Source organism: Streptomyces sp. NPDC020875 (assembly GCF_040641415.1).
GTDB lineage: Bacteria > Actinomycetota > Actinomycetes > Streptomycetales > Streptomycetaceae > Streptomyces.
In genome coordinates, this window is the sequence record NZ_JBFADP010000051.1 from 1 (window position 1) to 56673 (window position 56673).

Below are 56673 nucleotides of genomic sequence, written 5' to 3' on the forward strand. Positions count from 1 at the left end.
CGCAAGGCGGAGGGGTTCCCTCGTACTGGACGTACTTGGGAAATCCCGACAACGCGGCGAATGTGCGTGCCGGGCGTCGCGGGCCAGGCGGGATTTTGAAGACACGGCCTAGGCGAGGGCGTTGATCGCACGGACGATCAGCGCCCGTGCCTCCGCTCCGTAGACGGCCATCGACCGCAGCTCCTCGAAGGCGCGCAGATACAGGGCGATCTCGGACGGCTGGACGACTGTGACCTGAGCGGACAGCAACTCGACACTGACCAGGGTGTCGTCGTAGATGTGGAAGGTCTCCATCGGCGAAATCGGCCGGTTCCGCCGGGCATGGGGAACCACCCCGAGGGAGACATTCGGGAGCGCACCCGCTGCGAGCAAATAGCCGAGTTGGGCCGCCATGGCATCCGCGTCGCCGATCTGATGACGGAGAACGGATTCCTCCACCAGCAGGCTTGCCCGCTTGGGTGACTCGTGCAGGATCCGGGAGCGCTCCAGGCGAGCGGCCACCGCCGCGTCGATGTCGTCGGGCAGTTCGTGGAAGGCGCTGATGCCGGCCAGCAGGGCTCGGGCGTATCCCTCTGTCTGGAGAAGGCCGGGGACGACGTCGCTGGAGTAGATACGGAAGACCTGTGTGGCCTTGAAGAGGGGAACATAACTGGTCTGGAGCTGGCGGAGCCCGACCGCGAGTTGACGCTTCCACTCGGAGTACAGGGACTCGGCGGCACGGGACCGGGCTACGAGGTCGGCTGCCTGCTCGGGGACCCCGCAGGCATCGCACCAGCGGCGGATGTCATCGGGGCTGGGCGGCGTCTTCGCGTTCTCGATCCGGGAGGTCTTCGGATGGGTCCAGCCGCAGATACGCGCGAGCTGTCCGCCGGTGAGCCCTGCCTCGGCCCGCAGGTCGCGAAGCCGCCGGGCGATCGTCCGGCGCGCGGCCTGCGCGGCCGAGGAGGGAGAGTCGAACATGGCCTGTCGCTCTACCGGATCTCGTACTGCTCGTGAGGTACGGCCCGGCTCCACACGGACTCGAAGGCGTCGGCGCAGAGCTTCGCGACCGCCGGGTCGTCGCTGATCTCGCCGTGCCCGGGCGCACCGTCGCCGCTGAAGTGATTCCAGCGGATCGTCCTGCCGTCGATGAGCCAGAAGTCGTTCCCGGGGAGCGCGAGATCGGATGCCTGCCGTCGAGGCAGCCACTTCACCTGCTCGCCAGAGACCACATTGGCCGTGGTCTCGTCGTGCTCGTACCGGATGTACTCGGAGACGGGTTCGGACACGATCCGGACCCGGCGTACGAGTACACCCCGTGCGACCAGGCCGGAGATCAGGGTGTGCCAGGGCCCCCACCAGGACTCCCGGTCGTCCCAATCAGTCCGGTGCCCGGCCTGCCACGCGGCGAAGTGCTCCTGTTCGTCGGCTACGGCGTAGACGTCGCGCATCTCCAGGTGCACGGCGGACTCGCGGGCGGAGCCGAGCAATTCATCCCAGGTGGGGACCGACGGGCGCATCGCATGCCTCCTTGAGGATGGGAATCATCCGGGCGGGGATCCGGATGATTGTCTCGTGCGGAGGGACCTCGGTGGAGTGCCCGGGGCCGAAGCCCGCCTGTCGGCACTCGCGGATCTCCTCGGCAGTGGCTGTGTACGACTGCACCAGCAGGTCACCGGTCTCGCTGTAGCGCCAGACCGTTGGGCTCTGGCCCGTTTTCGACTCGGAGTCGACCCCGACGAAGACGAGGGGCATAGCAACCTCCATCTCACCCTTGCGTGCATGGATGTGCGCCACCTTCTGGGCTGGGTGAGAGGCGGTCAAGAGGTTCGGTGCTCGCTTACCACCACCGAGTGGATCTGTGAACATCCATGAACATTGCTGGCATGGGCGCACACGTGCTCCCTATGGTCGGCGCAAGCTGCCCGAGGAGCCCTGCCGTGGCAGCTGCCGGCGAGGGAGGCCCTGCCCGGGGGGAACCTCCGGGGACAACTGCCGTGCGAGAGACCTTGGAGATCCCGGGCAACCACAGCTCCGCTACCAGCGAGAGGTGACATCGGATGACCGCGCAAGCAGTGGAGGTCTTACGTACCACACCGGTCGAGGGACTGCTCTGGCTCGATCTGACTCGGAAGTGCCAGCTCAGCTGCGGCCACTGCTACAACGCATCGGGGCCGGACGGAACCCATGGGGCGATGAGGCGGGACGACTGGATCGTGGTCGTCGACAACGCGGCGGAACGCGGTATAGCCCGCGTCCAGCTCATCGGCGGTGAACCGACGCTGCATCCCGACGCCCTCGCCCTGGCCCGGCACATCCTGAGTGTCGGCTTGGATCTGGAGGTCTTCACCAACCTGGTATCCGTCACGGACGAGTGGTGGCAGATCTTCCAGCACAGGGCCAGCACTTTGGCTACCTCGTACTACTCGGACCAGGCGGGCGAGCACGACAGAATCACCCGGCGACCGAGCCACGCCCGTACCCGGGCCAACATCGTCAAGGCGTTGAAGTTCGGCATCAAGCCCGTGGTCTCGATCATCCAGTGTGAAGACGATCAGCGCATCGACGCGGCTCGGGCCGAACTCGTCGGCCTGGGCGTGGAACGAATCAAGATCGACCGCATACGCCCGTTCGGACGGGCCGCGTGCGGCAGCGACCGTTCGCCGGACCTCTCCGGGTTGTGCGGGAAATGCGGTACGGACCGAGCGGCGGTCGGGCCCGATGGCGATGTGACGCCGTGTGTCTTCACCCCCTCCCTCAGCGTCGGGAACATCCTCGACAGCAGCTTGGGCGGTATCCTCGACGGCCCTGTCATGCGCGGCACCAAAGCCCTGATCCGCGAGTCCGTACGCAAGGGCGGCGGAGGAGGCGACGACGACGGGGGCAACAAGTGCAACCCCGGGACCGTTCCCGAGGAGTGCAGCCCCGGACACCCGAATTCTTCCTGCACGCCGAGAAACTAGCCCCGAGGAAGTTGACGTATGACCCAGCGCCTTCCCGACTCCGGCTTCTTGGATCTCGTCCAGCCCTTCACCGGGAAACTGACGGAGATGCGCGCCGCCGAACGGGGTTTCATGTCCGATGTCCTGGTGTTGATCGAGGGCGCCAAGGGGCGCTTCTTCGTCAAAGGGGTCCGGAACCGGGCGGGAGGGCGCAGGGATTCACTCATCCGTGAGCGGCTGATCAACGACATCGTGCGACCGGTCTCACCACCCCTGCGCTGGCACGCCGAGGACGATCGGTGGCTGGCCCTGGGATTCGACCAAGTGGAAGCCCGGTCGAGCCGCTTCGGGCCGGGTTCTCCGGACCTCCCGGCCGTACTCGATCTCCTCGTCCGAATCGGCGAGATTCCCCTGCCCGACATGGCTGCGGACTGGCATGAAACGCGCTGGGACGCCTTCGCGAGCGACGAGGCGGAGTCTCAGCTCTTCAAAGGCGACACCCTGATCCACGGCGACATGGCACCGGACAACCTCTTGGTCGGCGTAGAGGGCAGTTGGGTAGTGGACTGGGCTTGGCCGACACGTGGTGCCGCCTTTATCGACCCGGCTTCCTTGGTGCTTCAGCTCATCTCCGCCGGTCACACTGCGGGGGCGGCGGAAGACCTGGTGTCCCAGTGCCCTGGCTGGTCGAAATCCGATCCCCGTGGCATCGACGCCTTCGCCGAAGCCAACCTGAGGATGCTCCGCCGTCGCGCGGAACGGTCTCCCGAACACGCATGGCTCCGTGCCATGGAAGCGACCGCGCAGGCATGGGTCGGGCACAGGCTGGGCTGACAGCGCCCCCTTGTGATCGTCAAGGACCGCGTTCACCTGACTCGTCGCTCGGTCGTCGTCAGCCCCGCGCATGCGGGGATGGTCCCTACCACGGGCCGCACATCATCGTTGCCGCGCCCTTCGCCCCGCCAGTGCGGGGATGGTCCGCTGACCGACGAGCAGAATGACTTCGGCATCGCGTCCGCCCCGCCCTCGCGGGGGTTCACACGGCACCGGCACAACGGGCAAAGCATGGAGCCCGCCTCCCGCGAACAGGTCGCGGGCGGCGGGCTCCAGCGGCGAACAGGCCCGAGCAGGGCTACGCGTACGAGTGCAGACCCTGGACGAAAATGTTGACGCCGTAGTAGTTCCAGAGCCAGCAGGCGAACGCGACCAGGCCGAGGATCGCCGCCTTGCGGCCCTTCCAGCCGGCGGTGGCGCGGGCGTGGAGGTAGCAGGCGTAGGCGACCCAGGTGATGAAGGACCAGACCTCCTTGGGGTCCCAGCCCCAGTAGCGGCCCCAGGCCGATTCCGCCCAGATCGCGCCCGCGATGATCGTGAAGGTCCAGAGGGGGAAGACCGCCGCGTTGACGCGGTAGGCGAACTTGTCGAGCGTCGCGGCGGACGGGAGGCGGTCGAGGACCGAGGAGGCGAAGGCGCTGGGCTTCTCACCGCGGGCCAGCTTGGACTCGTGGGAGTCGCGGAAGAGGTAGACGATCGAGCCCGCCGCGCCGATGTAGAAGACCGCGCCGCAGAAGATCGCCGTGGAGACGTGGATGACCAGCCAGTACGAGTCCAGCGCCGGGACGAGCTGGTCGCTCTCGGTGTAGAAGACGCTGACGGCCAGGCCGAGGTCGGCCAGGATCGTGCCGGTCAGCAGCAGGCCGAGCCAGCGGACGTTCTTCTTCGCCGCGAGGAGGGCGAGGTACGCGCCCACGACGACCGCGCCGAGCGTGATCGAGAACTCGTACATATTGCCCCACGGCACGCGGGCCACCGAGATCGCCCGGGTGACCACGCCCGCCGCCTGGAGCGCCCAGGCGAGGACCGTGAGGGAGATCGCGATCCGGCCGTAGAGGTCGCCCTTCTCCGTGCCGCCCGCCGCGCCGGGGCCGTCGGGGACGTCGCGGCTGCCGGTGGCCGAGCGGGTGACGACCTTCGGCTTGTCGAGGACCGCCGTACCGCCGCCCTTGCCGCGGACCGTGACGCCGGGCGCCCCGGCCGACGCGGACGCCGTGGCGGGTTTCGCGTTCAGCGCCGCCGACGTACGGCCCACCTTGCTGCGGCTGCCGAAGATCCACTCGGCGATATGCGCGAGGAAGGCCAGGGTGTAGACGGCCATCGCGGAGTAGATCAGCGTATTGCTGTACTCGGCGAAGGTCTCGTTCGTCGCGGCGGCGAGATTCACTTCTCAGCCCCTTCGGCAGTTACTGCGGGATCTTGGGGGTCGTCGGGTTCCACGGAGGTCGGACCCGAGGCATTCTCCTCGGGCTTCCGGGGCGATGCGCTTCCGGGGGTCTTTTCGGGCGTCGTGTCCCCCGTCACCTGCGGCTCCTCCGACGGCGACGAGGATTCCGCCGATTCCGACGGCTCCGAAGGTTCCGACCGCTCCGACGGCTCCGGGGATTCCGCCGGCTCCGACCGCTCCGACGCCGTCGGTGCCTCCGCGTGGAGCAGTGCGACCAGCTCGCCCAGCTCCTCCGGCAGCTTCGCCGACTCGCTGCGGCCGAGGCCCGCCATCTCGACCACCGTCACGCCGTCCTTGCCGGTGACCGCCCGGACCCAGACGCGGCGGCGCTGGATGAAGAGGGACGCCGCCAGGCCGGCGATCGCGGCGATACCGCCCACGAGGGCCCAGCCGGTGCCCGGCGCCTCGGAGATCTGGAAGCTGGCCCACTCCTTGATCTCCGTCTCGAAGGTGATCGAGCCCGCGCCGTTGGGGAGGGTCATCGTCTCGCCCGGCATCAGCAGGGCCTTGAAGATCTCGCCCTTGTCGTCCTTGAACTGGGTGAGCTTCCGGGTGTCGAGCTGGTACACGTTCTGCGGCAGACCGGAGTCGACGCCGAGGCTGCCGTGGTACGCGTTGAGCGCCAGGACCGGGAAGTCGAGTCCGGGGTACGTGGAGAACATCGGGCCACCCATCGGGGTGTCACCGCTGCCGTGCTTGCCGTCGCTGCCGAACGTCGGCACGAACCACGCCTTGAAGGCGAGCTGCTCCTTCTTGCCGTTCTTGTCGCGGTAGCCGTCCATCACCTTGACCGCGCCGGACGAGGTGATGTTGCCGTCGACCGGGAGCATCGGTACGGCGACCTTGTCGTAGACGATCTTGCCCCGGCCGTCGCGGACGGTGACCACGGGCGCGTAGCCGTGGGAGAGGAGGTGGACCTTGGTGCCGTCGATGTCGAGCGGCTTGTTGACCTCGATGACGTGCTCGCGGCCCTCTTCGCCGATCTTCCCGGCGACGACCTTCGCCTCGAAGGTACGGGCGGTGCCCTTCTGCGGGCCGCTGCGCTCGTAGGTGGCGTCGAAGCTCTTGAGGTCGAACCAGAACGGGTCGAGCTTGCCGATGTCGTAGAGGGCGCCCGAGCGGAAGTCGTCGTACTGGGTGAGCGTATTGGCGAAGCCGTCGCCCTCGACGATCAGCTTGCCGCCCTCGGACTTGAAGAGCTGACCGGCGGCGAAGGCGATCAGCATCACGATCAGGGACACATGGAAGATCAGGTTCCCGGCCTCGCGGAGATAGCCCTTCTCGGCGGCGACGGCGTTCTTGACGACATGGACCCGGAAGCGGCGCTTCTCCAGCAGGGCGAGGGCGGCCTCGCGGACCTGCTCGGGCTCGGCGTCCGTACGCCAGGTCGTGTACGCGGGCATCCGGTTGAGGCGGCCGGGGGCGCCCGGCGGCCGGGAGCGGAGCTGGCCGACGAACTGCCAGGTACGCGGGAGGATGCAGCCGATCAGGGAGACGAAGAGCAGGATGTAGATCGCGGAGAACCAGATCGAGCTGTAGACGTCGAAGAGCTGGAGCTTCTCGAAGACCGGGGCCCAGAACTCGTTCTCCTCCTTCCACGTCCGCACCTTCAGGTCGTCGACCATCCGTTGCGGGATCAGGGATCCCGGGATGGACGCGAGGGAGAGCAGGAAGAGCAGGAGCAGGGCGACCCGCATGGAGGTGAGCTGGCGCCAGAACCAGCGGGCCCAGCCGATCACTCCGAGGGTGGGGCCGCCGACGGCGGTGGGGCTCTCCTCGCGGGGGGCGGTGGAGAGCTGGGCCCCGGCCGCCGCCTCCCGGCGCGCCTCGTCGTCGGCGCCGTTGCCGTCGGCCGCCCGGCCGTCGCGGTTCCGGGTGTCGGTTTCGGTGTTGCTCATCGGGGTCAGATCCCTACCGTGAAGTCGCTCGTCCAGACCTGCACCTGCTGCATCATGGTGTCCCAGACGCCGGTCAGCATGAGCACTCCGGTCGCGATCATCATGATGCCGCCGATCCGCAGGACCCAGACGTAGTTCCGCTTCACCCAGTCGAACGCGCCGAGCGCCTTGCGGAAGGCGACGGCGGTGAGGATGAAGGGCAGTCCGAGACCGACGCAGTAGGCGAAGGTCAGTGCGGCACCGCGCCCGGCGCTCCCCTGGTCCGCGGCGAGCGACATCGCGGCGGCGAGCGTGGGGCCGATACAGGGCGTCCAGCCGACGCCGAAGAGCGCGCCCAGTATCGGCGCGCCCGCCAGGCCGGTGGCCGGGCGGGTGTGGAACCGGAACTCGCGGCGGCTGAGCCAGGGCATGCCGCCCATGTAGAAGGCGCCCATCAGCACCATCACCACACCGAGGATCCGGGTCAGCGTCTCCTGGTGCTCCAGGAGGTTCGAGCCGAAGTAGCCGAAGAGCGCGCCGCCGGAGACGAAGACGGCGGAGAAGCCGAGGACGAAGAGGGTGGCGCCGGTCAGCATCCGGCCGCGCCGGGCGTCGGCCAGATCGGTGCCGCCGGTGCCGGTGACGTACGACAGATAGCCGGGGACCAGCGGCAGCACGCACGGGGAGAAGAAGGAGACCAGTCCGCCGAGGATCGCGAGCGGTACGGCGAGCAGCAGGGTGCCGCTGCGTACGGTGGTGTCGAGGTCGGTCGAGGCGAGCAGGGTCGCCGACTCCGCGTACATCACCGGATCACTTCTCCGCGATCACGGGGTCGAGCATCGATCGGAGCTGCTTCTCGGAGAGTCCGCCGAGGAATCGCGCCGCGATCTTTCCTTCCCGGTCGAGGACGACCGTGGAGGGAATGGCCTGCGGATTCAGCGTGCCCTTGGGAAAACCGCTGATGATCAGTTTGCCCGCGGGGTCGTAGATGCTGGGGTAGCTGACCTTGTAGTCCTTCTCGAACTCGATCGCCGGGCCCTTGTCTCGGTCCCGGACGTTGAGGCCGACGAATTCGACGCCCTTCGCCTTGGTGTCGGCGGCGACCTTCACCAGGGCGGGTGCCTCGGCCCGGCAGGGCGGGCACCAGGAACCCCAGACGTTGATGACGACGATCTTGCCCTTGAGGTCGGCGACGTCGAGCGCTTCGCCTTCGAGGGTCTTGCCCGCGATCTTCCCGACGGGCTTGCGGTCGCCCTTGGCGACGGTCGAAATTCCGCTGTTGCTGCTGACGAAGTTCGTCTGACCGCCGCCACCGGACGTGCCCCCGTCCGTGCAGGCGGACAGGGTGAGCGCCCCGGCCGCCGCCAGGGCGGCCGTGAGGGCGGCGCGATGCGCACGACTGTGGCTCATGTGAAAAGTTTCGCATGACGTATTCGGCGATCTTCCGGGCACCCCCTCGGTGCCCGGAAGCGCCCCATTGGACGGCGGGCGCCCTTTGTCAGACGGCCTTAAGGAAAGTGTTCCAGCCGCCGGCGGGGGCCTGTCCGACATCGAGGGTGCGGAGCTTCGCGAGGACTCCGGCGTCCTGGACGTCGAGCCAGTCGCAGAACTGCCGGAAGGAGACCAGCCGGACGTCCTTCTTGCCGGCCATGCCCTTGATCGCGTCCTCGACGGCGTCCATATAGATACCGCCGTTCCACTGTTCGAAGTGGTTGCCGATGAAGAGGGGCGCGCGGTTGCCCTCGTAGGCGCGCCGGAAGCCCTCCAGGTACGCGCCGGTGGCCTGCTTGCGCCAGCCGGGGCGTTTGCCGGTGACACCGTTGGACGAGTAGCCGGACTGGTTGACCATGAAGTTGTAATCCATGGAAAGCACTTCAAAACCCCGGCCGGGGAAGGGCAGGGACTGGAGCGGCAGATCCCAGACGCCCTGGCGCTCGACCGGCCAGGTCTGCCGCCCGCCGGGCGAGCTGGCGTCGTACCGCCAGCCCAGTTTCCGCGCGGTCGGCAGCAGCCGGTCCTGGCCGAGCAGACAGGGGGTACGGCCGCCGACGAGTTCCTTGGTGTAGTCGAAGGGGAGCGGGTCGAGATCGGTCCAGCCGGTGTGGGTGCGCCACTTGGTGACGAAGCCCACGGCCTGGGATATCTCGTTCTCCCAGTCGGCGGGGGTCCAGCGGGCCACGGAGCGCGATCCCTCGCCGCAGAAGTGGCCGTTGAAGTGGGTGCCTATCTCATGGCCGTCGAGCCAGGCCCTCCGCAGCCACTTCAGGGTGTTCTTGATGTTGGCGTCTTCGAGATAGCCGATGTCGGAGGCGCCGACCCGGTTGTTCGGCGGCCGGTAGAGATTCTTCTTCGATTCCGGCAGCAGATATATGCCGGAGAGGAAGAAGGTCATCGTGGCGTCGTACTCTTTCGCGATCTTGAGAAAGCGGGGGAAGAGTCCGTCGCCGACCTCCCCGGCACCGTCCCAGGAGAAGACCACGAATTGGGGCGGCGCCTCGCCGGGGCGGAGCGCGGTGGGGGCGGGCGGCTGGTTCGGCTGGGGTCCGGTATCGGCGGTGGAGCCGTCCCCGATCGGGCGGGAGGGCCGCCCCGAGGGGTCGTTTTCCGTACGGCCGGGGTCCCCGGCTCCGGCACCGCCGCCCGGAGCGCTGTCGACACTTCCGCCCGAGCCGCCGGAACCGCCCGTACCGCAGCCGGTGAGCGCACCGGCGAGTCCGGCCGTCGCGGCGACGGAAACGCCCGTCCCCAGGAGTCCCCTACGGCTGATGTCACACATAAAGATCTTTCCCATCCGCTTTCGTCCCCCGTGTATCCGATAAGAGGGGGGACTCGGCGGGCGGGTTCCCGATAACTCTCTGAGTATGCAGGGAGTTTCGGGATGGTTATGCGGGAGGGGCGGCGGATGCGCCGTGGTGCGGTATCCGGTTCCGGGGGTGAATGTGACAGACGGGAAACAACCCGGGAAATAGTCGGGAACACGGGGCGGGTCGGGGAACCGATTCGACGCGCATTCCGTCGCCGACCGGTATCGGTGGGCCGGTGGGCCGGTGGGCCGGTGGGCCGGTGGGCCGGTGGGCCGGTGGGCCGGGAGCGTACGGCGGTACGGCTACGGGGGTACGCGCCCCGGCTCCCGTACGGGTCCGGGGCCGTACCGCCCGGCCATCGGCACCACGCCGCACCCACGCCCGCGCCCGCCCGCACACGGCCTCCGGTCCCGGCACCGGAGGCGGAGGCGGAGGCGGAGGCGGCGCTCCGGCGCCCGCGGCGGCTACGCGCCGAACGCCTTCGACTTGCCCTTCACCGGCTTGGCCCCGGCCCGCAGATGCTCGGGGACGAGATCCAGCGCCGGTTCCGTGTAGGCGACCGAGACGATCCGGTCGCCCTCGTAGGTGAACGAGGTCAGCGACGCGAGGGTGCACTGGCGGCGGCGCGGGTCGTGCCAGAGCCGCCGGTGCTCCACATAGCTGCGGAGGATCCAGATCGGCAGCTGGTGGCTGACGCAGACCGCCTCGTGGCCCCGGGCCGCGTCCCGGGCGGTGTCCAGGGCGCCCATCATCCGGATGACCTGGTCGACATAGGGCTCGCCCCAGGAGGGCCGGAAGGGGTTGGTGAGGTGTCGCCAGTTGCCGGGCTTGCGCAGGGCGCCGTCGCCGACGCCGAAGGTCTTGCCCTCGAAGACGTTCCCGGCCTCGATCAGCCGGTCGTCGATGTCGACGGCCAGACCGTGGCTCTCGGCCACCGGCTCGGCGGTCTCCCGGGCGCGCTCCAGCGGGGAGGAGACGACATAGGTGATGTCGCGCCCGGCGAGGGAGTCGGCGACCTTCTCCGCCATGCGGCGGCCCAGGTCGGAGAGGTGGTAGCCGGGGCGGCGGCCGTAGAGGATGCCGTCGGGGTTGTGGACCTCGCCGTGCCGCAGGACGTGGACGACGGTCCGCTCCGTACCGCCGCGTCCCGCACCACCGCCCGCGACCGGGGCGGCGTCCAGGGCCGCGTCCAGGGCGGCGCCCGGCTCCGTACCGGGGTCCGGCACGCTCGCTCCGGGGTTCGGCGCGGCCTCCCGTACACCCTTGTCGTCGTCGCGCGCGCTCATGCCGTCGCCTCCGCGGCGGCGCGGGCGGCGGCGGGCAGCGCGGCGGCGATCCGCTCGACGGCCCGCTCGTCATGGGCGGTGGAGACGAACCAGGACTCGAAGGCGGACGGCGGGAGGTAGACCCCGGCCGCGAGCATCGCGTGGAAGAAGGCATTGAAGCGGAAGGCTTCCTGCCGCTTGGCGTCCTCGTAGTTCCGCACCTCGTCCGGGGTGAAGAAGACGGAGAACATATTGCTCGCGGTCTGGAGCCGGTGGGCCACGCCCTCCTTCGTGAGGGCGTCGGCGACCAGGCCCTGGATCTCGGCGGAGACCGCGTCGACCTTCTCGTACGCGGCGTCGTCCAGCAGCCGGAGCTGGGCCAGTCCGGCGGCGGTGGCGACGGGGTTACCGGAGAGGGTGCCCGCCTGGTAGACGGGTCCGGCGGGGGCCAGGTGGCCCATCACATCGGCCCGCCCGCCGAACGCGGCGGCCGGGAAGCCGCCGCCCATGACCTTGCCGAAGGTCATCAGGTCGGGGCTGACGCCCTCGACCCCGTACCAGCCCGCCCGGCTGGTCCGGAAGCCGGTCATGACCTCGTCCGAGACGAACAGCGCGCCGTGCTCGCGGCAGAGGTCCTTCAGTCCCTGGTTGAAGCCGGGCAGCGGCGGGACGACGCCCATATTGCCCGGGGACGCCTCGGTGATCACACAGGCGATCTCGCCGGGATGGGCGGCGAAGGCGGCCCGGACGGCTTCGAGGTCGTTGTACGGCAGCACCACGGTCTCCCCGGCCTGGGCGCCGGTGACGCCCGGGGTGTCGGGCAGCCCGAAGGTGGCCACCCCGGACCCGGCGGCGGCCAGCAGCGCGTCGACGTGCCCGTGGTAGCAGCCCGCGAACTTGATCACCTTGGCCCGGCCGGTGAAACCGCGGGCCAGCCGGATCGCGGACATGGTCGCCTCGGTCCCGGAGGAGACCAGCCGGACCTGCTCGACGGGGGCGATCCGGGCCACGATCTCCTCGGCGAGCGCGACCTCGCCCTCCCCCGGCGTGCCGAAGGACGTACCCCGCGCCACGGCCGCCTGGACCGCCGCCAGCACCTCGGGGTGCGAGTGGCCGAGAATCATCGGTCCCCAGGAGCAGACGAGGTCGACGTACTCCCGCCCGTCGGCGTCGGTCAGATACGGGCCGGACCCGGACACCATGAACCGGGGCGTACCGCCCACGGCCCGGAAGGCGCGCACGGGGGAGTTGACACCGCCGGGCGTGACGACGGAGGCGCGGTCGAACAGCGCCTGGGAGACTGGGGCTTCGTATGGATACGACACTTTGGCCACTCTGTCCTGATCTGCGATTCGAGGGTGGGGGCGGCCGGGGGCCCGTCGGACGGTTGATCTCGGCCACGGATGAGCGCGGAGGGTGTACTCCTCGTATTACGAAACGGCGTCAGCCGCCCCGCATCTGCGAAACTGGGGCCACACAGGGAAGACTCATGGAATCCATGGTGTCAGAGGCCCTCACCGTTCTTCGCGGACAGGTGTTTCACCGTTCGTCCGCGGGGGAGGCAACTGTCACGATGATCGGGTTGCACGGCGGGGCCGGCGAGTGGTCGGGTGGAGATATGTATCGCGGTGGCGGACTGGGCGAGGGGACCGGCGACCTGGGTCCCGAGCCCGCCGGACGGGGCAGGCACCGACGCGGTGGCGCGGGTGACGCGCGGCACCCCGACCCGGCCGCGCACGCCGATACGAACGCACGTGCGAACGCCTTCGACGCGGGCGCCATGTCAGGCAGGAGCGCCCGCGTGGGGGTCACGTACAAGTACTTCGGTGCCCCCGACGGCGCGACGGCGGCCCGTGTCCCGATCTCGATGCGCCCCGAGGAGCTGGGCGGGGACGAACTGGGCATGGGCGGCCTCTTCACCAAGATCAAGCCCGAGACGATAGCCGCGATGGTGCTCACGGGTATAGAAGGCATGCCCCTCCACAAGGTCCCCCCGCTGGAGCTGGTCGTACTCCACCCCGACTACGCCGTCGTCAAGCTGCCGATGACCGTCGTCGACCCGCTGCGGGGCGTCGGCGAGGAGTCCGTGGGCGCGGCGGCCTTCATCTGGTCCACGGTCCCGGACCGGGGCGGCCCGCGCGACGCGTTCAACGTCTATCAACTGCTGCACGAATGGCAGGACTTCAGCCACCGGCTGCACGAGGCGGGACACCAGCCGTACTGTCTGGTCTGGCCCTGACACCTCCGCCCCCCCTGTCCCACTTCTGCCGTGTTCGGCTCGTGTGACCCCTTTGTCTTCTTCGGCCGTTGTTTTCCGCTGCCTTCTGATCCGCTGACGACCCGTGGCGGGCGGCGCGTACGGCGCTCGTTCGGGTGAGTGGTGGCGCGTACCGAAACCGGTGGCGCGTACGGGTTCGACGGCGCGTACCGGACCGACGGCGCGCGGAACCGGCGCGTACGGAACCGGCGGCGTACGGCATGTAACCCGCGCCCCTGGGCCCTCACCCGGAACCCTCCGGCACGGCCGTACCGTGCAGTACCGTGCACGGGTGAACCACGACGGGGCACAGTCACTGATCGCCGACCGGTATCTGCTGGTCGCCCGCCTCGGCAGCGGCGGCATGGGAACCGTATGGCGCGCGACCGACCGCGTACTGAAACGCACGGTGGCCGTCAAGGAAGTGCCCCTCCATATGGGCGGGGAACGGCTCGACACCCGGCTGCGAAGAGTCACCCGCGAGGCGCGCGCGATCGCCCAGATCTCCCACCCCCATGTCATCGACATCTACGACCTCGTCCACCACGACGACCGGTTGTGGCTGGTGATGGAGTTGGTCGACGGGCCGTCGCTGGCCGAGCACTCGCTCGACACGGGCCCCTTGCCGCCGTCCCGGGTCGCCTCGATCGGGCTCCAGCTCGTCGCCGGGCTCGACGCCGGACACGCCGCCGGGGTGCTGCACCGGGACGTCAAACCCGCCAATGTGCTGCTCCGCGCCGACGGCGGGGTCGTCCTCTGCGACTTCGGTATCGCCGAGCTGGCCGACACCGAGCCGCTCACCGCGTCCGGCGCGCTGATGGGCACCCTGCCGTTTCTCGCGCCGGAGCGGCTGACCGGCGGCCAGGCGGGGCCGCCGAGCGATCTGTTCGCCCTCGGCTGCACGCTCTGCGCGCTCTTCACCGGCCATTCGCCGTTCGCCAGGCCCGAGGCGGCGGCCGTACTGCACGCGGTGGCGCACGAGCGGCCCCATATCCCGGAACGGGCCGGTCCGCTGGCGCCGCTGCTGGCGGCCCTGCTGGCGAAGGACCCGGCCGACCGGCCGACGGCCCACGAAACGACCGACGCGCTGCGGGCGTTGGCCGGGGCGCTTCCCACCGCCGCGTCGGAGCTGCCGGATCCGGCGGACCGGCCGGGTCCGCCGGGCAGCCCCTCGGCGCCGGGCCCGGCCGCCCGCCGGGGTCCGGTCGCGGGCGCGGTACGGGCGGTCGCGCGGGCCCGGGCCCTGGCACGGAAGCGGGCCCCGGACCGGGCGGCGGCCTCGGTGCCGGCACCGGTACCGGCGGACGGGCCTCGCCGGGAACGACCGGGACGGGAGCGGCCTCGCCAGGAGTGGTCGGGCCGGGAGCGGTTGGGCCGGGAGCGGTTGGGACGGGAGCGGTTGGGACGGGCCGCCCTCCCGCTCACGGTGATCGCCGTACTGGCCGTGCTCGGTGTCGCGGGCCCGGTCGTCGGCTTTCTGCTGGGCCGGGACGGCAACCGCGACGGCCCGTCGGAGACCGCCGCGCACCATCCCGTACCGCCGCCCCCGCCGGGCGGAGGACCGCCCCCGCCGCCGCCCCGGGACGGCGGCTCGGCCCCGGTCCAGGCGGTGATGCCGGTCCCGGCCGGTACCGGTCCGCACGATCCGACCAGCCACTGGCTGTTCTCCGGCAACCAGTACCTCCGGGTCCGGACCGACGCCTCGGGCCCGGTCGCGTGGGAGCCGCTGACCGGGGTGTCGTCGTCCCTCGCGAGCTGGGAGAACACCCTCGGGAAGCTACCGGGGTTCCGGACCGGCATCGACGCGTCGTTCCGCGTCCCCGGCTCCCGCGACCAGCACTGGGTCTTCTCGGACCGGCAGTACATCCGGATCCGGATCTCCGACGACGGGCGGTACTCGGACGAACTGGTCACGGGCCCGAGGCCGATCACCGACTGGGCGAGTGCCTTCGGGAACGAACCCGGATTCCTCGACGGTATCGACGCGGTGATGCCGACCCCGGACGAGCCCGCCGAGTTCTGGGTCTTCGCGGGCGACCGCTATCTCAGGATCGAACTGACCGGCGACGGCCCCGGCGGAAAGGTCCTCAAAGGCCCGACCCCGCTGGCCGAGTGGACCGAGACGATCGGCGCCTTCGACGCGTTCCGCTCCGGTATCGACGCCGCGTTGAGCGTTCCCGGCCGCAAGGGCGAGTACTGGGTCTTCTCGGACCGCGAGGTCCTGCGCCTGTCGCTGACCGACGGCACCTACACGGACAAGCTCCTCCAGAAGCCGTCGCCGCTGCCCGACTGGACCGGCGGCTCCGCGGACTGACCGCACACGACCGGGGCCCGTGGAACACCTGGCGGCCGTACGGCACGAGCCGGCGCGCGCCCGGTCGGGGCGTCGGCGACCGCGGGTGCCCCGACGGCCGGGCGCGGGTGAACCCGGCCGTCAGGTCCCCGGGTGGCCGTCGGGCCGACAGGGCCGACAGGGCTATCAGGGCGCCGTCAGCCGCCCGGTACCGGGGCGAACGCGGGGCGGGCCGCCCGGGGAAACGCCCGCCGGTACTCCCCCGGAGTCACCCCGACATGGCGCAGGAAGTGATGGCGGAGATTGTTCGCCGTCCCCAGTCCGCTGAGTTCGCCGACCTTCTCCACCGGCAGATCGGTGGATTCCAGCAGCACCCGGGCCCGGCCCAGCCGCTGGGCCAGCAGCCATTGCAGCGGGGTGGTGCCGGTCGCCGCCTGGAGCCGCCGGTAGAAGGTCCGCTGGCTCATCGACGCCCGGCGCGCCAGCTCGGCGACGGTCAGCGGCCGGTCCAGGTTCTCCCGGACCCAGTCGAGGACCGGCGCGAGACCCGCGTCGTCCTCCGGAGGCAGGGGGAGGTCGATGAACTGGGCCTGGCCGCCGGGGCGGTGGGCCGGGACCACCATCCGGCGGGCGAGCTGGTTGGCGATCCGGGCCCCCAGGTCACGGCGGACGAGATGGAGGCAGAGGTCCAGTCCCGCCGCGAGCCCGGCGCTGGTCAGGACGTCGCCGTCGTCCACGTAGAGCACCGAGTCGTCGACCTCCACCCGGGGGTGCAGCTCGGCCAGCCGGGCGGTGTGCATCCAGTGGCAGGTCGCCCGGCGGCCGTCCAGCAGTCCGGCGGCGGCGAGCGCGAAGGCGCCGTTGCAGAGGGAGACCACCCGCGCCCCGGCCCCGTGCGCCGAGCGCAGGGCCTCGACCAGGGCCGGGGACACGGGCTGGTCGCCGTCGACACAGGCGTCGGGGACGGAGGGGACGATGACCGTATCGGCGCCGATCAGTCCGTCGAGCCCGTAGGCCGTACGGATCTGGAAACCGGCGGCCCCCGCTCCCCCGAGAGCCGGGTCGGCTGAACCGGACTCGGCGGATTCGGCGGACTCACCGGTTCCGCAGATTCTCAGCTCGTACCAGGGATCGGCGAGATCCGGCTGCGGCTTGCCGAAGACGGTGCACGGGATGCTCAGTTCGTACAGATCCCAGGACGGTACGCCGAAGACCTCGGGGACCACGACGGCGACGGAACCAGCGCTCATGCGTTCGAGCCTAGGTCAGTTCCGGCGGCGGCTGGCAGGAATTCGGCGACGGCCGTCACCCGGGTCACTGTCGGCGGGCGCGGCGGCCCGCGAAAGTGGGACACGGCTGCTCGACTGACTGCGAAACCGCAGCTCATAGGCCATATGAAAGGGGATTCGAGATGTCCGCCAGTAGTGGGGAGAACCCGGCCGCGCGACCCGCCGTGACCGTACTCGGCCTCGGCCAGATGGGGTCGGCGATCGCCGGGGCGCTGCTCGCGGCGGGCCATCCGACGACGGTGTGGAACCGCACCCCGGAGAAGGCCGCGCCGCTCGTCGAGCGGGGCGCGGTGCTCGCCGGTTCGGTCGAGGAGGCGGTGGCCGCCGGTGAGCTGGTGATCGCGGTCGTGCTGGACCATCCGGCGCTCTTCGAGGCGCTCGGCCCGGCGTGCGGCCCGGCGCTCGGCGTGCTGAAGGGGCGCGCGCTGGTCAATCTGACGACGGCGACGCCCGAGCAGGCGAACGAGGCCGTGGCCTGGGCGGGGGAGCACGGGGTCGACTACCTGGGCGGGGCGATCATGACGACGCCGCCCGGGGTGGGGACATCGGAGGTGATGTTCCTGTACAGCGGTGACCGGGCCGTGTTCGACGCGCACGAGCCCGTACTGAAGTCGCTCGGCGACCCGCTGTACCTCGGTACGGAGCCCGGACTCGCCGCCCTCTACGACGTCAGCCTGCTCGGGCTGATGTGGGCCACCATGACCGGCTGGCTGCACGGCGCGGCGACCGTCGGCGCCGAGGGCACCCCGGCCGTGGACTTCACCGAGGTCGCGATCCGCTGGCTGGGCACGGTCAACGACTTCGTCCGGCGGTACGCGGGCCAGGTGGACGCGGGCGCCTATCCGGGCGACGACGCCACCGTCGACGTACAACTCGCGGTGGTGGACCACTGGCTGCACGCGTCGGCCGCCCGGGGCGTGGACGACCGGCTGCCGAAGCTGCTGCGGACGGTGATGGCGGAGACCGCGGCGAGCGGGCACGGGCAGGACAGCTACGGCAGCGTGATCGAGGTCCTGCGGAAGGGGAACCGGCGGGGGTGAGGCGCGGGGTGGTGGCGGGGCAGGCGGGGGCGCGGGTCGCCTCGCCCCCGCCGGGCGGGTCTCCGCTCGCCGCGCCCCGGGGCGCGACCCGTACGACGAGAAGAGTCCGGTGGCGATGCGGAACAGGGCACTGATGCTCGTGGTCATGCGCTGACCGTAAACGGCGAACGGCACGGGCGTCGGGGCCTGTGGATAACGCCGGTGGACATCCACGGGCGATATCCGCGGAGCCGTGGACGGTACGGCCACCGGACGGATGTCAGACCCTCGTTCTAGCCTGCCTGCCATGGAGACGGAACAGGGGACCGGGGAGATCAGGGACACGGAGACCGGAGCCGGGACGGGAATTCGGCTCGTGCCGTGGTCGGAGGGCGATCTCGATCTGCTCCGGGCCGCCAACGCGCCGGAGCTGATGACCGAGCTGGGCGGCCCGGAGACCGAGGAGAAGGTGCTGGACCGGCACCGCCGCTATGTGGCGGTGAGCGCCGGTCCCGCGGAGCGCAGCCGGATGTACGCGATCGTGATCGCCGGGACCGGTGAGCGGGTCGGGTCCGTCGGCTACTGGGAGCAGACTTCGGTCTCGGACGAGTTGGAGGCGTACGAGGCGGGGTGGGGGGTCCTCGCGGCGTTCCAGGGCCGGGGGATCGCGGCGGCGGCGATCCGGGAGGTGATAGCGGCGGCCCGGGAGGCGGGGCGGCACCGCTATCTGTACGCGTACCCGAAGGTGACGAACGGCGCGTCGAACGCGGTCTGCCGGAAGACGGGGTTCGAGCTGCGGTGCGAGGTCGGGATCGAGTATCCGCCGGGGAATCCGATCCGTTCGAACGAGTGGCGGATCGATCTGCGCGGCGGGGAGTAGCGGCGGGGGAACAAGGGGCGGGGGCAGGGGCCCGTGCGGGCGCCGGGCGTGGGCTCGCGCGGGGCGGAACTCAGGTGCCCCGGCCCGGCCCCTGGTGACATCCTGACGCCGTGAACGGACCCCGGATCCATCTCAGCGTCGCCCCCGAGCTGCGGCTCTTCGTCCCGTCGGCGTACCGCGACGGCCGTACGGAGCTGGTGACCGACGGCACCTCCACCCTCGGACATGTCGTCGAGTCGCTGGGCGTGCCGCTGACGGAGGCCGGACGGCTGGTGGTCGACGGCCGCCCGGTCGCCGTCTCGCACATTCCGGCGGAGGGCCAGCGGGTCGACGTCCTGGGCCATGAGCGCCCGCAGCCGGTGCCCGGCGCGCCCCTGCGGTTTCTGCTCGACGTCCATCTGGGGACGCTCGCCCGGCGGCTGCGGCTGCTGGGCGTGGACGCGGCGTACGAGAGCGAGGACATCGGGGATCCGGCACTGGCCGCGCTCTCCGCGAAGGAACGCCGGGTGCTGCTCTCCCGGGACCGGGGGCTGCTGCGGCGGCGGGAGCTGTGGGCGGGGGCGTACGTCTACAGCGACCGGCCCGACGATCAGGTCCGCGACGTCCTCGGCCGGTTCGCGCCCGAGCTGGCCCCCTGGACCCGCTGTACGGCCTGCAACGGCCCGCTGCTGGACGCCGACAAGGACTCGGTCGGTGATCGGCTGGAGCACGGGACGCGGCAGACGTACGACGTCTTCGCGCAGTGCTCCGTCTGCTCCCGGGTCTACTGGCGCGGCGCGCATCACGCCCGGCTGGTCGGGATCGTGGACGCGGCGGTCGCGGAGTTCGGCCCGGACGCCCCCGGCGCCCGGCGCTGACCGGCTCCCGGCCCCCGCTTGGACCGGCTTCTGGGCCCCGGGCCCGACCGGACCGGCCGGACCCCCCGCGTCCGGCCCCCGCGCGTCCCGTCCGGTGGCGCGTGGCACGCTGTGCCCATGCTCGTAGCCCGTTCCGTCCTGCTGTTCGCCGTCGCCGCCCTCTTCGAGATCGGCGGCGCCTGGCTGGTCTGGCAGGGGGTGCGTGAGCACCGGGGCTGGATCTGGATCGGCGCGGGGGTGGTCGCCCTCGGGTTGTACGGCTTCTTCGCCACGCTCCAGCCGGACGCCGAGTTCGGCCGGATCCTCGCCGCGTACGGCGGGATCTTCGTCGCGGGCTCCATTGTCTGGGGCATGGTCGCCGACGGCTACCGCCCGGACCGGTGGGACGTGACGGGCGCGCTGATCTGTCTCGCGGGCATGGCCGTGATCATGTACGCGCCCCGGGGCAGCGCCTGACGCCCGGCTCCCCGTCTCCCCCGGAACCCGCTCCGGCCCCGACCCCGACCCCGACCCCGACCCCGCTGACCGTACAGACCGCACCCGACCGCCCGAGGAGCCCCACCGTGCCGACCCTCGACTCCGTCTCCCCCACCGCCGACTCGCCCACCGCCGCGCCCGTCGCCGTGGTCACCGGCGCCAGCGGGGGAATCGGGGCGGCGACCGCGCGCCGGCTGGCCGCCGAGGGCTTCCACACCGTACTGACCGCGCGCCGCGCGGACCGGATCGCGGAACTGGCCGCCGAACTGACCGCCGCCGGACACCGGGCGACGGCCCACCCCCTCGACATCACCGACCGCGCGGCCGTGGACGCCTTCGCCGCCGGACTCGACCGCTGCGACGTCCTCGTCAACAACGCGGGCGGCGCGCTCGGCGCGGACCCGGTCGCCGCCGGTGACCCGGCCGACTGGCGGTGGATGTACGAGGTCAATGTGCTCGGCACCCTCCATGTCACCCAGGCGCTGCTGCCCGCCCTCACGGCGAGCGGCGACGGCACGGTCGTCGTGGTGACCTCCACCGCGGGCCACGGCACCTACGAGGGCGGCGCGGGCTACGTCGCGGCCAAGCACGCGGAGCACGTACTCGCCGAAACGCTTCGGCTGGAGATCGTCGGCACCCCGGTCCGGGTAATCGAGATCGCCCCCGGCATGGTGCGTACGGACGAGTTCGCCACCACCCGCTTCCGCGGCGACACGGAGAAGGCCGCCCGGGTCTACGCGGGCGTCGCGGCCCCGCTGACCGCCGACGACGTCGCCGACACCGTGACCTGGGCGGTCACCCGCCCCTCCCACGTCAATATCGACCTCTTGGTGGTCCGCCCCCGCGCCCAGGCGTCCAACACCAAGATCCACCGCGAACCCTGACCCCACCGGCCGCGCCCCCGGCCCCGCCCCACGCGGAAACCACCGCCCCACCCGGAACGGTCCGCCCAGCAGCCGCCGCGATCGTGGCGACCCGCACCCGACAACTCACCGCTGCCTGTCGAACGCCTCCCGGAGCTTCCGGCCCATGGCCGCGCTTTCCTCGTCGGTGACCTCGATCCCGAAGCACTCGGCCAAGTGGGCGCGCGCGGCCTCAGCAGTCCTTCGTCGCTCGGTGTCAGCCGACGCCGACGCGGCGAACTCCGACAGCAACGCAGTGACGGTCGTCCCTCGGGACTCGGCCAAGGCCACCAAGCGGTCGTAGAGCTCCGCGGAAACACGAATCACGGCTTCGGACATGCCGCGATTGTGCCGGACATCACAAGGGCGGCACCCCGCTCGCCGGCTACTGGGCCCTGGTGCACGCCCCGCCCCCCACGTGTCCCGCCCGGGAGGGGGTGTCAGCCCTTCACACAGACGACCTGCTTCAGCTTCGCCACCACCTCGACGAGGTCCGTCTGGGCCTGGATGACCTGTTCGATCGGCTTGTAGGCGCTGGGGATCTCGTCGACCACACCGCTGTCCTTACGGCACTCGACACCCCGGGTCTGCTCCTCCAGATCCTGGGTGGAGAACCGCTTCTTCGCCGCGTTGCGGCTCATCCGGCGGCCCGCGCCATGGGAGGCCGAGTTGAAGGACTTCTCATTGCCGAGACCGCGGACGATGTACGAGCCGGTGCCCATGGAGCCGGGGATGATGCCGTAGTCGCCGGAGCCCGCGCGGATCGCGCCCTTACGGGTGACCAGCAGGTCCATCCCGTCGTAACGCTCCTCCGCGACATAGTTGTGGTGGCAGGAGATGACCTCGCCGAAGGTGACCCGGGCCTTGCGGAACTGGCCCCGGAGGACCTCCTGGAGCAGGCCCATCATGATCGCGCGGTTGTACTTGGCGTACTCCTGCGCCCAGAACAGATCGTTCCGGTACGCCGACATCTCCGGGGTCTCGGCGAGGAAGACCGCCAGGTCGCGGTCGACCAGGCCCTGGTTGTGCGCCAGGTCGCGGGCGATCCCGATGTGATGGTCGGCGAGTTCCTTGCCGATGTTGCGGGAGCCGGAGTGCAGCATCAGCCAGACCGCGCCGTCCTCGTCCAGGCAGACCTCGACGAAGTGGTTGCCCGAGCCGAGCGTGCCCATCTGCTGGAGCGCCCGCTCACGGCGGAACTTCACCTCGTCGGCGACCAGGTCGAACCGGTCCCAGAAGTCGTCCCAGCCCGCCGGGGAGACGGTGTTCCCGAATCCGTACACCCGGCCGGTGTCGACCGGCTCGCCGTGCATCCCGCGGCCGACCGGGATCGCCGCCTCGATCCGGGAGCGGAGCCCGGAGAGATCGCCGGGCAGGTCGTTCGCGGTCAGCGACGACTTCACCGCGGTCATCCCGCAGCCGATGTCGACCCCGACCGCCGCCGGGCAGACCGCGTCCTTCATCGCGATCACCGAGCCCACCGTGGCACCCTTGCCGAAGTGGACGTCGGGCATCACCGCGAGCCCCTTGATCCAGGGCAGTGTGGCGACATTGCGCAGCTGCGCCATGGCGACGTCCTCGACACCCGCCGGATCCGCCCACATGCGGATGGGAACCTTCTCCCCCTGAATCTCCGTGTACGACATATGTCTCCCCCTTTTCCCCGTCCCCCGGAATATCCTCAAGAACAGTCAAACGCGAAACCGGCGCCCCCGCCCGTGCGGGACCGGGCCGGCATACGGCGGAACCCGGTGGATGACGGAAGAAGTCGGTGAAAGTCCGGCGGATCGGCACCAAGGCCGTGTGCCCGGCGGACTTCGTGTGCGATAGACATTGTGTCCACCGGCCGCCTGCGGGCGGCAACAGCTTTTCCCGGCAAACCACCGGGAACGAAGCCCGATCAGTTCGAAAGGGGTCCGGGACCGTGCGACGCAGGACGTATGCCTCCGGCATCTCCGGCAGACTCGGCCGCACGGTCGCGGCCGCCGTGGGGCTCGCCGCCCTCGCCACCGCCTGCACGGGGGGTGAGGGGACCACCACGGGCGCCGTCAGCTCCAAGGCGGGCGGCGGCTCCGTCGTACCGGCCGCGCCCGGGAAGTACCGCACCCTCCTGGAGCCGTGCGGCTCCCTCGGCGACTCCACCCTCAAGGATCTGCTGCCGGGGCTGGTCGAGCTCTCGGACGAGGCGCTGGCCAAGGCGCTCCGGGGCAAGCCCCTGGGGACGTACGACACCGACCGCCGGGTCGGCTGCTCCTGGAACGCGAAGACCCCGGACTCCTCGCGGGCCGTCAGTCTCGACTTCGAGCGGGTCGTGTCGTACGACGCGGCGGTCAGCGACGACGCCCAGGCGCAGAAGGTCTTCGAGGGGAAGCAGACGGCGGCCGGGGTACCGCTGAAGGTGCCGGGCGAGAACGGCGAAAACGCCACAAACGGCACGGGCGGCGAGACCGGCGGCACAAACGGTACGAGCGGTACGAATCAGGCGGTCGGCACACCGGCCGACACCAGCACCGGCACCGGCCCGCAGACCGCGAGCCCGCCCGCGTCCACCTCCACCTCCTCTTCCACCTCCTCCGGCCCGTCGACGGGCTCCGGGTCCGAGGAGGGGTCGGAAGGCGACGGGACCGGCAAGGAGGAGCCGCTCGGCCCCCGGGTCCTCGACGACCTCGGCGACGCCGCGTTCCTGAACGACGTGACCAGCCCGCGCGGTACCGGCGCCAACGCCCAGCGGCGCACCGTGAGCGTGGTGTTCCGCACATCCAATGTCATCGTCACGGTCGTGTACGTGGAGCAGTCCGGCGTCGCCGCCGAGCCGCCCGACGGCAAGGAACTGCAGGACAAGGCCCAGAGCGTGGCCCGTGACCTGGTGCGGAAGTTCAGCGAGTGACGCCCGGCGCGCCCCGGTCCGCCGGGGCCGCCGGTCTTCCACAGGCCGCCCACGGCACGGCTCGATCCGCGTACGGTGGCGTGGCAGGAACCCGGGCCCGGCCGGAGCCGGGGCGCGACCGTACGACCAACGACTGAAGGAACCATGCACCGATCAGCCCCGCGACTGTCCCGCATACTCGCCTGCGCGGCCCTCCCGCTGATGCTCGCCGTCGCCGGCTGCTCGTCGGACTCCGGCGGCGGTGACGACGACAAGAAGAAGGAGAAGGCCGGGAGTTCCGCGTCGGCCTCCGCCGAGGGCGGCGGGGGTTCCGAGGGCAGCGGCGCCGACCCGGGGAAGCCGGCGGAGGACACCGTCGCCCCCGCGACCTACGCCAAGCTGCCGAGCCCCTGCTCCGCGATCGGCTCGTCCTCGGTGCGCGACCTGGTGCCGGGCGCGTCGCCCAAGGGCGGCACGGCCGGAAAGTCCTCCGACGCCCAGGCCCGCGCCAACTGCCACTGGAAGGGCAGCGACGACAAGGGCCTGAAGGGCACGCAGTACCGCTGGCTGGACGTCTCCCTGCTGCGGTACGACTCCGAGGAGGCGCTGAAGGCCAGCGGCGAGCAGCGCGCCCGGGAGAACTACGGCAAGGAAGTCACCAAGGCCAAGGCCGTGGAGGGCGCGAAGAACGTGAAGTCGGCCGCGGCCACCGGTATCGGTGACGAGGCGACGTCCGTGACGTACACCCTGCGCAAGGTCGACGCCGACTTCGCCTATACGACGATCGTCTCCCGGATCGACAATGTCGTGGTGACCCTGACGTACAACGGCGCGGGCATGGCGGGCGCCGCCTCCCCCTCGGTCGAGGAGGTCACCAAGGACGCGGTGAAGGCCGCGAAGGAGGCCGTGGCCTCGATCGGCGAGGCCAATGAGAAGGGCGCCGCGACCAAGCCGTCGGGCGGCGGATCGCCGGACGCGAGCAAGAAGCCCGCAACGGCCGGGAGCTGACGCCCCGCAAGCTACCGCGCGGTCACCCCGCGCCCCGGAGCCCGTGCCTCCCCCCGAGGGGCGCGGGCTCCGCGTTCATGTGCCACGCTGTGCCCCTGACCGGACGGGAACACTTGTCCAGACCCCGATCCGGCCAAAGGTTCCGAAGGTTCCGACCGGATTCCCGGTCGGAGGTCGGGTTCGGGGAAGGAGATCGCGGGTGGCCGCGATGCAGCTGACACGCACGCACCGGATACTCGTCGGCATTGTGGTGGCGGGTGCGGTGGTCATCGCCGGCATCGGCTTCGCCGGCTCCTACGCCGCGGTGCGCGACCTGGCCGAACGCAAGGGGTTCGGCGACTTCGCCATGGTCTTCCCGATCGGTATCGACGCGGGCATCTGTGTGCTGCTCGCCCTCGATCTGCTGCTGACCTGGATGCGCATCCCGTTCCCGATGCTCCGGCAGACGGCATGGCTGCTGACGATCGCCACCATCGCCTTCAACGGTGCCGCGTCCTGGCCGGATCCGCTCGGTGTCGGGATGCATGCCGTGATCCCGGTGCTGTTCGTGGTCACGGTCGAGGCGGCCCGGCACGCGATCGGCCGGATCGCCGACATCACCGCCGACAAGCACATGGAGGGCGTGCGGCTGACCCGCTGGCTGCTCTCCCCGGTGCCGACGTTCAAGCTGTGGCGGCGGATGAAGCTCTGGGAGCTGAGATCGTACGAGCAGGTCATCAAGTTGGAGCAGGAGCGGCTGATCTACCAGGCCCGGCTCCAGGCCCGGTACGGGCGCGGCTGGCGGCGCAAGGCCCCGGTGGAGTCGTTGATGCCGCTGCGGCTGGCGAAGTACGGCGTACCGCTGGCGGAGACCGCGCCCGCCGGGCTGGCGGCGGCCGGGGTGGATCCCGTACTGCTGCCGCCCGCGCCGGTCACCCCCGGGGCGCCCGGGACACAAGTATCGGCCGTGGCTTCTGTGACGGCCGGGACACCGCAGCCCGGACTCCCGGCCCCCGCCCCGGCTTCGGCTTCGGCCGAGCCGGTCGTGACACTGGAGAAGAAGCCGGAACCGGAGGCGAAGCCGGAGCCCGTCCCCGAGGCCGTCGCCGCCGGTGAGCCGCACGAGCGCCCGGCGGACGGCCCGGACGCGACGGCCGGACCACAGGCGGCGGAGCACACCGAGACCGCCGCCGTTGCCGCCGCTTCCGACGCCGACGAGGCCGCGTACCGCGAGTACCAGGAGTACGAGCGGCAGCGTTACGAGGAGTACCAGCGGTTCCAGGAGTATCAGCGGTACGCCGCGGCCGAGGACGACCCGGAGAACAATCCGTGGTTCCGCCAGAGCGTCCGGAACGAGCGGTACGAGGGCGGCTACGACCCGGAGTACCAGGAGCCGTACCAGGAGCAGCCGTACCAGGAGCCGTACCGGAATCAGGGCCGGGACCAGTTCCAGGAGCCGGACCGGCCGCAGGGCGGCCCCGCGGGCACCGGCCCCCAGCCGGAAGCCGGGCAGCCGATCCTGATCCCGGCGGGCCCCGGCGGTCGGACCCGGATCCTCGGCGACCCCGAGGAGCGGGACGAGCCGGAGCAGCCGTACGGCCCCGGCGACGACCCGGCGGACGACACCACGTCCGCCGACGTCCAGGCGTTCTACGAGCAGGCGTACCCGGTCTTCGTGACCTACGCCCACGAGCACGGGGACTATCCGAAGGCGGACGTCCTGGCGATACACCTGGCGGACGTCCACGGCATCACGCATCCGCGGAGCGCGGCCCTGCTGCGGCAGGCGATGCCCGCGTTCCGCCAGCGCATGGAGGCCGATCTGGAGGCCGAGCACATCGCCTGATGCGGCCCGGGCGAGAGGCGTCCGACTCGCCCCGGGACGTGCCTCAGCTCCGCTTGCGCACGAGCTCCCCGGCGCCCGCCGTGACCGCTCCCAGGACCAGCAGGGCGACATAGGCCCCGACCGGCAGCTCCCAGAACACGTCGAGGAAGCCCCACGGCTCTTCACCGCGAACGAGACCGAACGTCCCGAGCGCCCCTTCTATCCCGATGATCCATCCGGCGACCGTCAGCACGTCCTTCGTCATGGCTCCACGGTCCCAAGCACCGGGCACCGGATCATCGTGCGCAAGGTGGACCGGTCCCCTAGGCATGTCCGGAAAATAGCGCCTTCCGCCCGGAGTTCGAGGCCCGCGGCGTCCGGTGCGTGCAGTCGCAAGGCGGGCGGCCTCTCCCCCCGTACCGGGCGCACGCGGACGATCCCGACAACGCCGGGGCCCACCCATGCCCGAAGGGCTACCGAGGAGAGCGCGCGGGCCCGGCGCCGCGGACCAGGCGGTACTTGGGGAATCTTCCGGACCCGGTCTAGTACTTGCGCCGCTTCCCGGCCAGCTCGCCGACGCCCGCCATGGCGGCGCCCACCACCAGCAGGACGACATAGGCGGGCAGCGACAGCTCCCGGTACTGGTGGATCAGGCCCCACGGCTGCTCGCCCCAGAGATGCCCGCCCGCCCCCAGGGCCCCTTGTATCCCGATGATCCATCCGGCGATCGCCAGTACTTCTCGCTTCATGCCTCCACGGTCCCGCGCCCCCGGCGGCGGCACATCGTGCACACGACGGAACGGCCGGTAGTCCGAAGGATGCACTCCCGGGGCCGCGGATACCCCTTGCCGGCGAGCCCGTCCGGGGCCGGGCTACGCGGCCCTGCGGTAGGCGGCGCCGTCCCGGGTCCGGGTGAGCTGTCCGCCGATGACCAGATAGCGCCGCAGCGCCGCGTGGTCGTCGTGCACCTGCCCGAGCCGCGCGTTGACCTCCTTCTCGGTGTACTCCTCGCCCGCCGCGAAGAGGGTCGTGGCGAGATGTTCCAGGAGCTGGGTGCGGCGGTCCGCCTTCCGGGGCACGGCGATCAGCCGTCCGCCCGAGAACAGCGTTTCCACACCCCGGCGGTTCCGTGTGTCGTCCATCCGGGCACTCTCCCGCCGCGCCCGGCCCGGCGGCAACGGATTTACGCCCCCGGCCCCGGCCCCTGGACCGGCAGCCCCGCACCCGGCCCCAGGCCCCAGGCCCCGCCCGCCGCATCCCGCCGCACCGCGCCCCGTCCCGCCCCGGACACGACGATGCCGGGGACCTCACGGCCCCCGGCATCCCGTTCACGTACCGCCCCGGTTACCCGGCGAGCAGCGTACGGACGCGGTCAGCGCCCACCGCGAGCAGCAGCGTCGGCAGCCGCGGCCCGGTCTCCCGGGTGACCAGCAGCCGGTACAGCAGGGCGAAGAACGTCCGCTGCGCCACCTTCAGCTCCGGCGTCGGCTTGGCCTCCGGGTCGAGACCGGCCATCACCTTCGGCACACCGTAGACCAGGGTCGTCAGACCCTCCAGGGACCAGTGCGTGTCCAGCCCCTCCACCAGCAGCGCCAGGGAGCGGCGCGCCTCGTCGTCCAGCGACGCCAGCAGCTCGGTGTCGGGCTCGGCGCGGACCACGGTCCTGGCGTCCGCCGGGACCTGGGTCGTGATCCAGTTCTCGGCGCGGTCCAGCCGGGGCCGGACCTCGTCCAGCGACCCGACCGGGTTCACCGGGTCCAGCTCGCTCAGGATCCGCCGGGTCTGCTCGTCGTGGCCGCCGGTGATGTCCACGACGGACGCGAGGGTCCGGTACGGCATCGGCCGGGGCGTGGTCGGCAGCTCGCCCTCGGCGGTCCGGACCGCCCGGCCGTAGGCGGCGGCGTCGGCGGGCAGCACCGAGCCGTCGGCGACCTTCGCGGCGAGCTTGTCCCACTCGTCGTAGAGCCGCTGGATCTCCTGGTCGAAGGCGATCTTGAACGACTGGTTGGGGCGGCGGCGCGCGTACAGCCAGCGCAGCAGCGGCGCTTCCATGATCTTCAGCGCGTCGGCGGGCGTCGGCACGCCGCCCTTCGAGGACGACATCTTGGCCATGCCGCTGATGCCGACGAAGGCGTACATCGGGCCGATCGGCCGCTCCCAGCCGAACAGCGGGCAGATGAACTCGCCGACCTGGAAGGACGACCCCGGGGAGCTGTGGTCGACCCCGGACGGCTCGAAGACCACGCCCTCGTACGCCCAGCGCATCGGCCAGTCGACCTTCCACACCAGCTTGCCGCGGTCGAACTCGGAGAGCCGGACCGTCTCGGTGTGGCCGCAGGCGGTGCAGTCGTACGTCAGCTCGGTGGTGTCGTCGTCGTAGGCGGTGACGACCGTCAGGTCCCGGTCGCAGGAACCGCAGTACGGCTTGTACGGGTAGTAGCCCGCCGAACTCGTGCCGTCGTCCTCGGACGCGGCGCCGGAGCCCTCCGCGGCCTCCAGCTCTGCCTCGTCCACCGGCTTCTGCGACTTCTGCGGGGGCTTCTTGCCCGCGCCCTTCTTGGTCCGGTACCGGCCCAGGATCTCGTCGATGTCGGCCCGGTGCCGCATGGCCAGCAGGATCTGCTCGCGGTAGGTGCCCGAGGTGTACTTCTCGGTCTGGCTGATGCCCTCGTAGACCACGCCCAGCTCGTCCAGGGACGTGATCAGCGCCGCCTTGAAGTGCTCGGCCCAGTTCGGGTGGGCGGAGCCCTTCGGGGCGGGTACCGAGGTCAGCGGGCGGCCGATGTGCTCGGCCCAGGACTCGTCCACGCCCTCGACGCCGAACGGCACCTTGCGGAACCGGTCGTAGTCGTCCCAGGAGATCAGATGCCGGACCTCGTACCCCCGGCGGCGGATCTCGTCCGCGACCAGGTGCGGGGTCATGACCTCGCGGAGGTTGCCCAGGTGGATCGGGCCCGAGGGGGAGATCCCGGACGCCACGACGACTCGTTTGCCCGGGGCACGCCGCTCCGACTCCGCGATGACCTCGTCTGCGAAACGGGAGACCCAGTCGGTCTCGGTGGTGCTCTGAGCCACGGTCGGCACGTCCTTACGTCCTTCTTCCAGGTGCTTCCAGAATCGGCTTCCACGCCGGAGTCGCATCGGCGCCGCGCCCGGCGGACGCGACGGCGTCCGCGCGGCGCTCCGCGCCGGATCCTCCTATTCTCCCAGACGGAACCCACCGCCCCGACGTTCCGTCGGCAAGGCACCCGGATCGCGCCACGCGCCCGCGCGCCGGGACCGGCGGGGCCGCCGCGCCCCGCCCCCCTCGGCGTTATCGGGGCGAAGGAGATCGGCACCGCGTGGGACACTGGGCAGCCGGGCGACTCGGGGACTTCTCGCAACGATTTCCCGGGCCGCCCGCCCGGACGGCCCCGGCACCACCGGAACATCCGGGCAGCCGGATATCCGGGCCTCCCGGACATCCGGACCTCCCCAACCTCTCCGAATCAGAAACGGAAGCCCATGACCTCGGTCCCTTCCCTCGCGTCGAATGTGCAGCAGCGCCTGGCGACGGCCCTCTCGGCAGCCCTGCCGGAGGCCGGTTCCGCCGACCCGCTGCTCCGACGCAGCGACCGGGCCGATTTCCAGGCGAACGGCATCCTCGCCCTCGCCAAGCGGCTCAAGGGCAACCCTCGGGAGCTGGCCGGCCAGGTCGTGGCCGCCCTCGACACGGAGAGCGACGGACTGCTGCACGAGGTCGAGGTCTCCGGCCCCGGCTTCCTGAACATCACGGTCTCGGACGCGGCGATCGTCGACACCCTCGCCGCCCGGGCCGCCGACGACCGGCTCGGTGTGCCGTACGCGGCGGACCCCGGCACGACCGTGATCGACTGGGCGCAGCCGAACGTGGCCAAGGAGATGCACGTCGGCCATCTGCGGTCGGCCGTGATCGGCGCCGCGATGGCCAAGATCATGGAGTTCACCGGCGAGAAGGTGATCAGCCGCCACCACATCGGCGACTGGGGCACCCAGTTCGGCATGCTCATCCAGTACCTGGAGGAGCACCCGCACGAGCTGGACCACGGCCGGGACGGCGAGACCTCCGGCGAGGAGGCCATGTCCAACCTGGACCGGCTCTACAAGGCGGCCCGGGCGGTCTTCGACTCCGACGAGGAGTTCAAGACCCGGGCCCGGGACCGGGTGGTCGCCCTCCAGGCCGGTGACCCGGCGACCCTCGCGCTCTGGCAGCGGTTCGTCGACGAGTCGAAGATCTACTTCCACTCGGTCTTCGACAAGCTGGACATGGAGATCGCGGACGAGGACATCGTCGGCGAGTCGGGCTACAACGACATGCTGGCGGAGACCTGCCGGCTGCTGGAGGAGTCCGGGGTCGCGGTCCGCTCCGAGGGCGCGCTCTGTGTCTTCTTCGACGACATCAAGGGCCCGGACGGCGAGCCGACCCCGCTGATCGTGCGGAAGTCCAACGGCGGCTACGGCTACGCGGCCACCGACCTCTCGGCGATCCGGAACCGGGTCGGCGAACTCGACGCCCGCACCCTGCTGTACGTGGTGGACGTCCGGCAGTCGATGCACTTCAAGATGGTCTTCGAGACCGCGCGCCGGGCGGGCTGGCTGAACGACGAGGTCAAGGCCGTCCAGCTGGCGTTCGGTACAGTCCTCGGCGCCGACGGCAAACCGTTCAAGACCCGTGAGGGCAAGACGGTCAAGCTGGTCGACCTGCTGGACGAGGCCGTCGACCGGGCCACCGCCGTGGTCGGCGAGAAGGCCGGGAAGGTCGGCCTGTCGCCGGAGGAGATCGCCGAGAACGGCCGGTACGTCGGCATCGGCGCGATCAAGTACGCGGACCTGTCGACCTCCGCCGTCCGGGACTACAAGTTCGACCTGGACCAGATGGTCTCCCTCAACGGCGACACCTCGGTCTACCTCCAGTACGCGTACGCCCGGATCCGCTCCATCCTCCGCAAGGCGGGCGACGCCCGGCCGGTCCCCCACCCGGAGCTGTCCCTCCACCCGGCCGAGCGGGCCCTCGCGCTCCATGTCGACCAGTTCGGCGAGGTCGTCGCGGAGGTCGCGGAGACGTACGAGCCGCACAAGCTGGCCGCGTACCTCTACCAGCTGGCGTCCCACCTGACCACGTTCTACGACAAGTGCCAGGTCCTGAGCGCCGACAACCCGCCGGAGCTGGTCGAGAACCGGCTCTTCCTGGTCGACCTCACGGGCCGTACGCTCCGCCTCGGCATGAGCCTCCTGGGCATCCGGACGCCCGAACGGCTCTGACATCTCCCGCACCGGGGGCGGCACCGCGCACAGCAGTGCCGCCCCCGCCGCGTTTCCCGCGCCCGGGCGGGCGCCGTACCGGGTCAACCCATCGGCCGGGCCCGGCAGCCGAGTCGGGTCGGGTCGGGCGGCCGGGTCAGGTCAGGTCAGGTCAGGGGATGCGAATTCCGCCCCGACGCCTCGTCGATCTCGTGGTGCGCCTTCTGAAGCAGCTGCGACGCGATATCCATCAGCGCCCGCGCACCCGCGATCTCCTCACCGACCCGTAGCTGCTCCGCGTCCGAGGGATGCCGCTGCGCGTTCCCGTGCCCCCGGATCTCGGTCCCGTCCGACAGCCGGACCATCGCGGCGGCCCTGGTCCGGTCGCCGTCCTCGCGGAACTCCATCTCGACATGCCAGCCGACAAGTGTCTGAGTGTGCATGACGGACCACCTCCACCCTTGTCCACCTTCCAGGGTGCGCCGGGCGAGGAGCCCCCGCCAGCCGGTGGCCGGCCCACCGCCTCAGGACGGGCAGGGGCGGCCCACGTCGAGCGAGCCCAGATACCGGTCGTACTCGTCCTTCGGCAACGGGTCGGGAGCCAGTTCGCAGAGGTGGCGCCGCCAGTCACCGGGTTCCACACCGTGCCGGGTGAAGGAGCCGTCCACCCCCAGGGCGAGGAAGCCGCCGTCGACGGCCGGGGCGATCTGCACGGCGGTCCGGTCCTCCCACTCCTCCACCTGCCGCGCGGCTCCCCCGCCCGGTGTGTTCGACATCAGTGGCCAGGTCCCGAGCACATCGCCGCTGCCCGTGTCCCAGAACCGCACCCCGACGTCGCCACGGGTGCTGAACGCCCGTACGGCGAGACGGGTGTCACGGCTGAAGACCAGCGGTCCGTGTCCGGACTGCGACATGACGGCACCCCGGGTGATCCGGCCCGAGCCGACGTCGACGAAGAGGATCCGACCGTCCCTTCCCGAGACCGCCACCTTCTCACCGCCGTGGCTGATCGAGGCGGCGGAGGAACCGTCGGGCACCCGCGCCGTACGGATCTTCTTCAGCCGCCCGTCGCCCGCCACCCGCCAGACGGAGAGTTCGTCCGAGACCGTCTCAAGGGCGACCACACTCCTGCGGTCCCCGCTCACCATCAGGTTGTAGTAGACGGAATCCCGGCTCACCACCTGTCTGATCTCCCCGGTCCGGGAGTCGACGACCAGCATGCCCTCGTCCCACACTCCCACCAGATGGATATCGTCCTCCAGGAAGAAAAGCTGTCCCCTGCCACGCGAGTCGACGTCGCCCGGGATCGCGCTCGAACCGACCCGCCGCCCCGTCCTGGGGTCCCAGAACGACAGTTCCCCGCCGCGGACCAACGCGGCCCGGCTTCCGTCGGTGGTGATGGCGATCGCGTCGGCGGCGGGGGAAACCTTGCCGTCTGCGCTCTTCGCCGCGGGAGGAATCCGTCCCAGCCGTTTCAGCCCGGTGTTGCCCCTGCCGACCGTCCAGAGATCGACCGGTTCACCCGGCCGGGAACGGAATGCGAATCGTCCGTCGTCCGACAGGGAACCGCGGATCAACCCGCCCTCGTTCGCCAGTGCCGTCCCGGCGCCCCGTCGGCCCGCGGCGAAGAGGGACACCGCCCCGTCATCGGACCCGGCCGCGACCCATCCCCCGTCTCCGGAGATCGCGAGGTCCTGGACCGGGAAGCTGAAGCGCCCCAGTATCCGGCCGCGGCCCAGTCCTCGGTCGTACAGGGCGATCTCCCCGTCCTGAGCCCCCACGAGAAACGCCGTCCCCGGGCCCGGCAGAGCGATCCGGTCGGGGGCCTCAGCCGTCCGGGAGCCGGTCGGCCTGCCCCGGCCGAGGTCCCAGACCTGGATCCCGCCGTCCTCCCGCCGCACCATCGCCTGCCCCGCACCGGGCTCGATCACCACCTGTTCGGTGTCCGACGGGAATCCGGTCAGCTTCCGCCCGGCCTCCCAGGAGCGAAGAGCCGGGTCGTAGACACGCACCGAACCCGCCGCGGCGTCGAGGGCGAGCAACCGTGCGCTGTCCTTCATGAAGGCGAGTCGCACACGCACCGACTCCGAGCCCGTCAGTTCCTCGTGTACCAGCCGTCCCTCGGCCACGTTCCAGACGCTGATCTGGAGTTCCTCCGTACCCGACGTCGCCTGGGCGGTGGCGAGCCAGCTGCCGTCCGTGGAGAAGGCCAGCGCCCGTAGCCCCTTCTGAGCGTTGGCGAGTTCGTCCGGAACACCCATGGTCATGGCCCGGAGCAACCGGGCACCCCGTACGTCCCATACCTCGACCCGGTGCCGGTATCCCTCCACGACGAGCCTGCTGCCGTCGGCACTCAGCTGGAACTCCCCTCCGACCATCTCGTCATGGCCCGAGGGGAGGGGTTTGAGATGCCGCCCGGCCCGGATGTCGTAGAGGTGCACCTTCCCCGAACCGAAGGCGGCGTAGTAGGCGAGCATCCCGCCGTCTCTGCTGATCGCGACCCTCGTCGGGGGCCGGGAGCGGGAGCCGATGAAGGCGGCGAACTCGTCGGAACCGGGCTTCAGATGCCGCTCTACGCTGCCGTTGCCCGCGATGGTCGCCGCCATCGCCTGAAGGGAGTCGGCGGTCGGTCTGACCTTCTCCGCGTAGAGCGCGAACTGCGCCGCCTTCCGCGGATCGGTATCCAGCGTCTCCAGCGCCCGGGCCGCCAGCGCCTGGGACGCCGAGGTCCGGGCCCGGTCCAGCGCCTCGTTCCGCTGCTGCAGGGCGAGACCGCCCGCGGCCACGGCCGTGACCAGCAGCACCACCAGAGCCGAGATCGCGGCCCGCCGCAGCCGGACCGAGAGACGGTGCTGCCGGATGTCCTCGCTGTCGAGCGCGTCCTTGCCCACTCCGTGCAGCGGCGCGGCCAGGGTGCCCACCGCGTCCCGGAACTCCGCCTGACGCAGGGAGTACTTGCTGCCTTCGCGGATCCGGGTCAGATCCACCCACAGCGGTTCGGTCGTGAACGCGCCCCGCAGCACATCGGGCAGCGCGTCCGTCCGCTCCCAGTCGAAGTCGCCGGCTTCCCGGTCCCACACCACCTTCCCCGAGCTGACGGCGATCAGAAACCGGTCCAGGGGGCGGTTGTCCAGCCAGAACCGGATCTCCTTGCGCACCCAGCGGGACTCGGCGGCCTCCGGGGAGGCCAGATAGACGAAGTACCGGGTCTGCTCCAGCTCCTTGAGGATCGACGCCCAGAGGTCGTGATTGGCGGAGAGGCTGGTCGTGTCCCGGAAGACGCTGATGACGGGTCGTCTCGCCCATGGCCGGGCGAGCTGGTGCAGCCCCCGCTGGAGCGCCCGGGCCAGTTCGATGTCCCGCTTGTGGCTGTACGAAATGAATGCGTCCCTCTTCACCCATCCCCCCGGCATGGACAGAGCTTGTGCGGCACGCGCCAACTCATAGAGTGACATGCCAGGTTCGGTCAGAGGGAAGGTTGTGGATATGCGTCAGAGGCAGCGGCGGAACGGGGGGCGGGGCGGCGGCTTCACTCCCCGTCAGATCAGCGTGAAACTGGCGATCCCACTCGTCGGCGAGATATCCGGGATCTGGGAGCCGGACGATGCCGAACGGGACGCGGCCTGGGAGTTGTACGTCGAACTGGCCACACGTATCTCCGTGGTCGAACTCCGCGAGGACGAGGGTCTGCTGCGGGAGGCGCTCACATCCCTGTACACGGTCTTCGGTACGACACGAGACATCCTGCGGCGCTACGGCCCCGCGGTCGCGCCCCGGGTCCCGGCCGGGCAGGTGACCTTCGGGGCACTGGCGGTGACAGTGCTCAATCTCTGTGTACGGCCCCTGCTCAGCAAGTGGCATCCGCTGCTGACCGCGCACGAGAGCCTGCGGTCCGATCAGGTCGATCCGGTGTCCCACGAACGCCGTTGGGCCCGTTCCGCCGAACTGCGGAAGGAGATCGAACAGGTGCGCCGGGTGATGCTGGCCCTGGCCGAAGCCCTGAACGAGGTGGCGGGGGTCGGCGACCTCATCGCCGTACGGCTGCCGGTGCAGTCCCCGGACTCCGCCGACTCCGCCGACTCAGCCGTGGCGGACCGGCCGTCGGCGCACCGGTCACCGGGAGAGCGCTCCTGAACGGGTGACCGTCGCACGCCCCGACCCACGCCTCCGCACGCCCTTCCCGTACACACCTTTTGGTGAGTACCCCACAAAATAGTCGGTACTTGTGAAGGCATTTCCGGGCTCCGAGAATGGATAACGCCACTTCGGCACCTCTTCCACCTCATTTCTCAAGGAGCCCCCGTATGCCTTCCGACGCCGCCGCCAAGCCCGCCGTTTCCGTCCTCGGCCTCGGAATGATGGGCTCGGCCCTCGCCTCGGCCTTTCTGAAGGCCGGGCACCCGGTCACGGTCTGGAACCGTACGGCGGCGAAGACCGGCCCGCTGGTCGCCCAGGGCGCCCGCCCCGCGCCGACGGTGGCGGACGCGGTGGCCGCGAGTGAGCTGCTGGTCCTCTGCCTGATGGTGAACGACCAGGTCCGGGAGGTGCTGGAGCCGGTGGCCGACGGCCTGGCGGGGCGTACGGTCGTCAATCTGACCAACGGGACCCCGGCGCAGGGCCGGGCGCTGGCCGCGTGGGCGGAGGAGCACGGCGCCCGGTATCTCGACGGCGGGATCGTGGCGGTCCCGCAGATGATCGCCGGGCCGGACGCCTTCGTCTACTACAGCGGCGACCGGGACGCCTTCGAGGAGTACGAGGAGACGTTCCGGGCCCTCGGCGGCGCCCGGTTCGCCGGTACGGACGCCGGGCTCGCCGCCCTCAACGACTTCGCCCTGCTGATCGGGATGTACGGCCAGAACATCGGGATCTGGCACGCCTTCGCCCTGGTCCGCTCGGCGGGCATCCCGGCGAAGGAGTTCGCCGAGCCGCTCCGGCTGTGGCTGGAGGCCATGGCCCACTCGATCCCGGTCTACGCCGAGGCGCTGGACTCCGGCGACCACCTCACCGATGTCTCCAGCCTCGCCGTCAACGAGGCCGCCCTGCCCAATCTGCTGAACACCCTGACCGAGCAGGGAATCACCGGGGAATTCTTCGCCCCGGTGGAGGCGCTGATCCGCCGGGCGGTGGCCGACGGCCACGGCGCGGACGGCCTCTCCCGCCTCGCCGACGTACTGACACCGCGCCCCTGACGAGACCGGTTCAGCGCCCAACGGGCCTTTCCCCAGGGCCCTTTCATATTGGTCTATACCTTGACGCGGGCGGGCCGGGCCGTTCAGTGTGGGGCACGAACCCCCACACCACGGCCGCCCCCGGAAACCCCCCACGAGCCCCCACGCTCACTTCCACGAGCGGCCGTTGAAGCACGGAGGAGGAACACGTGCTCGTTCAGCGCACCCAGCGCCGGCTCAAGGCGCTCGTCGTGGCCGTCGCCGCGACCGCCGGACTCGCGGCCATCGGTCTCGTCCCCACCAACGCGTCCGCCGCACCCGCCGCGCCCTCGGTCACCTCCGCCACCACGGCGGACGACTGCGCCAACGCGCCCGACTGGCGCCAGGGCACGTATTACCCGGTCGGCGCCATCGTCAAGTACCGCGACGGCAAGTACTACATCGCGGAGCACGCCAACCCGGGCTACGACCCCACCGTCAGCACCTGGTTCTGGAACCCCCACACCTGCGGCGGCGGCGAGGGCCCCGGCCCCGGCCCCGGCAACCCGGGTGACTTCGTGGTCTCCGAGGCCCAGTTCAACCAGATGTTCCCGAACCGGAACCCCTTCTACACCTACACCGGCCTGAAGGCCGCGCTCGCCGCCTACCCCGGCTTCGCCAACACCGGCGGTGAGACGATCAAGAAGCAGGAGGCCGCGGCCTTTCTGGCCAACATCAGCCACGAGACCGGCGGACTGGTCCACATCGTCGAGTCGAACCAGGCGAACTACCCGCACTACTGCGACCGCAACCAGCCCTACGGCTGCCCGGCCGGCCAGGCCGCCTACTACGGCCGCGGCCCGATCCAGCTCAGCTGGAACTTCAACTACAAGGCCGCCGGTGACGCCCTCGGCATCGACCTCCTGAACAACCCGTCACTGGTCCAGAACGACGCGGCCGTCGCCTGGAAGACGGCGCTCTGGTACTGGAACACCCAGTCCGGCCCCGGCACGATGACCGGCCACAACGCGATGGTCAACCAGGCCGGCTTCGGCCAGACGATCTGGTCCATCAACGGCTCACTGGAGTGCAACGGCGGCAACCCCGCCCAGGTCCAGAGCCGGGTCAACAACTACACCCGCTTCACCCAGCTCCTGGGCGTCCCCACCGGGGCCAACCTGTACTGCTGACCCGAACCGCACAACCGGGGGAGGCGCGACACCGCGCCTCCCCCGCGCCATTCCCTCACCCCGCCCCCTCACGACCGCCGGCCGCCGGACCGAGCCGCGCGGCCACCAGGGCGAGCCACCCGGAAACCGCGTACGGAGCCGGGACACCGACCTCCATCCCCAACTCGGCGACACCGACCGCGTACTCCCCCTCACCCAGCCCCAGGGCCAGCAGCTCCCGGATCTCACCGACGAGCCGGGCGACGAGCCGGGGATCGGTCGTCTCCGCGTAGTCGTCCACCGCCGCGTCGTGCCCGTCGAACTCGTCGGGCATGTCCTGGGAGAACCACCCGCCGAGGAACTGCCCCAGCTCCGGAAAGCGGGCCTGCCACTCCCAGTGGGTGACCGGCCCGGCGGAAGGCGGTACGCGCCCCTCCTCGACGCTCCGCCGGATGTGATCGGCCAGCAACTCCAGCCACTCCAGGATCTCCGCGTCCCCCAGTCCCACGTCCGGCGGATCGTAGAACTCCCCGAGCCGCGCCCTCAGCCGCCCGGGCGGATTGCGCGCGTACTCCCGCAGCTGACTCTCGGCGACGGCGAGCGCCCAGGGGCGGGTGTGCCAGGTGTGCCGCAGATAGGCGGTGAGGGCTTCGCTCGGCTTCTCCTCGGTGTCGTCGGCGGGAAGTCCGATATACGCGCGCAGGACCTGGTCCAGCTCCCCGTACCTGCGGTCGTGCTCCAAGGGGGTCAGCGCCACGGTCGGCCACCGCCTTCACACATAGACGGGATGGCTGGCATGCACGACAAACCCGTTGGCGGCCGACGGCTCACGCCGCAGCACGACCCGCGCGGCCCGCACCTCGACGGCCCCGCGCCCGGCCAGCATCATCGCCCGCAGCAGCACCCGCCCCACAGGCTCCGACCGGGACGGCCACGCCGCCTCGATCACCAGCCGCCGCCGGGTGGACTGGGCGAGCCAGCGGTGAACGACCTGCTCATTGCGGTTGACCACGTGCTGGGTCGCCCACCGCGCGGTCTCACGGTCGGGATAGGTGGCGCTGCGGACGAGCAAGACGGCTCCTCACGGACGGGGGTGGCACGGAGTCCTCACCTTCACATCACCGGAAGGCCCAGACCATCCCGACCTCAGTCTCCGACACGAGGATCAGCCCCTGGTCGACATCGCGTGCCGAGAAGGGAAACCATCCCGAAGAACCTTCATAGTAATCGAGGCTCCCGCCACTCGGCCTCGCATTCGCATAGAAACGCGAACCATTCGGAAATCGCGACAGAATAGCATCGGCCTTCTCTTCGAGAACCGCCCTGCGCGCCGCGAAATCCGGCTCCTGATTGACATTGAGCCATCCCGTGGAAAGTTTCACCAAATACTGCCTGGCGGAGAAACGCGGGATCTCATTCAAGTGATCCTTCCATCGACTCGTATCCGACGGGTCGCCAGGAAGGAAGACGAAGGGAAAGAACGGATCGTCATCCCTTTCGAATTCGAGCTCATAGGGATCCAGAGTTTGCCAACCGCGAGCATCAGGAGTGCTGCAACGCATCAAGGTGTATACATCGAGCGCCCAGTCCTCATGTTCCCGGTTCGTCACCTTGACGATCCTGGACCAGTGCTTGTACAGCTCCAGAGCTTCGGACCACGACTGCTCATTGAGTTCAGTCACCTCAGCCTCCTTACGTCATTTGGGCATCGAGGTCAGCACGACGAACGGAGGGTCCAAATCCGGTTTGTACTTGAGTATAACGCTGACACCATAGGCGTCCTTGGGAGGAGTTGGAGCATCGTTCACCACCGGCGCCGTGCGCCCGGTCACCTCCGGCATACCCAACGGCCCGGCCGGGATCGAATCCACGGTGAATTCTTCTCCGATCGCGGTCGACGGAACCGGAGGTCCCTGGATCCATTTGTCGATTGCCGCCGTATTGATGCGGATCGCATGTTCCGCGTATCGCTGCGCCGACTCCAGATCCGTGAACGTGGAGGCGGCAGGGATATCCACCTTGCCGGACCCGCTCGCCTCGTCCCGCAACCGCTGCGTCAACTGCGCGTCGGTGAGCCCCACATGCCTGTCGATGCTGTGCCCGCCGTACAGCTCCTCCTCCGTCGCGAGGTCGATACTGTACTTGTAGGGCCCCGGGCTCTCCGGTCGTTGCCAGCTGTGTTCCTTCTTGAAGTCGTTCAGGGTGCGCGCGCCGTACGCCTCCGCGCGTGCCGCCTCGGCCCGGAACGTCGGCGCGCTGAGTATCGCCTCGTCCAGCTCGATTTCCAGTGCCTTCAGTCGGCCGGCGGCATCACTGAACGCCTGGTGGTACTTCTCGACCGCCGCGTCCGCGGCCGCCTTGTCCATATGCGAGCGGAACGTCATGACGATCTCGCCGAACGCGGCGGTCGCGGTGAGCCTGGCCATCTCGAACAGGTCCAGGCCCACGGTGAGGTCCTTGACCGTCGCCTTCGCGGCCTCCGCGCCCAGCCTGGTGGTCGTCTCGGCGGTGGCGTCGCGTACATCGGCCAGTTCGTTCAGGGCCTGCCCCACGGTGGTCGCGGTCTTGCGGAGGATCTCGATGAGGGGCCGCTGCTTGGCGGGCGGGATGGTGCGTCCGGTCTTCCAGCTCCGGCCCATGGAGGCCCGGTTGCCCTGCTCGTCGTAGGTCCTGCCCCATTCGGTGGTGCCCCAGATGGTCTGGCAGAACGCCTTCATCGCGCCCTGCCACTCGTCGTTGCCCTTGTTGTTGCTGATGAATTTGATTGCGGTGTTGAAGCCGTCCGCCGCCGCCTTCGCGGCCTTCTCCGCGGCCTCCCAGGCCGAGGCCATGTTCCTGAACTCGTCGTCCCTGGCCCCGGGGGTGATCTCATGCATCTTTCCCAGCCGGAGGCCGTGTTCGATGGCGGGCCGGATCACATCGGCGAGGAAGTCGGGGATCTCGCCGAGGGCGCCGGAGATGGCCCAGGAGTCGGCGTCCTCACCGGTGCCGGACCATTTGATGTCGTTGACCGGTCCGTACCTGGGCGGGTTCTGGATGACCGCCGGCAGCGGCTGTACGCCCGGACCGCACATATTGCGGGCCCGGTAGTCGGCCTGGGTGTACTTGTTCGCGGTGTCCGTCAGGCCGACGGCGACACCCCCGACGCTGACCACGCTCTTCGCCCAGAGCTCCAGGAACTTCTCGTTCACCGCTTTGTACGCCGCCGCGAAGGCGTCCGCGCCCCGGCCCGTACCGGCCGACTGGCTGTACTTGTTCAGCACGCCGACGAGCGCCGTGGCGCCCTTGTCGTAGTCGAATTGTCCGTCGCGCACCACGAACGCCGTGTAGTACAGGTGCCGCGGCTCCACATCGAAGCCGCCCCCGGCCGATTTGGGGGAGCGCGTCCGCGCGGCCTCCCGCTCCTGTCGGCGCTCCTCGTCCGTGGGCCGGGGCTCGGCCATCAGGCACCGCCCCAGCCCGCTAAGACCGCGCGGTGCGCGGCGGCGTAGCCTTCGTGGCCGTTGGTCACGACCTCGTGCAGCCACTTCTGGGCTGCTTCCAGCTCCCTGGCCGAGCGGTCCCATTTGTCGAGCTCGTCGAGAAACGCGTCACGGGCCTCTCCCTGCCAGGACGCGACGACCGGCACGAGGCGCGTATAGAGCTCGTCCAGTCTTCCGTTGAGTTGCCTGAGGATGTCGTCGAGTTCGGTGGTCAGGTGTTCCAGCGTTCCGAACGAGACGCTGATGTGCTCTTCCTCGGCGGTGCCGTCCGGCATATGAACCCCCTCCGGTTCGGACAGCGGCGCCGTCGCCCTGTCCCTTCGAGGTGTCTGCTGGGGCCGGTCGCCGTCACAGTCCGTCGAGGCCGCTGCGCGACCGCGGTGGCGCCGCCTCCGCCCCGGCCGGTGTGGACAACGCGTCCGCCTCGGCCGGGATGTCGACGTCGACGGCTCGGATACTCGCCAACGTGTCGAGTTCCACCGCGGTGAAGCCGTCCCGGCTCAACCGCACCGCCTGTTCCAGGCGCCCCATTACCTCGCGGATCCGGACGGCGTCCTCGGCGACCGAGCGGTGGAGTGCGCGGTAGCGGGTCGCGGCGGGCCCCCGCCAGCCGCCCTCGATGGCGTCCACCACCAGGTCCATTCGGCGGACCTGCCGGGTCAGGTGGTCCTGCATGGCGTCGAGGTCGTCGGCCAGCTTGGTGAGGTCGCCGTCCTCGGCCGCCAGATTCTTCCGGTCCATCCCGCCCCCGTTCCGCACCGCTCCGATACCCCGCCCGTCACCTCGTCCCCGTCAGCCTAGCCATGGCGAAGTCCCTTACGCCCATGGATTGTTGGCCAAACAGATCGTGTCCGGCGGCGGCCCGGCGAAAGCGCCGCGCCAGGCGCCTCACCCCCGGAACGTCGCCGCGTTCTCCCGTACCCACTCCTCGAAGGTCCGGCCCGGGCGGCCGGTGACGATCTCCGCCGAGTGCGGGGAGAAGAGGTCGCCCCAGTCCGTGGTCTCCTCGTCGTCCTGGCCGGACTCCGTGCCGTCGTAGTCGGTGTAGCCGAGCAGGAAGTCGGCGCTCGCGGCGGCGAATCCGCCCTGGGCGAGGTAGCGTTCCCGCAGCTCCGCCGGGGTGACGATGAGGAGCTTCACCTCCTCGCCGAGGACCCGGGCGATGATCGCGACCTGTTCCCGTACGGTCAGCGGCCCGGGGCCGTCGAAGGTGTACGCCTTCCCCTCGTGGCCGTCCTCGACCAGCGCCGTGACGATCGCGTCGGCGACGTCCGCCGGGTGGACGGGGGACATGGGGGTGTCGCCGTCGATGTCGCGGACCACCCGCTCCGAGCGGATCGAGGGGCCCCACAGCTCCAGCTTGTTCCCGGCGAACTCGCCGGGGCGGATGAAGGTCCATTCCAGGCCCGAGGCTTTCACGGCCTCCTCGACCGGGAGGTGGAAGGTGGTGTCGTAGCCGGAGGTGACCGCCGCCGAGGAGAGCACCACGATCCGCCGTACGCCCGCCGCTTTCGCCCGGGCCACCACGTCCGCCACCCCGTCGGCGTGGGGGAAGAGCACCATCCGGTCGACGCCCTTCAGAGCCTCGGTCAGGCTCTCCGGGGCGCCCAGGTCGCCGGTGACCACGTCGGCGCCGTCGAAGAGGCCGGCCGCCCGGCTCGGGTCGCGGGTCAGGGCGCGGACCCGGGCCCCGCGGGCGGTCAGTTCGCGGACCACCCGCCGTCCGATGGTTCCCGTCGCCCCGGTCACCAGGTACGTCATCGTCGTCGTCATCGTGCCCCCTCCGTCGTTCCGGTCGCGCACGGGCACGCGTTCGTACACCGTACGCAGTGTTCATTCGGAGAGTACACCGTACGCACTTATCACGCGGCGGCCCCCGGCGGCACCGGGACGCCACGCGCCGCCGGGCCGCCGGGGGCCGGCCGGAACACCTCAGAGCCTGAACACCTCAGAGCCTGCCCGCGACCTCCGTCGCCCAGTAGGTGAGGATCATCTTCGCCCCGGCCCGGCGGATGCCGGTCAGGGTCTCCAGGATCGCCTTGTCCCGGTCGATCCAGCCCTTCTCGGCCGCCGCCTCGACCATCGCGTACTCGCCGCTGATCTGGTACGCCGCCACCGGCACGTCCACCGCGTCCGCGACCTTCGCCAGTACGTCGAGATAGGGCCCGGCGGGCTTCACCATCACCATGTCCGCGCCCTCCTCCAGATCGAGGGCCAGCTCGCGCAGCGACTCGCGGACGTTCGCCGGGTCCTGCTGGTACGTCTTGCGGTCGCCGCGCAGCGACGAGCCGACCGCCTCCCGGAACGGGCCGTAGAACGCCGACGAGTACTTGGCGGTGTACGCCAGGATCGCCACGTCCTCCTTGCCAATGGTGTCCAGCGCGTCGCGGACCACCCCGACCTGACCGTCCATCATCCCGCTCGGGCCCACCACATGGACGCCCGCGTCGGCCTGGACCTGGGCCATCTCCGCGTACCGCTCCAGGGTGGCGTCGTTGTCCACCCGGCCGTCGGCGTCCAGCACCCCGCAGTGCCCGTGGTCCGTGTACTCGTCGAGACAGAGGTCCGACATGATCACCAGATCGTCGCCGACCTCGGCCCGGACGTCCCGGATCGCGACCTGGAGGATGCCGTCCGGATCGGTCCCGGCCGTCCCCGCCCCGTCCTTCTTGGCGTCCTCGGGCACCCCGAACAGCATGATCCCGGAGACCCCGGCGGCCCGCGCCTCCACGGCGGCCTTCCGCAGCGTGTCCCGGGTGTGCTGGACGACCCCCGGCATCGCCTTGATCGGCACCGGCTCGGTGATGCCCTCCCGGACGAACGCCGGAAGGATCAGGTCCGAGGGGTGCAGCCGGGTCTCCGCGACCATCCCGCGCAGGGCCGGGGTGGTCCGCAGCCGCCTCGGCCGGGACCCGGGGAAGGAACCGTACGTAGTCATGGTCCCCACGCTACGCCCCGCCCGGAGCGCCCCCGACGCCAGTGCCCGGGACGCCGCCGAGCCCCGCCGAGTCCGCCCCGAGGTCAGCTCAGCGCCCGCGTCAGCCCAACGCCTTCCGCAGATGCGCGGTGATCCCGATCTCGGACACGTTCTTCGCCAGTTCGAAGTTCACCCAGGCGGCGACCTCGGCGAGGGTGAGCGTCGCCCCGCCGAACAACGGATGCCCGCCGGTCCGCCCCGTACCGTCGAGATCCGCGTCGGAGAGCGCCGAAAGCTCCGTACGCCACTCGTCCCGCAGCCCCCGCAGCCACTCGGCCGACGCCTCCGCGCTCCCCGGCCAGAAGATTTCCTCGCGGGCGGGCACCTCACCGCCGAAGCAGTGCCGGAGGGTGATCGTCCACCAGTAGCCGATATGCCAGGAGAGCCAGCCGATCGAGAGCGTCGGTACGGGGTCGGGCTCGGTCTCGGCGAAGTCGGCGACCCATCGCCCGGCGCCGTCGGGCCGTACGCTCCACGCCCCCGGCGCGGGCTCCCACAGGAAGTCCGCGTCGTCGAGACGCTCCAGGTGGTACTCGAAGAGGGCCCAGATCTGATCGAGCTGCCCGGTGAGCAGGGCGGCACGCGCGGCGGCGGGGGAAGGTGTGGTCATGGCCGGAGGCTGCCATCCGGCGTTTGCCTGCGGCAACGGATTTGATGGCGCGGGGACGGGGACCGTGCTTCCATGACGGGGTGCCCCGGCCCCGCTGACGTACGGTCAGTTCCGCGTCCGGGTACGGCTCCCGTCCCCATGCGTCAGACACGGAGGCGAATATGGCCGTCTTCCACGAAGGAACGACCTTCCAGGGATCCGCCGACTACCCGATCGGTATGGACCCCGGCTGGGTGAGCATCAGCTTCTCGGTACGGAACGAGATGATGCCCCCGAGCACCCCGCAGATCACCCCGCTGGAGATCGCGGCCGCCCTGAACACCCTGGTGCAGTCCAAGGGCTATCCGCGGATCGTCTTCAGCGGCACCCCCGTCGCGGAACCGCTCAACCCCTGACCCGCGACGCGCGCGTGCCCGGTGGGAACTCCCCCACCGGGCACGTCGTCGCACCATGCGTACAGGGCGCGTCAGGTCGTCGTACGCCGCCGCCGGCCACCCGGCCGCCGCTCGCTCGGCCGGGTCACGTGCTCGCCCGCCTCGACGGCCGCCGCCCGGCGCCCCGCGCCGAACTCGGCCAGCGCCTCCGCCAGCCGCAGCACCGACGGCTCGGGCGACAGTACGTCGACCCGGAGCCCGTGCTCCTCCGCCGTCTTCGCGGTGGCCGGGCCGATACAGGCGATCACGGTCACGTTGTGCGGCTTCCCGGCGATCCCGACCAGGTTGCGGACCGTGGACGACGAGGTGAAGAGCACCGCGTCGAACCCGCCGCCCTTGATCGCCTCCCGGGTCTCGGCCGGCGGCGGCGAGGCGCGCACGGTCCGGTAGGCCGTGACGTCGTCCACCTCCCAGCCCAGTTCGATCAGCCCGGCGACCAGCGTCTCCGTGGCGATGTCCGCCCGCGGCAGGAACACCCGGTCGATCGGGTCGAAGACCGGGTCGTACGGCGGCCAGTCCTCCAGCAGACCCGCGGCCGACTGCTCGCCGCTGGGCACCAGATCGGGCTTCACACCGAAGTCGACCAGTGCCTTCGCGGTCTGCTCGCCGACCGCCGCGACCTTGATCCCGGCGAAGGCGCGGGCGTCGAGACCGTACTCCTCGAACTTCTCCCGGACCGCCTTGACCGCGTTCACCGAGGTGAAGGCGATCCACTCGTACCGCCCGGTGACCAGGCCCTTGACCGCCCGCTCCATCTGCTGCGGGGTACGCGGCGGCTCCACCGCGATCGTCGGCACCTCGTGCGGCACCGCCCCGTAGGAACGGAGCTGGTCGGAGAGGGACGCCGCCTGCTCCTTGGTCCGTGGTACGAGCACCTTCCAGCCGAACAGCGGCTTGGACTCGAACCACGCGAGCTGGTCGCGCTGCGCCGGGGCGCTGCGCTCGCCGACGACCGCTATCACCGGCCGGTGGCCCTCCGGCGACGGCAGGATCTTGCCCTGCTTGAAGACCTGGGCGATGGTGCCCAGCGTCGCCGTCCAGGTGCGCTGACGGGTCGTGGTCCCGGCGACGGTCACCGTCAGCGGGGTGTCGGGCTTGCGGCCCGCCGCGACCAGTTCGCCCGCCGCCGACGCGACCGCGTCCAGCGTCGTGGAGACCACGACCGTGCCGTCGCTGGCGCCGACCTCGGTCCAGCAGCGGTCGCTCGCGGTCCGGGCGTCGACGAACCGGACGTCGGTGCCCTGCGCGTCCCGCAACGGCACCCCGGCGTACGCGGGTACGCCGACGGCCGTCGCGATCCCGGGCACGACCTCGAACGGGATGCCCTCCGCCGCGCAGGCCAGCATCTCCTGACCGGCGTCGGCGTCCAGCCCCGGATCGCCGCTCACCGCACGCACGACCCGCCTGCCGGACCGCGCGGCCTCCATGACAAGATTGACCGCATCCCTGAGTACGGGGATTCCGGCGGCTGTTGACGCATCGTCGACGACCGTCAGCTCAGGCGTGCTGACGCCCGCCCGCGCATGGCCGCGAACCACGTCGAGCACTTCCGGCTCGGCGATCAGGACCTCGGCTCCCGCGAGTGCCTCGACAGCCCGCAAGGTCAGCAGCCCGGGATCACCGGGTCCGGCGCCGAGGAAAGTGACGTGCCCGTTAGCCGAGTCGTACGCCGTGGACGGGTTGGTGGTGGGGCTCAAGACGCTCGCTCCCCCATAAGACCGGCCGCACCCTTGGCGAGCATCTCGGACGCGAGTTCGCGACCGAGCGCGATGGCGTCGCCGTGCGACGTGGGTACGGGACCGGTGGTGGACAGCTGCACCAGCGTCGCGCCGTCGATCGTGCCGACGACGCCCCGCAGGCGCATTTCGTTGACATCCTGGCCGTCGCCCAACAGGTCGGCGAGCGCGCCCACGGGTGCGCTGCAGCCGGCCTCCAGGGCGGCGAGCAGGGATCGCTCGGCCGTCACGGCGGCCCGGGTCTCCGGGTCGTCGAGCTCGGCCAGCTGGGCGATCAGCGCCGCGTCGTCCGCGGCGCACTCGATCGCCAGTGCCCCCTGGCCGGGGGCGGGCAGCACGAAGTCGACCGAGAGGAAGTCGGTCACCTCGGCGCTTCTGCCCATACGGTTCAGCCCGGCCGCGGCGAGTACCACCGCGTCCAGTTCACCGCTGCGCACATATCCGATCCGGGTGTCTACGTTCCCCCGGATCGGCACGGTCTCTATGCGGGTGTGGTGCGCCCGCGCGTACGCGTTCAACTGGGCGGCCCGGCGCGGCGAGCCGGTACCGATCCTGGCGCCCTCGGGCAGCCGGTCGAAGGTCAGCCCGTCCCGGGCCACCAGCACGTCCCGCGGGTCCTCCCGCTTCGGGATCGCCGCCAGCGCCAGTTCGGCGGGCTGCGTCGTCGGAAGGTCCTTGAGCGAGTGAACCGCGAAGTCCACCTCGCCCGCGGCCAGCGCCTCACGGAGCGCGGCGACGAAGACGCCGGTACCGCCGATCTGTGCCAGGTGCTCGCGGGAGACATCGCCGTACGTCGTGATCTCGACCAGCTCGACGGAGCGGCCGGTGACCGCTTCCACCGCCCGCGCCACCTGCCCGGACTGGGCCATGGCGAGCTTGCTCCGCCTGGTCCCGAGCCGCAGTGCCCTCTCGGTCATGATCGTCCTCGGTTCTCGGCGTCGGTGTCGCGGTCGTTCACATCGGCCCGGCTGACGGACGCCACGGTCTCCGGGTCGAGGTCGAAAAGGGTGCGCAGCGCGTCCGCGTACCCGGCGCCGCCGGGCTCGCTGGCCAGCTGCTTCACCCGGACCGTCGGCGCGTGCAACAGCTTGTCGACCACGCGGTGGACGGTCTGGCGGATCTCTCCGCGCTGCTTGTCGTCGAGGCCGATCAGCCGGCCGTCGAGCCGGGCCAGCTCACCGGCGACGACATCGGCGGCCATGGTCCGCAGGGCGACCACGGTGGGGGTGATCCGGGCCGCGCGCTGGGCCGCGCCGAACGCCGCGACCTCGGCCGCGACAAGGGCGCGGACCTGGTCGACGTCGGCGGCCATGGGCGCGTCGGCGGACGCCTCGGCGAGCGTTTCGATGTCGACCAGCCGGGCGCCGGGGACCCGGTGCACGGCATGGTCGATGTCACGGGGCATGGCCAGGTCGAGCAGGGCCATGCGTACGGTGCCCCGGGCGGTCCCGGCGGTCCGTACGGGCTGCCGTACGGCCGGTACGGAACTGCCCGCGTTCTCCACCCAGACGCCGTGCTGAACCGGGTCACCGGCCGTACCGGCGGGACCGGTGTGCGTATCGTCCAGGCCGACCGGGCAGCCGCCGTCCGCGGGTTCGGCGGCGGTACGGCCGCCCCGGTCGCGGACCCGGCCGTCGCGGCCCGCGGTCTCGGCGAGCCGGGCGACCAGGCTGCCGTCGGGGGCGCGCTTGCCGCCCTCGGCGACGACGGCGCCCGCCAGTACGGCGGAGGCGCCCTCGGGTACGGCGAGCGCGTCGGCGACGGCGTCGGCGGTGAGGACGAGCCCGGTCGCGCCGGTACAGGAGACCACCGCGGATGCACGTGTCAGTTCGTCGGTCACCGCCGACATCGGCACGGCCCGTACGGCGGTCGTGCCCGTACCGGCCTCGGCCAGCGACGCCGCCAGCCGCTCGGCCCGGTCGAGTGTGCGATTGGCGATGACGAGTTCGCGTACCCCGAGCCGGGCGAGGGTGGTCGCCGCCAGCGACGACATCGAACCGGCGCCGATCACCAGGGCCCGCTTGTCGGCGGCCCACTCGGTCACGTCCGCGCCGCCGGCGAGCTGCTCCAGGCCGAAGCTGACCAGGGACTGTCCGGCCCGGTCGATCCCGGTCTCGCTGTGGGCGCGCTTACCGACCCGCAGCGCCTGCTGGAACAGGTCGTTGATCAGCCGTCCGGCGGTGTGCTGCTCCTGACCGCGGGCGAGGGCGTCCTTGATCTGGCCGAGGATCTGCCCCTCGCCGACCACCATGGAGTCCAGTCCGCAGGCCACCGAGAAGAGGTGGTGGACGGCGCGGTCCTCGTAGTGGACGTAGAGATAGGGGGTCAGCTCTTCCAGGCCGACCCCGCTGTGCCGGGCGAGCAGGGTGGAGAGTTCGGCGACGCCCGCGTGGAACTTGTCCACGTCCGCGTAGAGCTCGATCCGGTTGCAGGTCGCCAGTACGGCCGCCTCGGCGGCGGGCTCGGCGGTCAGCACGTCCTGCGCCAGCTTGATCTGCGCGTCCGCGGAGAGCGACGCCCGCTCCAGCACGCTCACCGGCGCGCTGCGGTGACTCAGTCCGACGACCAGAAGACTCATGCCGGCATCACGGCGGGCATGTCCCCGTCAGGTCCCTTGCGGCCGGCGGCGGAGCCGCCCCGGACGGTGGCGGGGGCGCTGCCGGAAGCGGCGGCACCCTCCGTCACGGCGGCGGGCACATCGCCGCCGTCGCCCGCCTTCCGCTGCTCGTGGAAGGCGAGGATCTGGAGTTCGATCGACAGGTCGACCTTGCGCACGTCGACCCCGTCCGGGACGGTCAGCACGGTCGGCGCGAAGTTCAGGATGGAGGTGACACCGGCGGCCACCAGCCGGTCGCAGACCTGCTGCGCGGCACCGGCGGGCGTGGCGATCACACCGATCGACACCCCGTTCTCCGTGATGATCTTCTCCAGCTCGTCGGTGTGCTGGACGGCGATCCCGGCGACCGGCTTCCCGGCCATCGCCGGATCCGCGTCGATCAGGGCCGCGACCCGGAAGCCGCGGGAGGCGAATCCGCCGTAGTTGGCGAGCGCCGCGCCGAGGTTACCGATACCGACGATGACCACGGGCCAGTCCTGGGTCAGCCCCAGCTCGCGGGAGATCTGGTAGACGAGGTACTCCACGTCGTACCCGACCCCGCGGGTGCCGTAGGAGCCGAGGTACGAGAAGTCCTTCCGCAGCTTCGCGGAGTTCACCCCGGCGGCGGCGGCCAGTTCCTCGGAGGAGACCGTGGGCACGGACCGCTCGGAGAGCGCGGTCAGCGCCCGCAGGTACAGCGGAAGCCGGGCGACGGTGGCCTCGGGGATTCCTCGGCTACGGGTCGCCGGTCGGTGATTTCGGCCAGTTGCCACGGTGCTCCTGCGGGATGAGCGAAGCTCTAGGCGGCCGTGTGTCCCAAGACCGCCCCGTCGACAGCAGGCTATGTCTTTGTGAACGCGTGCACAAAGATTGTGTCCGTTTTGTCCAGTCAAAGTGATCGGGGTCACGCGCCTGGATCCCGTAAACATGGAACCCCGCACCACCTCGCGCCGTTCCACCTCCGAAGGGGCCACCACGCCCCACACTCCTCCCACGCCCCCCGAACCCCCTCCACTCTGCCCCTCCCTCCCGCCCCCCGCCTACCCCCCTGCACCGGCGAGAGCCGGTGAGAGCTTTCAGGGGCGCGGGGAACTGCGCGACCAGCCGGCCACGGTCCGCAGACCGCGAACAAGATCAGGCTGCCGGGCGCGGCCCGGGTTGTGGGCCTCACCCGGAGGGCCAAGGCGCTGGGGGTCCCCCCATTGCCGAAGGCATAGGGGGCGGAACTGCGCGACAAGCCACGGGCGATCCGCAGACCGCCGACAACACCAGGCCACCGGGCGCGGCCCGGGTTGTGGGCCTCACCCGGAGGGCCAAGGCGCTGGGGGTCCCCCCATCACCGAAGGCATAGGGGGAGGAACTGCGCGACAAGCCACGCACGGCCTGCGGACCGCGAACAACACCAGGCCGCCGCGCGGGGCCCGGCGCAAGGAACTTCAGGGGGAGGCGCCCCTTACCCCTCCAGCGCCCGCCGCAGGCGCCCCGCGTCCACCTTCCAGAACGTGTGCCGCTCCCCGTCCACCAGCACCACCGGAATCTGCTCCCAGTACTCCCGGTGCAACGCCTCGTCGACGGTGATGTCCTTCTCCTCCCATGACGCCCCGGTCTCCGCGCACACCGCCTCGACGACCGTCCGCGCGTCGTCGCAGAGATGACATCCGGGCTTGCCGATCAGCGTGACCACCCGGTCACGCGCCGCCTTCTTCTTGCGCCGCAGCAGAGGACTCATGGCCCCATTCTCCGCCGCACCCCCGTCCGGGAGGACCACGCCCCCCGCCCCGTAACGGGAACGCGCCGAAGAGTTCACCCCGCCGCATACCGGCGGGTAGGGATCCCCTGAACCGACTGGCTATGCTCGCGGTATGGCCGCACGTGGATGGCTCACCCCCCGACGGCGCTCCGCGACCGCGCGCAGCGTGCTCGCAGGCGAGGCCGCGGCCGAGGCCGCGCGCAAGGCGACCCGCGACCTGGACGAACCCCTCCCGGAGACCGGCCTCGCCGCCCCCGAAGAGGCCGAGGAGGCCAAAGAAGCCGGTGAGCCCGAGGAGCCCGCCGAGGACTTCCCGGTGCCCGGTGACGTCCGCGCCGCCGCGTTCTTCGATCTCGACAACACCGTGATGCAGGGCGCCGCCCTCTTCCACTTCGGCCGCGGCCTCTACAAGCGGAAGTTCTTCCAGCGCCGGGAGCTGGCCCGGTTCGCCTGGCAGCAGACCTGGTTCCGGCTGGCCGGGGTCGAGGATCCCGAGCACATGCAGGACGTACGGGAGTCGGCGCTCTCGATCGTCCAGGGCCATCGTGTCTCCGAGCTGATGAGCATCGGCGAGGAGATCTACGACGAGTACATGGCCGACCGCATCTGGCCGGGCACCCGCGCCCTCGCCCAGGCGCATCTCGACGCGGGCCAGAAGGTGTGGCTGGTGACGGCCGCCCCGGTGGAGACCGCCACGATCATCGCCCGCCGGCTCGGGCTGACCGGCGCGCTCGGCACGGTCGCCGAGTCCGTCGACGGCGTCTATACGGGCAAGCTCGTCGGCGAACCGCTGCACGGCCCGGCGAAGGCGGAGGCCGTCCGGGCCCTGGCCGCCGCCGAGGGGCTGGACCTGGCGCGCTGTGCCGCGTACAGCGATTCGCACAACGACATTCCGATGCTCTCGCTCGTAGGACATCCATACGCGATCAATCCGGACACCAAGCTGCGCAAGCACGCGCGCGAACGTGACTGGCGGCTGCGCGACTACCGGACCGGCCGGAAGGCCGCGAAGGTCGGCATCCCGGCCGCCGCCGGGGTGGGCGCGCTCGCGGGCGGTACGGCCGCGGCCGTCGCCCTGCACCGCCGCCGCCGCTGACGTCCGGCCCCGGGGGACGCCCCCGGGGCCGAACACGGTTACGAGCACTCCTCCCCGCACGACACCCCACCCGACCGAAAACGAACGTTTCCGATCAACAAGTGGTCAGTTTCAGGACCACTTTGTGTCGTCGAGGGGTAACAGAAGCGACGGAAACGATGATTTGAGCAACTGGGTGTAGCACTGCCTGTACGAAGCGTTATTCTCCTCAGACGCATACGAGACCCGCCCATCGCCACGACGGGTGAACGGTCCCGCACTGCACGTGATGGAAGCTCTGCCTCTGGGAGTCCCGTGTACCCACACGTCGGGGTTGACGCCTCGGGCCTGGCTACGCTCCGCGCGACGGTTCTCGAACATCTGCGCGGGCTCGTCCCCACCGCGTACGCCGTCCCCGCCCTCGCCGCCCTGCCCCGCCTCACCACCGCCGGCGGCGGCCCCGCCGCCCCCTGCTACGCCCTCGCCGACGGCTACAACGAGGGCCCGGCGCGCAGCGCCGTCGTCGAGGGGAGGCGGTCCGGCGGAGGCCGTGCGGTCGCCAGACGCAACAGCCGGACCGGCACCAGCGCGTCCACCGCGCCGAACGCCCCGGCCGCCGCGTCGAACACGTCATCCGCGTCCACTACGGTTCGCCGCCCGAGCGCCGACAGCGACAGCGCCCGCATGATGGAGCTGGTCGAACGCGCCCAGGCGGGTGAGGCCGATGCCTTCGGCCGGCTGTACGACCAGTACAGCGACACCGTGTACCGCTATATCTACTACCGGGTCGGCGGCAAGGCGACCGCCGAGGACCTCACCAGCGAGACGTTCCTGCGCGCCCTGCGCCGGATCTCCACCTTCACCTGGCAGGGCCGTGACTTCGGCGCCTGGCTGGTGACGATCGCCCGCAATCTGGTCGCCGACCACTTCAAGTCCTCCCGGTTCCGGCTGGAGGTCACCACCGGCGAGATGCTCGACGCCAACGAGGTCGAGCGCAGCCCGGAGGACTCGGTCCTGGAATCGCTCTCCAACGCGGCGCTGCTGGAGGCCGTCCGCAAGCTCAACCCGCAACAGCAGGAGTGCGTCACGCTACGGTTCCTGCAAGGTCTCTCGGTCGCCGAGACCGCGCGGGTGATGGGCAAGAACGAGGGGGCGATCAAGACCCTCCAGTACCGTGCCGTACGCACCCTCGCCCGGCTGCTGCCGGAGGACGCCCGCTGAATCCCGGGGCCCACCCCCGCCGCACGGCCGACGCGAATACCGCACCGCCGCACCGCCCGTACGACCCGTACCGCCCGTCCCACCGGCTCCGAGAGCCCGGAGCGTACGACCCCGTACCCCGCACCATCAGCGCCACGCACCACCCCGCACCAGCCGCCGCACCCGCTCCACCCCCGCCGAAAAGTCCCGGTCCCACCCCACCCCCCGCCGTCCCCCGACCCCGACATACCTCTCGGTGACGCCACGATGACGCACTGGTCCGATCATCTTTCGCGCGTAACCCAAGTGCCGCGCCGCTCGTTGTGCGAGATGCAGGCTCCCTGTGGTCACGCCCTGCCCGCAGCCACTCACTCGATCGTGGTAATGCGCGTAGATCGTGCAACCCTCCAGACCCCCAGGGGAGTCGATCGTCATGACGAGAGGAGGTGCCGCCAGTGATCGCGAACGTTTCGGCGCACCGGCGGGCGAACGCCTTCGCCCAGGCCCTGGAATCTCAGGCGGCCTCGCAGCGGCCCGAAGAGGGCGCGGACCCGACCGCGGACGCCCCGGGCGGCCCCGGCGAACCGGGCGTATCGGCAGCCGCCGCGGCTCCCGCGGCGCAACGGCCCGAGCAGGCGCGGATGCTGGCCTTGGCGACCGGCCTCGGCGAGCTGCCGAGACCCGAGCTGGACCCCGAGGTCAAGGTGGTCCAGCGGGCTCAACTGGTGGCCGCGATGGAGGCCATGCTCCGGGACGGGACCGCGGGCGCCACGGGCCCGGCCGCCCCGGAGTCCGCGGGCCCTACGGTGCCCGAGCAGCGGAAGCCCGGCAGGCATCGGGCCTCCCCGTTCCGTCGGCTGCGACCCCGCTCCCGCTGGTCCAAGGGCCTGGCGGCCGGCGGCCTGACGGTCGGCGTGGCCGCGGGCGCCTTCGGCGGGGTGGCGGCGGCGAGTTCCGACGCCCTCCCCGGTGACTCGCTGTACGGGCTGAAGCGCGGCATGGAGGACATCCGGCTCGGTATGGCCGACGGCGACACCGACCGCGGCGAGCTCTATCTCGATCAGGCGTCCACCCGGCTGAACGAGGCCCGGCGGCTGATGGAGCGGGCCCGCTCCGGCTCGATGGACCACGAGTCCATCGGCGAGGTCCGCCGCGCGCTCAACGGCATGCGCCACGACGTGGGCGAGGGCCACCGCCTGCTGCACGCGGCGTACGAGCGGGACGGGTCCCTCGGCCCGATCCGGAAGCTGGACTCCTTCTCCCGCTCCCACCGGGACACCTGGAACGGACTGCGCGAGCGGCTCCCGGTCCAGCTCACCGATGTCGGCGCCGAGGTGGACAACGTCTTCGACGCCATGGAGCAGGAGGTCCTGCCGCTCCAGTCGCTGCTGCCCCCGGCCCCGGAGCGGGGCCGCGGCTCCGAGCGCCCCGGCACCGTCGCGCCCCGGCAGTCGGGGGCCGACCGGCCCGCCGACGGCAGGCGTACGGCCCCGGCCGCGTCCGACGCCCCGGCGGACCCCCGCTCCGGCGGCGACCCCCGCCCCTCGGACACCGGCTCCGGCAGCAGCACCCCGCAGCAGGACCAGGGGCTGCTGGGCGGTGCGGGCGATCTGCTCGACCCGGCGCCGCAGACCTCGCCGACCCCGGCGGAGGGTGCGGCTCCGACGCCGAAGCCCGATATCACCATCCCGCCGCTGCTGCCCGGCCTCCTCCCCGGTCTCGGACTGAGCGCGGAAGAAGACCGCTGACGGCGGTCGACACGGCGCAGGGGGTGGACCCGTTCCCACGGGTCCACCCCCTGCCGCCGGTCCGGACCCGGCACGCTGACCGGAATCAGAAGAAGACGGACCGCCGCTGCACCAGCAGCTTGTAGAGCGTGTGCTGGATCTGCTCCCGGACCTGGTCGGTCAGATTGAACATCAGCATCGGGTCCTCCGCCGCCTCCGGCGGATAGCCGTCGGTCGGGATCGGCTCCCCGAACTGGATCGTCCACTTCGTCGGCAGCGGTACCGCGCCCAACGGGCCGAGCAGCGGAAACGTCGGAGTGACCGGGAAGTACGGCAGCCCCAGCAGCCGAGCCAGCGTCTTCGCGTTCCCCACCATCGGATAGATCTCCTCGGCGCCCACGATCGAGCAGGGCACGATCGGCGCCCCCGCCCGCAGCGCCGTCGAGACGAAGCCGCCCCGCCCGAACCGCTGGAGCTTGTACCGCTCGCCGAACGGCTTCCCGAGCCCCTTGAACCCCTCCGGCATCACCCCGACGATCTCGCCCCGGTTCAGCAGCGTCTCCGCGTCCTCCGCGCAGGCCAGGGTGTGCCCGGCCTTGCGGGCGAGTTCGTTGACGACCGGCAGCATGAAGACGAGATCGGCGGCGAGCAGCCGCAGATGCCGGCCCGCCGGATGGTGGTCGTGCACGGCGACCTGCATCATCAGCCCGT

General features: G+C 71.0%; 54 protein-coding genes (1 of these 54 only partly in view). 20 read left to right on the forward strand and 34 right to left on the reverse strand.

The window, feature by feature from the left end:
* Positions 1 to 108: 108 nt before the first annotated feature.
* The 3 genes from AB0G74_RS26105 to AB0G74_RS26115 are packed head-to-tail and all read right to left on the reverse strand — an operon-like array spanning position 109 to position 1734.
* Entirely contained in the window at positions 109 to 960 is an 852-nt protein-coding gene (locus AB0G74_RS26105) for a helix-turn-helix transcriptional regulator (RefSeq protein WP_361150669.1), read from the reverse strand.
* Positions 961 to 971: 11 nt separating this feature from the next.
* Positions 972 to 1499, reverse strand: a complete 528-nt coding sequence (locus AB0G74_RS26110) for a DUF6879 family protein (RefSeq protein WP_361150671.1) — start codon at positions 1497 to 1499, stop codon at positions 972 to 974.
* Entirely contained in the window at positions 1471 to 1734 is a 264-nt protein-coding gene (locus AB0G74_RS26115; protein ID WP_361150673.1) for a hypothetical protein, read from the reverse strand. The genes AB0G74_RS26110 and AB0G74_RS26115 overlap by 29 nt, the downstream gene beginning before the upstream one ends.
* Positions 1735 to 2039: 305 nt before the next feature.
* Between AB0G74_RS26115 and AB0G74_RS26120 the strand changes: the two genes are divergently transcribed.
* Both AB0G74_RS26120 and AB0G74_RS26125 read left to right on the forward strand, forming a co-directional pair.
* Entirely contained in the window at positions 2040 to 2942 is a 903-nt protein-coding gene (locus AB0G74_RS26120) for a radical SAM protein (protein ID WP_361150675.1), read from the forward strand.
* An 18-nt stretch (positions 2943 to 2960) separates the two neighbouring features.
* On the forward strand, positions 2961 to 3755 hold the full coding sequence (locus AB0G74_RS26125) for a protein kinase (RefSeq protein ID WP_361150678.1): 795 nt from the start codon (positions 2961 to 2963) through the stop codon (positions 3753 to 3755).
* 298 nt (positions 3756 to 4053) lie between these two features.
* On the opposite strand, the gene ccsB is transcribed toward AB0G74_RS26125, so the two are convergent.
* The 7 genes from ccsB to hemL all read right to left on the reverse strand — a co-directional run bounded on the left by ccsB (position 4054) and on the right by hemL (position 12482).
* A complete protein-coding gene (gene ccsB / locus AB0G74_RS26130) occupies positions 4054 to 5142 on the reverse strand; it encodes a c-type cytochrome biogenesis protein CcsB (protein WP_361150681.1) in 1089 nt (362 codons plus the stop codon).
* The gene (locus tag AB0G74_RS26135) at positions 5139 to 7100 is read right to left on the reverse strand and encodes a cytochrome c biogenesis protein ResB (RefSeq protein WP_361150683.1); all 1962 of its coding nucleotides are present in this window, start codon (positions 7098 to 7100) and stop codon (positions 5139 to 5141) included. The genes ccsB and AB0G74_RS26135 overlap by 4 nt, the downstream gene beginning before the upstream one ends.
* Before the next feature lie 5 nt (positions 7101 to 7105).
* On the reverse strand, positions 7106 to 7882 hold the full coding sequence (locus tag AB0G74_RS26140) for a cytochrome c biogenesis CcdA family protein (RefSeq protein WP_361150807.1): 777 nt from the start codon (positions 7880 to 7882) through the stop codon (positions 7106 to 7108).
* 7 nt (positions 7883 to 7889) lie between these two features.
* A complete protein-coding gene (locus AB0G74_RS26145) occupies positions 7890 to 8489 on the reverse strand; it encodes a TlpA disulfide reductase family protein (protein ID WP_361150685.1) in 600 nt (199 codons plus the stop codon).
* Between the two features lie 88 nt (positions 8490 to 8577).
* Positions 8578 to 9855 (reverse strand): hypothetical protein, encoded by a 1278-nt coding sequence (locus AB0G74_RS26150; RefSeq protein ID WP_361150810.1) that lies wholly within the window; start codon positions 9853 to 9855, stop codon positions 8578 to 8580.
* Positions 9856 to 10347: 492 nt separating this feature from the next.
* The gene (locus tag AB0G74_RS26155; protein ID WP_361150687.1) at positions 10348 to 11169 is read right to left on the reverse strand and encodes a histidine phosphatase family protein; all 822 of its coding nucleotides are present in this window, start codon (positions 11167 to 11169) and stop codon (positions 10348 to 10350) included.
* The gene (hemL, locus tag AB0G74_RS26160; RefSeq protein WP_361150690.1) at positions 11166 to 12482 is read right to left on the reverse strand and encodes a glutamate-1-semialdehyde 2,1-aminomutase; all 1317 of its coding nucleotides are present in this window, start codon (positions 12480 to 12482) and stop codon (positions 11166 to 11168) included. Before hemL ends, AB0G74_RS26155 begins: the two co-directional genes overlap by 4 nt.
* A 284-nt stretch (positions 12483 to 12766) precedes the next feature.
* Between hemL and AB0G74_RS26165 the strand changes: the two genes are divergently transcribed.
* A complete protein-coding gene (locus tag AB0G74_RS26165) occupies positions 12767 to 13387 on the forward strand; it encodes a hypothetical protein (protein WP_358824439.1) in 621 nt (206 codons plus the stop codon).
* Between the two features lie 310 nt (positions 13388 to 13697).
* Positions 13698 to 15719, forward strand: coding sequence for a protein kinase (locus AB0G74_RS26170; protein ID WP_361150692.1), 2022 nt, complete (start codon positions 13698 to 13700; stop codon positions 15717 to 15719).
* A gap of 176 nt (positions 15720 to 15895) precedes the next feature.
* On the opposite strand, the gene AB0G74_RS26175 is transcribed toward AB0G74_RS26170, so the two are convergent.
* Positions 15896 to 16948 carry a helix-turn-helix domain-containing protein gene (locus AB0G74_RS26175; protein WP_361150694.1) on the reverse strand — a complete coding sequence of 351 codons (1053 nt, stop codon included), beginning with the start codon at positions 16946 to 16948 and terminating at the stop codon, positions 15896 to 15898.
* Between the two features lie 161 nt (positions 16949 to 17109).
* Between AB0G74_RS26175 and AB0G74_RS26180 the strand changes: the two genes are divergently transcribed.
* The 5 genes from AB0G74_RS26180 (at position 17110) to AB0G74_RS26200 (ending at position 21104) form a co-directional block, all read left to right on the forward strand.
* A complete protein-coding gene (locus tag AB0G74_RS26180) occupies positions 17110 to 18027 on the forward strand; it encodes an NAD(P)-binding domain-containing protein (RefSeq protein WP_361150697.1) in 918 nt (305 codons plus the stop codon).
* Positions 18028 to 18313: 286 nt separating this feature from the next.
* Positions 18314 to 18886 (forward strand): GNAT family N-acetyltransferase, encoded by a 573-nt coding sequence (locus AB0G74_RS26185; protein WP_361150700.1) that lies wholly within the window; start codon positions 18314 to 18316, stop codon positions 18884 to 18886.
* A 110-nt stretch (positions 18887 to 18996) separates the two neighbouring features.
* The gene (locus tag AB0G74_RS26190; RefSeq protein WP_361150703.1) at positions 18997 to 19743 is read left to right on the forward strand and encodes a Mut7-C RNAse domain-containing protein; all 747 of its coding nucleotides are present in this window, start codon (positions 18997 to 18999) and stop codon (positions 19741 to 19743) included.
* A 117-nt stretch (positions 19744 to 19860) separates the two neighbouring features.
* Positions 19861 to 20199: a YnfA family protein gene (locus AB0G74_RS26195; protein ID WP_361150705.1), complete on the forward strand. Its 339-nt coding sequence runs from the start codon at positions 19861 to 19863 to the stop codon at positions 20197 to 20199.
* Between the two features lie 107 nt (positions 20200 to 20306).
* Positions 20307 to 21104: an SDR family oxidoreductase gene (locus tag AB0G74_RS26200; protein ID WP_361150708.1), complete on the forward strand. Its 798-nt coding sequence runs from the start codon at positions 20307 to 20309 to the stop codon at positions 21102 to 21104.
* Between the two features lie 105 nt (positions 21105 to 21209).
* Here AB0G74_RS26200 and AB0G74_RS26205 read toward each other — a convergent pair whose 3' ends face one another.
* Together AB0G74_RS26205 and AB0G74_RS26210 are read right to left on the reverse strand one after the other, a co-directional pair.
* The gene (locus AB0G74_RS26205; protein ID WP_361150711.1) at positions 21210 to 21461 is read right to left on the reverse strand and encodes a hypothetical protein; all 252 of its coding nucleotides are present in this window, start codon (positions 21459 to 21461) and stop codon (positions 21210 to 21212) included.
* A gap of 101 nt (positions 21462 to 21562) precedes the next feature.
* Positions 21563 to 22768 carry an RtcB family protein gene (locus AB0G74_RS26210; protein ID WP_361150714.1) on the reverse strand — a complete coding sequence of 402 codons (1206 nt, stop codon included), beginning with the start codon at positions 22766 to 22768 and terminating at the stop codon, positions 21563 to 21565.
* A gap of 278 nt (positions 22769 to 23046) precedes the next feature.
* Here AB0G74_RS26210 and AB0G74_RS26215 point away from each other — a divergent pair, with 278 nt between their 5' ends.
* From AB0G74_RS26215 to AB0G74_RS26225, 3 genes are all read left to right on the forward strand, one after another.
* Positions 23047 to 24009: a DUF3558 domain-containing protein gene (locus AB0G74_RS26215; RefSeq protein WP_361150717.1), complete on the forward strand. Its 963-nt coding sequence runs from the start codon at positions 23047 to 23049 to the stop codon at positions 24007 to 24009.
* A gap of 144 nt (positions 24010 to 24153) precedes the next feature.
* Positions 24154 to 24996 carry a DUF3558 domain-containing protein gene (locus AB0G74_RS26220; protein ID WP_361150719.1) on the forward strand — a complete coding sequence of 281 codons (843 nt, stop codon included), beginning with the start codon at positions 24154 to 24156 and terminating at the stop codon, positions 24994 to 24996.
* Positions 24997 to 25195: 199 nt separating this feature from the next.
* On the forward strand, positions 25196 to 26821 hold the full coding sequence (locus AB0G74_RS26225) for a DUF2637 domain-containing protein (RefSeq protein WP_361150722.1): 1626 nt from the start codon (positions 25196 to 25198) through the stop codon (positions 26819 to 26821).
* Between the two features lie 43 nt (positions 26822 to 26864).
* Here the strand turns inward: AB0G74_RS26225 and AB0G74_RS26230 are convergent, their stop codons facing one another.
* The 4 genes from AB0G74_RS26230 to lysS all read right to left on the reverse strand — a co-directional run bounded on the left by AB0G74_RS26230 (position 26865) and on the right by lysS (position 29884).
* Positions 26865 to 27065 (reverse strand): hypothetical protein, encoded by a 201-nt coding sequence (locus AB0G74_RS26230; protein WP_361150724.1) that lies wholly within the window; start codon positions 27063 to 27065, stop codon positions 26865 to 26867.
* 277 nt (positions 27066 to 27342) lie between these two features.
* Complete coding sequence (locus AB0G74_RS26235; protein WP_361150727.1) at positions 27343 to 27549, reverse strand: hypothetical protein; 207 nt, start codon at positions 27547 to 27549, stop codon at positions 27343 to 27345.
* Between the two features lie 123 nt (positions 27550 to 27672).
* Positions 27673 to 27942 carry a DUF2087 domain-containing protein gene (locus AB0G74_RS26240; protein ID WP_361150730.1) on the reverse strand — a complete coding sequence of 90 codons (270 nt, stop codon included), beginning with the start codon at positions 27940 to 27942 and terminating at the stop codon, positions 27673 to 27675.
* Between the two features lie 202 nt (positions 27943 to 28144).
* Positions 28145 to 29884, reverse strand: coding sequence for a lysine--tRNA ligase (gene lysS, locus AB0G74_RS26245; protein ID WP_361150732.1), 1740 nt, complete (start codon positions 29882 to 29884; stop codon positions 28145 to 28147).
* Positions 29885 to 30304: 420 nt separating this feature from the next.
* Between lysS and argS the strand changes: the two genes are divergently transcribed.
* The gene (argS, locus tag AB0G74_RS26250; RefSeq protein ID WP_361150734.1) at positions 30305 to 32080 is read left to right on the forward strand and encodes an arginine--tRNA ligase; all 1776 of its coding nucleotides are present in this window, start codon (positions 30305 to 30307) and stop codon (positions 32078 to 32080) included.
* 146 nt (positions 32081 to 32226) lie between these two features.
* On the opposite strand, the gene AB0G74_RS26255 is transcribed toward argS, so the two are convergent.
* A complete protein-coding gene (locus AB0G74_RS26255) occupies positions 32227 to 32502 on the reverse strand; it encodes a DUF1876 domain-containing protein (protein WP_358824296.1) in 276 nt (91 codons plus the stop codon).
* Positions 32503 to 32583: 81 nt separating this feature from the next.
* Positions 32584 to 35457, reverse strand: a complete 2874-nt coding sequence (locus AB0G74_RS26260; protein WP_361150737.1) for a TIR domain-containing protein — start codon at positions 35455 to 35457, stop codon at positions 32584 to 32586.
* Positions 35458 to 35545: 88 nt separating this feature from the next.
* Between AB0G74_RS26260 and AB0G74_RS26265 the strand changes: the two genes are divergently transcribed.
* The 3 genes from AB0G74_RS26265 (at position 35546) to AB0G74_RS26275 (ending at position 38396) form a co-directional block, all read left to right on the forward strand.
* Positions 35546 to 36193: a hypothetical protein gene (locus AB0G74_RS26265; RefSeq protein WP_361150740.1), complete on the forward strand. Its 648-nt coding sequence runs from the start codon at positions 35546 to 35548 to the stop codon at positions 36191 to 36193.
* A gap of 170 nt (positions 36194 to 36363) precedes the next feature.
* On the forward strand, positions 36364 to 37248 hold the full coding sequence (locus AB0G74_RS26270) for an NAD(P)-binding domain-containing protein (protein ID WP_361150743.1): 885 nt from the start codon (positions 36364 to 36366) through the stop codon (positions 37246 to 37248).
* A 188-nt stretch (positions 37249 to 37436) separates the two neighbouring features.
* Positions 37437 to 38396 carry a chitinase gene (locus tag AB0G74_RS26275; RefSeq protein WP_361150745.1) on the forward strand — a complete coding sequence of 320 codons (960 nt, stop codon included), beginning with the start codon at positions 37437 to 37439 and terminating at the stop codon, positions 38394 to 38396.
* Between the two features lie 55 nt (positions 38397 to 38451).
* Here the strand turns inward: AB0G74_RS26275 and AB0G74_RS26280 are convergent, their stop codons facing one another.
* From AB0G74_RS26280 to AB0G74_RS26320, 9 genes are all read right to left on the reverse strand, one after another.
* Positions 38452 to 39132 carry a contact-dependent growth inhibition system immunity protein gene (locus tag AB0G74_RS26280; RefSeq protein WP_361150747.1) on the reverse strand — a complete coding sequence of 227 codons (681 nt, stop codon included), beginning with the start codon at positions 39130 to 39132 and terminating at the stop codon, positions 38452 to 38454.
* A 15-nt stretch (positions 39133 to 39147) separates the two neighbouring features.
* A complete protein-coding gene (locus AB0G74_RS26285; protein ID WP_361150750.1) occupies positions 39148 to 39447 on the reverse strand; it encodes an RNase A-like domain-containing protein in 300 nt (99 codons plus the stop codon).
* A gap of 46 nt (positions 39448 to 39493) precedes the next feature.
* Positions 39494 to 40057: a hypothetical protein gene (locus tag AB0G74_RS26290; RefSeq protein WP_361150752.1), complete on the reverse strand. Its 564-nt coding sequence runs from the start codon at positions 40055 to 40057 to the stop codon at positions 39494 to 39496.
* A gap of 15 nt (positions 40058 to 40072) precedes the next feature.
* The gene (locus AB0G74_RS26295) at positions 40073 to 41818 is read right to left on the reverse strand and encodes an RNase A-like domain-containing protein (protein ID WP_361150754.1); all 1746 of its coding nucleotides are present in this window, start codon (positions 41816 to 41818) and stop codon (positions 40073 to 40075) included.
* The gene (locus AB0G74_RS26300) at positions 41818 to 42132 is read right to left on the reverse strand and encodes a WXG100 family type VII secretion target (protein WP_361150757.1); all 315 of its coding nucleotides are present in this window, start codon (positions 42130 to 42132) and stop codon (positions 41818 to 41820) included. The genes AB0G74_RS26295 and AB0G74_RS26300 overlap by 1 nt, the downstream gene beginning before the upstream one ends.
* Positions 42133 to 42205: 73 nt before the next feature.
* Positions 42206 to 42598, reverse strand: coding sequence for a WXG100 family type VII secretion target (locus tag AB0G74_RS26305; protein WP_361150759.1), 393 nt, complete (start codon positions 42596 to 42598; stop codon positions 42206 to 42208).
* 147 nt (positions 42599 to 42745) lie between these two features.
* Positions 42746 to 43630: an NAD(P)H-binding protein gene (locus AB0G74_RS26310; protein WP_361150761.1), complete on the reverse strand. Its 885-nt coding sequence runs from the start codon at positions 43628 to 43630 to the stop codon at positions 42746 to 42748.
* A gap of 175 nt (positions 43631 to 43805) precedes the next feature.
* Positions 43806 to 44795, reverse strand: a complete 990-nt coding sequence (hemB, locus tag AB0G74_RS26315; RefSeq protein WP_361150763.1) for a porphobilinogen synthase — start codon at positions 44793 to 44795, stop codon at positions 43806 to 43808.
* A 100-nt stretch (positions 44796 to 44895) separates the two neighbouring features.
* Positions 44896 to 45444: a DinB family protein gene (locus AB0G74_RS26320; RefSeq protein ID WP_361150766.1), complete on the reverse strand. Its 549-nt coding sequence runs from the start codon at positions 45442 to 45444 to the stop codon at positions 44896 to 44898.
* A 161-nt stretch (positions 45445 to 45605) separates the two neighbouring features.
* Between AB0G74_RS26320 and AB0G74_RS26325 the strand changes: the two genes are divergently transcribed.
* Positions 45606 to 45839 (forward strand): hypothetical protein, encoded by a 234-nt coding sequence (locus tag AB0G74_RS26325; RefSeq protein WP_361150768.1) that lies wholly within the window; start codon positions 45606 to 45608, stop codon positions 45837 to 45839.
* A gap of 71 nt (positions 45840 to 45910) precedes the next feature.
* Here AB0G74_RS26325 and AB0G74_RS26330 read toward each other — a convergent pair whose 3' ends face one another.
* The 5 genes from AB0G74_RS26330 to AB0G74_RS26350 form a co-directional block, all read right to left on the reverse strand.
* Positions 45911 to 47575 (reverse strand): bifunctional uroporphyrinogen-III C-methyltransferase/uroporphyrinogen-III synthase, encoded by a 1665-nt coding sequence (locus AB0G74_RS26330; RefSeq protein ID WP_361150770.1) that lies wholly within the window; start codon positions 47573 to 47575, stop codon positions 45911 to 45913.
* Positions 47572 to 48531, reverse strand: coding sequence for a hydroxymethylbilane synthase (hemC, locus tag AB0G74_RS26335; protein WP_361150772.1), 960 nt, complete (start codon positions 48529 to 48531; stop codon positions 47572 to 47574). Before hemC ends, AB0G74_RS26330 begins: the two co-directional genes overlap by 4 nt.
* The gene (locus AB0G74_RS26340) at positions 48528 to 50192 is read right to left on the reverse strand and encodes a glutamyl-tRNA reductase (protein ID WP_361150774.1); all 1665 of its coding nucleotides are present in this window, start codon (positions 50190 to 50192) and stop codon (positions 48528 to 48530) included. Before AB0G74_RS26340 ends, hemC begins: the two co-directional genes overlap by 4 nt.
* Complete coding sequence (locus AB0G74_RS26345) at positions 50189 to 50983, reverse strand: redox-sensing transcriptional repressor Rex (protein ID WP_361150777.1); 795 nt, start codon at positions 50981 to 50983, stop codon at positions 50189 to 50191. Before AB0G74_RS26345 ends, AB0G74_RS26340 begins: the two co-directional genes overlap by 4 nt.
* Positions 50984 to 51663: 680 nt before the next feature.
* Entirely contained in the window at positions 51664 to 51939 is a 276-nt protein-coding gene (locus tag AB0G74_RS26350) for a glutaredoxin family protein (RefSeq protein ID WP_361150779.1), read from the reverse strand.
* A 133-nt stretch (positions 51940 to 52072) separates the two neighbouring features.
* On the opposite strand from AB0G74_RS26350, the gene AB0G74_RS26355 reads away from it, so the two are divergent.
* The 3 genes from AB0G74_RS26355 to AB0G74_RS26365 all read left to right on the forward strand — a co-directional run bounded on the left by AB0G74_RS26355 (position 52073) and on the right by AB0G74_RS26365 (position 55983).
* Complete coding sequence (locus AB0G74_RS26355) at positions 52073 to 53056, forward strand: HAD-IB family hydrolase (RefSeq protein ID WP_361150782.1); 984 nt, start codon at positions 52073 to 52075, stop codon at positions 53054 to 53056.
* Positions 53057 to 53350: 294 nt separating this feature from the next.
* Positions 53351 to 54256 carry an ECF subfamily RNA polymerase sigma factor, BldN family gene (locus tag AB0G74_RS26360; RefSeq protein ID WP_361150785.1) on the forward strand — a complete coding sequence of 302 codons (906 nt, stop codon included), beginning with the start codon at positions 53351 to 53353 and terminating at the stop codon, positions 54254 to 54256.
* Positions 54257 to 54690: 434 nt separating this feature from the next.
* Positions 54691 to 55983, forward strand: coding sequence for a DUF5667 domain-containing protein (locus AB0G74_RS26365; RefSeq protein WP_361150788.1), 1293 nt, complete (start codon positions 54691 to 54693; stop codon positions 55981 to 55983).
* Between the two features lie 85 nt (positions 55984 to 56068).
* Here the strand turns inward: AB0G74_RS26365 and AB0G74_RS26370 are convergent, their stop codons facing one another.
* Positions 56069 to 56673, reverse strand: the 3' portion of a protein-coding gene (locus AB0G74_RS26370; RefSeq protein ID WP_361150791.1) for a lysophospholipid acyltransferase family protein. Its footprint extends 574 nt past the window's final position; only the last 605 of its 1179 coding nucleotides appear in the window; its start codon lies off the right edge, out of view; the stop codon is at positions 56069 to 56071.

Bases quoted from the DNA above. Each gene is read 5' to 3' on its own strand.
- AB0G74_RS26105 (WP_361150669.1), bottom strand. From the start codon at position 960: ATGTTCGACTCTCCCTCCTCGGCCGCGCAGGCCGCGCGCCGGACGATC.
- AB0G74_RS26110 (WP_361150671.1), bottom strand. From the start codon at position 1,499: ATGCGCCCGTCGGTCCCCACCTGGGATGAATTGCTCGGCTCCGCCCGC.
- AB0G74_RS26115 (WP_361150673.1), bottom strand. From the start codon at position 1,734: ATGCCCCTCGTCTTCGTCGGGGTCGACTCCGAGTCGAAAACGGGCCAG.
- AB0G74_RS26120 (WP_361150675.1), top strand. From the start codon at position 2,040: ATGACCGCGCAAGCAGTGGAGGTCTTACGTACCACACCGGTCGAGGGA.
- AB0G74_RS26125 (WP_361150678.1), top strand. From the start codon at position 2,961: ATGACCCAGCGCCTTCCCGACTCCGGCTTCTTGGATCTCGTCCAGCCC.
- AB0G74_RS26135 (WP_361150683.1), bottom strand. From the start codon at position 7,100: ATGAGCAACACCGAAACCGACACCCGGAACCGCGACGGCCGGGCGGCC.
- AB0G74_RS26140 (WP_361150807.1), bottom strand. From the start codon at position 7,882: ATGTACGCGGAGTCGGCGACCCTGCTCGCCTCGACCGACCTCGACACC.
- AB0G74_RS26145 (WP_361150685.1), bottom strand. From the start codon at position 8,489: ATGAGCCACAGTCGTGCGCATCGCGCCGCCCTCACGGCCGCCCTGGCG.
- AB0G74_RS26150 (WP_361150810.1), bottom strand. From the start codon at position 9,855: ATGTGTGACATCAGCCGTAGGGGACTCCTGGGGACGGGCGTTTCCGTC.
- AB0G74_RS26155 (WP_361150687.1), bottom strand. From the start codon at position 11,169: ATGAGCGCGCGCGACGACGACAAGGGTGTACGGGAGGCCGCGCCGAAC.
- AB0G74_RS26165 (WP_358824439.1), top strand. From the start codon at position 12,767: ATGTATCGCGGTGGCGGACTGGGCGAGGGGACCGGCGACCTGGGTCCC.
- AB0G74_RS26175 (WP_361150694.1), bottom strand. From the start codon at position 16,948: ATGAGCGCTGGTTCCGTCGCCGTCGTGGTCCCCGAGGTCTTCGGCGTA.
- AB0G74_RS26180 (WP_361150697.1), top strand. From the start codon at position 17,110: ATGTCCGCCAGTAGTGGGGAGAACCCGGCCGCGCGACCCGCCGTGACC.
- AB0G74_RS26185 (WP_361150700.1), top strand. From the start codon at position 18,314: ATGGAGACGGAACAGGGGACCGGGGAGATCAGGGACACGGAGACCGGA.
- AB0G74_RS26195 (WP_361150705.1), top strand. From the start codon at position 19,861: ATGCTCGTAGCCCGTTCCGTCCTGCTGTTCGCCGTCGCCGCCCTCTTC.
- AB0G74_RS26205 (WP_361150711.1), bottom strand. From the start codon at position 21,461: ATGTCCGAAGCCGTGATTCGTGTTTCCGCGGAGCTCTACGACCGCTTG.
- AB0G74_RS26210 (WP_361150714.1), bottom strand. From the start codon at position 22,768: ATGTCGTACACGGAGATTCAGGGGGAGAAGGTTCCCATCCGCATGTGG.
- AB0G74_RS26220 (WP_361150719.1), top strand. From the start codon at position 24,154: ATGCACCGATCAGCCCCGCGACTGTCCCGCATACTCGCCTGCGCGGCC.
- AB0G74_RS26230 (WP_361150724.1), bottom strand. From the start codon at position 27,065: ATGACGAAGGACGTGCTGACGGTCGCCGGATGGATCATCGGGATAGAA.
- AB0G74_RS26235 (WP_361150727.1), bottom strand. From the start codon at position 27,549: ATGAAGCGAGAAGTACTGGCGATCGCCGGATGGATCATCGGGATACAA.
- AB0G74_RS26240 (WP_361150730.1), bottom strand. From the start codon at position 27,942: ATGGACGACACACGGAACCGCCGGGGTGTGGAAACGCTGTTCTCGGGC.
- argS (WP_361150734.1), top strand. From the start codon at position 30,305: ATGACCTCGGTCCCTTCCCTCGCGTCGAATGTGCAGCAGCGCCTGGCG.
- AB0G74_RS26255 (WP_358824296.1), bottom strand. From the start codon at position 32,502: ATGCACACTCAGACACTTGTCGGCTGGCATGTCGAGATGGAGTTCCGC.
- AB0G74_RS26265 (WP_361150740.1), top strand. From the start codon at position 35,546: ATGCGTCAGAGGCAGCGGCGGAACGGGGGGCGGGGCGGCGGCTTCACT.
- AB0G74_RS26270 (WP_361150743.1), top strand. From the start codon at position 36,364: ATGCCTTCCGACGCCGCCGCCAAGCCCGCCGTTTCCGTCCTCGGCCTC.
- AB0G74_RS26295 (WP_361150754.1), bottom strand. From the start codon at position 41,818: ATGGCCGAGCCCCGGCCCACGGACGAGGAGCGCCGACAGGAGCGGGAG.
- AB0G74_RS26300 (WP_361150757.1), bottom strand. From the start codon at position 42,132: ATGCCGGACGGCACCGCCGAGGAAGAGCACATCAGCGTCTCGTTCGGA.
- AB0G74_RS26305 (WP_361150759.1), bottom strand. From the start codon at position 42,598: ATGGACCGGAAGAATCTGGCGGCCGAGGACGGCGACCTCACCAAGCTG.
- AB0G74_RS26310 (WP_361150761.1), bottom strand. From the start codon at position 43,630: ATGACGACGACGATGACGTACCTGGTGACCGGGGCGACGGGAACCATC.
- hemB (WP_361150763.1), bottom strand. From the start codon at position 44,795: ATGACTACGTACGGTTCCTTCCCCGGGTCCCGGCCGAGGCGGCTGCGG.
- AB0G74_RS26320 (WP_361150766.1), bottom strand. From the start codon at position 45,444: ATGACCACACCTTCCCCCGCCGCCGCGCGTGCCGCCCTGCTCACCGGG.
- AB0G74_RS26325 (WP_361150768.1), top strand. From the start codon at position 45,606: ATGGCCGTCTTCCACGAAGGAACGACCTTCCAGGGATCCGCCGACTAC.
- hemC (WP_361150772.1), bottom strand. From the start codon at position 48,531: ATGACCGAGAGGGCACTGCGGCTCGGGACCAGGCGGAGCAAGCTCGCC.
- AB0G74_RS26340 (WP_361150774.1), bottom strand. From the start codon at position 50,192: ATGAGTCTTCTGGTCGTCGGACTGAGTCACCGCAGCGCGCCGGTGAGC.
- AB0G74_RS26350 (WP_361150779.1), bottom strand. From the start codon at position 51,939: ATGAGTCCTCTGCTGCGGCGCAAGAAGAAGGCGGCGCGTGACCGGGTG.
- AB0G74_RS26355 (WP_361150782.1), top strand. From the start codon at position 52,073: ATGGCCGCACGTGGATGGCTCACCCCCCGACGGCGCTCCGCGACCGCG.